Origin of the sequence: Ignavibacterium sp., from assembly GCF_025998815.1 — a bacterium.
Taxonomy (GTDB): Bacteria; Bacteroidota; Ignavibacteria; order Ignavibacteriales; family Ignavibacteriaceae; genus Ignavibacterium.
This window is the reverse complement of sequence record NZ_AP026678.1, coordinates 288,357-346,027: the sequence shown is the minus strand read 5'-3', so window position 1 is coordinate 346,027 and position 57,671 is coordinate 288,357. Positions and strand designations below refer to the sequence as shown.

Here is a 57,671-nt window from a genome sequence, read left to right as displayed (position 1 = left end):
AAGAAAAATAATTGAGTCAGCTTCATCAATTGCGGTTTCAACTTGTTCTCTGATTGCGGATTCAAAAAGGTCCGAAGATTCAGGCACATATCCACCTGTATCAATCAACCGAAATTTTTTACCAGACCAATCGCTTTCTCCATAATTTCTGTCACGCGTTACTCCACTGACATCATCAACGATTGCATCACGCTTTCCAAGCAAGCGATTGAACAGTGTGGATTTTCCAACATTAGGTCTTCCGACAATTGCTACAAGTGGTAATTTCATATTATTATTTCTGTATATGCAAAGAGAAAATTTTCTTATGCAAAATTACAGATTGTATTTGAGATAAACGGCAGGAAATAATTCCGTTTTGTTAGTTAACTGATAAGAATCCATCCTCACTTTAACAGCAAGGTTTTTATTAAACTGAACAGCAGACCAGACAGCATCAAGTCCGCTAAGAAAGTGATTTATATAAATTCCAATTACTGCTGCAGTTGACATATTATAAAAATCATTCGCATCGCCTCTTAAACCAGAATAATATTTGAATGCAGGTGAAATATCAGAGTTGTTGCTTCCTCCGTTAAAATCCCACCAACCCGGAGAGAACTGATGATACTTTCCAATCATTTCATAATACTGTTGTTCACCATGTCGGGCAAGCGTGTGAGAAAAACCTTGAATCTCCCTTTCAACCGAGTTGAGTTCTTCCCAACTTACTCTTTGCCAGGGTTTTAAATTCGGATCAGGATTTATCTGAATATTTTTATCTTTATACTGATTTATCCACTGTGCATATCTTACAACACTCCAGCCGGAATTATCTGTAACATTATCAGCATAATTTTCAAATTCTTCTGTCTTGCTATCACCTTTATTGTTATAAACAATAGCTGCAGTAATCAATCCAGCTTCAAGAACTCCGAAGATTGCTGCTTTTAGGTATTCTCCTGTGTAAAGCTCACCACTACCAGGAACTAATACAGAAAAAAGTCCGGCAAGTATTGGGGATTTTCTGTCAGATGATTGTTGTAAGTTTAACGGTGCTGCTTCAACAGATTTGTATTCTGCGAGAATAGTCTTAGCATCATAAGCGAGATTGCCTGTAACATTAGTTTGAATTTTTTTCTGAGCAAAGGAGAAGTTAACAGATACTAAAAACAAAAACACAAATAATTTATTCATTTTAATTCCTCATCTGATTTTTTTGTTACTTTCGAAATTCAGAATTTCAAAGCCGAAAAGAATTCCACCGTAAAAGCTCCATTCTTTTCCATACTTGATTGATTGATTGTTAACGACTCTTGTGAAATCATCCAATGCATAAGCAGCATGGAAGAAAATGCTTGTTGGAAATAAATAATAAGAGTTTAATTGCAATCTTAGTTCAGCTCCAACGCCTTTCTTAAATTTGTCTAATTCAGGAATTTTACCATTCCACGCATTACCAATATCAGCATTTACTGAAAAGAAAATTTTATCAATGTACAGATGCCCGATTTTTGTATCTATATTTCTAAGCAACGGGAATCTGTAAGTAAAATTAAGCCAGGCAACTTCATTCCCGCTGATTGCATAAAAAGGATAAGATTTCATGCCGATTAAACCACCAAGGTAGAAATCAAAAAAGTCCGGCACAGTCGGACCGAGTATTGTACCTAATCGCAATGAAGTATTAAATGTGTGTGAATTGAAAACAGGCAGATAAAGTCCTGTCTTTAATTCAAGTTTGTGAAAATTGAAGTCACGATAAAGTGGTTCAAGGAAACCATCTTTTATTGTGTACTCACCTTCAGAATTAAACTTGTTAAATTCATAATTGTAAGTAAGTTCTATATTCATTCCAACTGGATTGATGTCATCATCTTTTGATGGTGCAATTGAAAGCCAGGTATATTTGGCTTCAAGATTTCTTCCGATGAAATAATTATCCTTTGTTGAAGGATACAAAGTGTTATTCTCATCAGGAAGAATAAAACTTCCGAGAGTTGCCGTGTATGTTGAGAAAGTGAACTTCAATTGTAAGTTCTGATCCCGGCTGAATAACCTGTGGCGAACAATAAAATCTGCTTCAAATAAATCATAAGTTACATCTGTTGGAATGATGAAATCATAATTCACCACTCCACCAACTGTATCAGCACCAAAGAAAATATCCACACCGGCTTTGCGACTGATGCTGTAAAGCTCTACCGATAATTCCGGTCTTAGACCAATTGAAGTGAAAAGCGGAAGTTTGTTTTTATAATCAAACACTAAGAATAAATCTCGCTCAAGTCTGGTATTTATTGAGCCGCCGGCAAAAATGGCATAACGATTTAAGATATCATTAGATGAAACTAACAAACCGGGTTTTAGTTTTTCAGTAAACTTGTTGCCAGTGTTGTAATTATCGTATCGCAGAAACGGAAAGAAACTTAGATTCGAAAAAACACCGCTGTAACTTTTCTTTCCATAATCCGGCACTTCATAATCATTAAAGTTTTTTAAAGCAGTAATATTGAATTTATGAATATCACCATTTGGTTTATCTTCGTTCAGTGGTGGATTATCAATCCATACATAATTCATTCTTTCTTTAACTTTTTTTTGCTCATCTGAACTAATCAAAAATATTTTATAACCTGTTGAAGTGTAACCAGCATAAACAATATCGCCACTGGAATTTATAGCTGGCATAAATGCGCCACCCAAAACATTGGTAAGTTGTTTCTTCTCGTTTGATTTAAGATTAAGCGAGTAAAGATTAAAAATTCCCGTTTCGTCTGAAGCATAAACAATTTCATCAGATGATTTGAAAATTGCATTTCGTTCATCTTTCTCTGTAGAAAGTATGAATTCAACTTTACCACCATTCGAATTAATAATTGCAATATCTCGTGTATGATGATAAGAATAGTCAAAGATTATTTTTGAATCATCAGGCGAGAATTTTGGATTATAAACCTGCTCACCATTTGAATAAAAAGTTAACTGCTGAAAATTTTTTCCTTCAATATCAACTTTACCAAGATTTGTGGTACCATCTTTTTGAAAAATAAAAACTATACTTTTCCCATCATTCGAAACTGAAGGATGATTTGCACGGAGATTAAATGTCAGTCGAGTTTCTTTTTCTTTATCTATGTCATAAACATAAAGATCGTGTACATTATACCAGTTCGGATTATCATCACTGATTTTAGAATAAATAATTTTATTCGAGTTTGGAATAAATGAAAAAGTTGAGCGAACTCCACCAGCAATTGGTTTTTCTTTTTTCGTTTCAATATCATATTCAAAAATTGCAGCAGGACCAAAGTAATCTGATGTTTTGTTGGAAATGTAGTAAACTTTTTTCCCATCGGGAGAAAAAATCGGATAGAAATTTCCGAAACCGACTGAAGCTATTTGCTCGCCTTCAACTTTGTTTTCGATTACCTTTGATGAGCGATTTTTATAATCATTAACCAAAAATTCTTTCCATTCATTATAAAGTTCACTTCCATCTTTGCCGATTACTTTACTGAATGCTGCGTCAATGGTAAATGTCCCAAAGTTGCCAAGTGCTTTTGTAACTTCTCTGAGTTTTGATTCACCGTATCTCTGAGCAATGTATCTTGTAAAAGCGAAGCCGGAATTATAAACAGATTCATTTCCCAAACTTGTTTTTCCGAAAACACCCATTTCATTCCAGGTAAGCATATTTCCATCAAGAGCATAAGCTCTTAAAATCATATCACGATGAGTATCCCATCTATCATAATCAAATTCTTTTCGCATATATTGAGCAGTACCTTCTGCAAACCACGCAGGAACATTAATCATTGCAAGTGGATAAGAGATTAGTAGATTCGGAAATCCATAGAGAATATCGGGTCTTCTTTTATCTTCATAACTAAGTACCTGAAGAAAAACAGCAGGCAAACTTCTTTTGCTTTTCATTGCTGCCTGAATCTGAACCATATGCGTAAACTCGTGTGAGATTACATTCCGAAGCCAGTTATGAGTACCGCGCAAATCAAAGTCCAGAGCACTTGTCCAGATTTCAATTTTGTTATCAAAGAAATAAGTAGCACCGTTAGAATAATCATCAATATCTTTAATAACATAATGAACGACATCAGGTTCATATTCATATAAAGAACATATTGGATCCCAAACTTCATCAGCAATTTTAGCTACAACCTGAGCTGTTCTTTCAGCACCTTCGTGGTAATGTACCTGAACATGTTTGCCTTTTATTGTTAACCAATTCAATTCAGGATGGAATTCTGTAAATTGAGCAAAGAGAGAATTCGAAAGTAACAGAATAAATAAGATGAATGATATTCTCATAAGAATTTTATTTTCGAAAAAGAATTAAAGATTACTTGACAACTGCAATTTTGATTGTAACATTTTCGGTTTTACCGGAATTGCTGGTGGCTTCAATTCGGGCAAAGTAAACTCCGCTTTGAATATTTTTTACATTCCAGATAGTTTCATTATCAAAACCACCGGTAGCAAAGCCATTTAACTCTGCGACAAGTTCTCCTGCAAGGTCCAGTATTTTAATGTTAATTCTGGAATTTTCGGAAACATAATATCTGATAGCTGTTGAACCTTCATAAACAGGATTTGGATAATTATATGCTCTGTTCTTCGGAAAGAAATCTTCAACTCTGTTTATTGAGTTTGCATTTTTTAAAAATGAAGAATTGAATCTGTTAGCATATAGTTCAGACCAATCAATGTGTGATTGAATTGAAGATATTTTCCAGGCATAGAAATTATTTGTGCTATCCAAAACTCCAAGACAAGCACTTCCATCAAATGTAAAGAGAACAGGATATGAATTATTATTTTTTCCAATTGAGATTGGGAATCCATCAATTATTTTTCCGCTTCCACCATTCAATGCATAGATGTTTCCTTTTTTTGTGAAAGCAATTATTTCGGATTTAGAATCGCCTTCAATATCAGCAGCTAAAACAGAGCCGTTAAATTCATCACCAGATATTGTATATGGGAAATTATCCGCAATTGCTCCACGAAGATTATATGCAAATAATTTTTCTTTTGCTGGAATTATCAGATAATTATCACCATCATTCTTCAAATCAGCTAAAGCAATGGTAGAATAATCTTCCGAATAAGGTAAATCAAATGTATGAATTACTTCACCGTCGCTGACTTCGATTACTTTAAATTCATTTGCCCGTTTAGCAAGAAGCAATGTAATCAGATTTCCTCGTGAGTCAAGAGTGTTAACGAAATCTAAAATTATTGTTAAGTCAAAGTTTATTACTTTACCATCAACATAAATCAAACTGGAAAGATTTTCAGTTGAACCAAAATTTCCGCTTGCTGCTAATTTACCTTCATAAGAAGAAACTTTAGTAATAACAGTATTATCACGAATTGAAATTTCACTCTTTGGAATGTTATTACCTGATATCAGAGATAATAAATCATAAACAACAACTTTTCCTTCATCTGTGCCGAATAAAACTTCATAAGTTTCTGTTGGAGTTCTTCGAATCATTGGTGCTGTAGTTACACCAAATGGAAGTGCTAAGTTACCACTTGAAGATGTTGAACCATCATAAGACCAGAATGAAATTCTTGAAGGAACAATTAAAAGAGGATTGTAAGTAACTCCGATTATATATTTTACTCCACCAAACTGAGCACTAACCGGTTTAAAATCTGTAAAAGCTAAAACGCTATCAATCAGAATATTTCCGTTGTAAACAAATAAATCTTTTCCAAAGACAAAACCAAAAATATCATCATTATCACTTACAGATGTTATGAATTTTGATTGCTCGCCGGATAAGTTTTGAAGAAAGTAAACAGGTTTAATGATTGAATCACCATAAGCAACTTTAAAGCTCATCTTATTGCTATTTACTGAAAAATCAAAAACAGAAATTAAACTGTTGGCGCCTGTATTTGATTTTGTTGACGGTCTGGAATTTTTATCAAATCTGTTTTTATAAAGTTTGGAAGGATTACCATTGTACCATAAATCAAGTTCAGTTCCTTCACCGATAACTTCATCACCGAAAATTGTAAAAAATTTCTCTCCGATATCCTGAACACCATCAGCTTCTTCTACATCAACTCCGCGTAAATTTTTATCAGTGTTAATTTTATTCTGAGCAATCTTCTGGTTAATGATATTTTCATCAATGTGCCAAATCAAAATTCCGCTTCCCGGCAAAGCCCAATCAAATTCATCAACATCAATTACAACACCAGCAAGTGAATCTGTATCAAAACTTCTGTATCCTGTAGTATCCCTATCGAAATTTATAACAAATGTGTTCTCACCAATTTTGTATTTGACTGTTGAACCATCTGCAGAAGCATCGCGTTGCTTGTTCTCAATCAGATAATATTCTGAAGCGTTAATAGGAACTTTCAGAATGACTGTATCAGAAATCTGTGAAGTGAACTTTGTAACTAAATTTATATCATAATTTCCGGGAGTAATCTCAACAGGTGTTGCCCAACCAAGATAAATTTTTTCCCAGGCAGAAGGTTCGGGTGGGAAACAACCATTGTAAGCGAAAATGGATTGTCCGTCCATCAAACCAAATCTTCCTATTGCACTTAATCCCGTTTCAGTATCGAATAAATCCGGCAAACCTAAATGACTGGCAACTGTGGCACAAAGCAAACCATTAATTGTAATTTCAAAAAGTATTGTTCCTGATAATGTGCTCAATTCTCTGGACTCAGTTTCCGGAATTATTGCTGTGTTTGTGATTTTAAAATTTCCATTGTTAACTGGAAAACCATCAAAGTTATTTCCGAAAATTTCCTTTAAAGCATTTTCACTTAAGTAAACAGAAGGAAGATCTCTTTCATTACCCAAACTTCCCGGCAAAGTAATATCTCTTCCCACACCAGCGTGAAAAATTATGAATAAATCATATTGTGAAAAATCAAATGATGGATATAACTGATTTGCAATTGACCAGACTTCCTGTGAAAAATTTCCCAAAGGAGTAAAATCATTTGATTTTGGTGCAGGGGAATAATTACGCATCGTTTGCGATACAGAAAATGTATCGGGAAGAACAAAATATTCTACTGTGAGTTTATTGTCAGAAACTTTAGTGAAATAATTTTTAACAAACTCAAGATGAGATTCAAAGTAATTCCTGTCGTGTGGAAGCGGATCTAAAATACTGTTGCCATAATTCTGTGAATAAATACTCCCGAACTTTCCGTTTCCAAAAGTTGCAGCATCACGGTCTTCCTGAAAGTTAACCATAATTCCAAGAATTCTGAGAGTATCAGAGTTTAAAACTCTTGGTTTCCCGAGTGGTGCAACATTAAAAGTCCCATTAAAACTTTGGGCAGATAAACTGCCCAAAGCTACAAACAGCAAAAACAGGATTACTTTTTTCATTTGAGTTAAATACCTCTTGGTAAACCGCGTGTTGATTCCGGAACTGCTCCCCAACCGATCAATACAGTAAATCTGAGAGTATCGTTAAGTGGGTGATTCTCTCCGTTTTTGAATACAGATGTAGTTATGTAACTGAAATCAAATCCATAAATATCATATCGTATTCCTGCACCGAAAGTAACAAATTTTCTGTTTCCATAATTAGGATCCTGATAGAAAAATCCTGTCCTCAAAGCGAAAAGAAAATCTCCGGGAGTTCCATAAACATATTCAAGTCCCATTGATGTTATAACATCTCTTAACTCTTCACTGAAAGGTTTATCTCCCCAGGCAGTGAAAATAGCTTTATACCAGTCATCGGATTCCGTAACTGTTTTAGTTGTATCACCTGATGGAACAACTTTAGTTGATTTACTTACAAGAAGTTTCTGAAAGTCGAGAGTATAAATCAATGAATTGAATTCATCATCAAGAATTTTGTAAGCAAAACCCAATCTGAAATTTGTTGGAATTGGATCTGCCTGAGCTCTGTCAATGTAGGAAATCTTAGGACCTAAATTGCTAAGATTTATTCCCATCGAAAATCTGTTACCAATATCTTCATCAATTAAAGGAAGAACTAATGAGGAAGGTCTCCACATTCCACCGATATCAAAGCTAACAGAAGTGGCAACACCTTTTCCCTGTTCTTCACCGGTTGGCTGATCTGAAAGTCTGCTGTGAATTACTCTGAAGTTAAATCCCAAACCCCAGTCAGTGTGTAGCTTGGTAGCATAACCTAAAGTAACAGCAGTTTCAAAGGATCTGAAAGTTCCAAGCGGAGTAGGATCAGTTTCACCTGTTCTTACAAATTCTCCATAGTTCATATAAGTTATACTTGCGCTAACATTGCCGCTGAGTTCTTCAAAGTATTGGCGATAAGTCAGATAGTCATAGAACAAATCAAGGTTAAATTGTGGTAACCAGTTACTATGTGTTAAACTGACTTCCGTTCCTGTTAAAAATGCAGCACCGGCAGGATTCCAGAATATTGCAGATGAGTTATCTGCTAAACCTGCTCCTGATTCACCAATTCCACTTCCTCTTGCATCAGGTGAAATGAGCAGAAACGGAACTGCCGTTGTTTGAGTTGATTGTGCATAGGATACATTACCTGCTGAAATAGCAACCAGGCTTAGCAAGAATATCCTTAGAAATATTTTCATCGTTGTTTTACCTCCGAATAATGATATGAACTTATTTAAAACCAAATTTTCCTCCAGTGATTAAATATAAAAAACTTCTTTATTACTTCACTAACAATTTTTTTTACCTTATAACTGCAAGTTTTCCGAGATAAGATTTATTAAACTTACCATCAGAAGTCTTTACCACCAGTTTATAAAGATAAGTTCCGTTTGCCAATTCATTGCCATCAGCATCTCTTCCATCCCAGTCAATTGTTACATACCGGTCGCTTATAAATTGCTGTTCAATTTCTTTTATCAATCTTCCTGCAATAGTAAAGATTCTTATTTTTACATCAATTGGCTCAGAAAGATTCTGCTGGAATGTGAATGTTGTTCTCCCTGCAAACGGATTAGGATAGTTGTAAATATCTCGAACTACTAAATCTTCATTACCGACGACTGAAAAATAAGATTTTTCAGTTGAAAAATTATTGAAAATATCCCAGGCCTTAACCTGAATTGAATAATCACCGTTATCAAGTCTGCTAAATTGATAAGAAATTTTACCTGATTTTCCACCAGCATCCAAATCACTGGTAAAATAATTTGTAAAGTCAATTGGATTATTAGCCTGCTCGTTTAGTATTCCTTCAAGCTTATGACCTATTCCTGTTCCAGTTGTGTTTAATCCGGTTTCATCAGTAAGTTTCACTATCAACAGTGGACTTGAACCAACAAGATATGCACTCTGATAATCTTCGCTATCGAAAAAGATATTTATTTCAGGACCTTTACCATCATTTACAACTGTCGAATCAGTTCCACCAACTATAATCTTCTTTGTGAATCCAACTCCATCGTTTTCCTGATTGAAGAAGTAAAGGTTGATTTTACCATTTTTATTTTCGTAGGAAATATCTTTAGGGACATAAAATTCTGTTGAGAATTCTCCGTTATTTATGCTTACTCTTCCTCTGAATATAATTGAATTCTGAACAGTCATAGTAAACGGATTATTAGGATTGGGAGATATTTCAGGCAATGGAACATCTCTCTCAGAATCAAAGACTGTTAGGATAGCTTCACCATTATAATCAGTTCTAGTTGAATTGTCAGGATTAACCACTCTTCCATCAATTTTTACTTTACTCAATGCTTTTATCTGTACATCACTTGTAAGAACCTGACCATTTACAGAATCAATAACAGAATTGAGAACAGGAATATTTAATCTTAATGTTGGATCACCTAATAAAACATATTTCTGATCATTGATCGAGCTGTTAGTCAGCTTGGTGAGATAAAATCCTTTTCCTAAAGTGATTGGCAAATTCATAGTATCTCTGGCAGTATTGAACATTCTATTTATAAAATCTTTATTTAATCCTTCGTTCTCACCTGCAAATACTAATCTTGCAGAGGTAAAAGCAGCTATAGCTCCGTATTCTTTAAGAAGCACCAATTGTTCTGCTCCACTTTGATAATTTGGAATATCGAAATAGCCAAAATCACAAGTGAAAGTACCAAGCACGAACAGTCTGTCATTCTTTAATCTTGGAATGCTTACAGTTTTTTCAAAAACAATTTCGTGAGTCCAGACTTCCGGGTTACCGTGTCCGATGTAATTCAGATAAACTGTGCCTTCATTAATTGAGCTAATAATTTTTTCATTTACTTCAGGTTTTCTTCTACCGCCAGAAGTAATAACCGGTGGATAAGCAGCAAGATAAATTTTATTAAAGTCAAATGATTGAGGAAAATAAAATTTTGAAAGTTCTTCATTTGGTCTGGTGTGCAAAGAAGTATCATCACCGCTTGAAGTCCAACCATCATCTGAAACCAAAGTTACAAGATTTCTCCACGGACCTTTATCAGATTGTTTTTCGTATTTAATAATTTTATCAATGTAACTGTTCATTTCAGCCAAACTTCTTGCCGGTATTCTTCCTGCTGAAAGATCAATTACATTATCATCACCAACGGCTCTGACGAAAAAATCATCGGTAGTGTATGAATCAGAATTATAAATTAGTATGAGTGATTCTTCTGATTGCCAGGTTGGAACAAAATTGTCAGCAAAACCTTCAATGTTTTTATAATCATAAGTTCCCTTTCCGAATAGCAAAACATATTTGGGTTTTACCTGCCAATTATCATAAGCATATTTAATATAATCTCTTATTGCAGAAACATCAGATAAACCGCCGGAAAATTCATTAAAGATTTTATCAACCTCAGCAACTATAGTGGAAATTGCCGGAACAGTCTGACTCTCCCGATAGTTTTTCAAACGATTTGCAGCATCAAGAAATTCTTTCGGTGAAATAATAATAAACTCAGCACCTGTTATCTCTCCTCTTAAATTCGAGTTTGAAATTTCAGTTGGATTAACAGGAGTTTTAAATTTTCCTGATTCCAGCGCAATGTACTTTGACCTTTGAGTTGCAGATTCATTTATTCTGAATGAGCAATTCCCACCACTGATATTTGTATTATCTACAAGTCTGACATTTGCATAATCTGTTACATCAAGGACTGAAATATTAGAAGTGGAAAAGTTGCTTAACTGATATTCGATTATACCGTTGACTTCATTAGAATAAATTACAAGAAAGTCATCAAAAGTTTTTAATTCTCTTTTGTACTCAATTTCAAAGTAATCAAGATAACCTACCGATGTTGATGCTGCAGGATTAATTCTGAAAGTTAATGAACTTAAATCATTAGGAATATTTCCAGTGTAATTAAAACTCAAAGGATGAGCTCGTCCAACCTGATATTTGTTATTTCCATAACCTGATAATAACCCTGAATAAATTTGATTACCGTTTTCAGAAACTGTAAGCGTAAGATTAGTTGATGAACCCACAATAAACCTGACATTGTACTTGACTGGTTCAGTCGGAATTCTTGCATCAAGTTTATTCATATAAACTCTCTGCAAAATTGTTTGACTGAAATCATCGCCAAACCATTGTCTTCCGGTTTTGCCAAGATTTATTTTATCATCTTCTTTGAAGGCGAAAGCAACTGTAGTGTTCTGTTGGAAATCAGGATTATCAGTGAGTGATGATTTTCGATTCATCCTTTTTCCTTGTGCACCACCTGAAGTAATCCAATAGTAATTACTCTTTGAGTAAGGATGTTTAAATCTTTTGATAGTTTTACCATCAACATCATAGTCAAAAAAGTCTGTTCCTCTTCCGTAGAAAAGTATGTAATCATTAGCGTCAAACTTTCCGTCCTCTTCACCAACAATCAGAATAGCGTTTTCAACTAAATCATTTGGTCGTGGAGCGCTTTGTAATTCAGGAAGTACTTTACCACCGTTGTTGTAAATTTTAATAGTTCTCGGATCAACTGTGTTCGGATCTATTCCAAAACTGCTTAATTGAGTACGAGTAATTTTATAAATGCCTTCTTCCGGAGTTTCAAATCTTATCCACTTTCCGTTTGCGAGAACACTGTTGGTTACATTTATTTTATTTGTTCTTTGAGTTGATTTATTCCAGTATCTTGCTATATCAAAATTTAATACCGAACCTGAAAGAAAATCATCGGCAGGTTTGGATGTAACCTGTGCTGATGAAAAATTAACTCTGAAAGTTATTTCTTTGTAAAGTCTTATTTTGTTCGTTACCGGATCGAACTGAACCGGACTTATTATCAGATTCTGAACAAGTATATCTCTCGCATAACCGGATTCACCAAAAGCGACCAATTCAGTTTGTTCTGTGTCGTAATAATTATTGCCTCTGTTATAGACAAGATGATATGAAACTGAATCAGGAACCATTTCAGGAATTGGAAGAAGTGAGCCATCAATTTCTTTGTAAGAGTAATTTAAAACTTCAACTGTATTTCCAAACTCATCCGGAATTCCTATGGGAATAATTCTTTTTTGTATTGAAGGTTTACCAAACTCGTCAGGATTTAAAACTTTACCAAACTGAAATGAAACATTTCTGAAATTTTCTGAACCAATTTTAATAAATGAAGTATCTGTAAATTGCGGAATATAAGAGATGGTAAGGGAATTAAAGTCAGAATTGATAACTTTAACATCGCTTTGAGCGAAGGCAGAAACTGAACAATATAAGAGAACTGCAAGGAGATTTGAGATTCTGCTTTTCATACTTAATACTTTTATTTATTTGTAAATGTTAAAATCAGTTCGAATTTATTAAGTAGCAAGAATCTCTCTAAGTTTCTCCTTGTTTTGTTCGAAAAATATAGAAGTATTTGTTTACAAGTCAAGTCTTTAGTTTATTCTTAGGGAAATAATTTCTTTTACCAGTTCATCGGTAGAAATGTAGTTTATTGGTAGCATCTTTTTAATCATTTTAATTTTTCTATCCTTTCCTACTAATACTATCATCCTTTTGTTCATACCAAGAAAATTTATTGCTTCGTAAAGTTCACTTACTTTTTTCTCTTTATCACTAAGTACAGGGAAATTGACATTAATTTCTTCACAAAATGATTTGTGAGAATCAACATCTGCAATGTTTATTGCAATTGGTTGAACATTCAGTTCAATAAATTTTTCAATATTAATTTGATAATCTCTTAACTGCGTAGAACAAACCGGGGTATTGTCTTTAGGATAGAATATCAGCAAAATATTTTTTTTCAGATTTTCATAAAGATTAAATTCTTTCCCGAACTGATCAGACAATGTAAAATCCGGTGCAATTTCCCCTGCTTTCATAAACCGAGTAAATCCTTATTTTTTCTCATTGCTTCAATACAGAAAGCTATATGAGTATCTAAATCAACTCCTAATTCTTCTGCACCTTTGATAATATCTTCTCTGCTGACGGCTCTTGCAAAAGCTTTATCTTTCATTTTCTTTTTAACCGACTTCACTTCAACTTCATCTATACTTTTAGAAGGTCTTACATAAGCAACTGCAGTCAGGAACCCTGCAAGTTCATCGCAGGCAAAAAGAGTTTTTTGTAAAAGTGTTTCTCTTTTTACTCCGGTATAATCAGCGTGTGAAAGAATTGATTGAATAAAATCCTCAGGAAAATTTTTTGATCTGAGAATTTCAGCACCTTTGTATGGATGCTCGTCTGCAGTTGGATATTTTTCATAATCAAAATCGTGAAGCAGAGCTACATTCCCCCAATAATTTTCATCTTCACCGAATTTCCTTGCATAAGCTTTTACACAACTTTCAACAGCAAATGCGTGCTTTAACAGACTTTCACTTTGTGTGTATTCTTTTAATAATGATAGACAGTAATTTCGATCAAGATAATTTTCCATATTATTTTTTCCCTGATATAAGTTTATTAGATGGACAATATTTTGCGATTACACATTGCTCGCATTTTGGTCTTCGTGCAATGCAAATATTTCTTCCGTGAGTCGCTAAAAGATGTGAAGATAAAATCCAGTAATCTTTCAGAAATAATTCTTTTAATCTCATTTCTATTTTATCTGCATTATCAGTTTCTACAAATCCTAAAAGATTTGATAATCTTTTGACATGAGTATCAACAGCAATTGCCGGAATGCCGAAAGCGTTACCTGCAACTACCGAAGCGGTTTTTCTTCCGACTCCGGGAAGTTTAACGAGTTCGTCAAAATTGTCAGGAACTTTTCCGTTATACTTATCAACCAATTCCTTGCAACAAGCTTTTATACTTTTTGCTTTCTGTTTATAAAATCCGGTTGAGTAAATATCTTTTTCTAATTCTTCATCACTTACATTCAAAAAATCTTGTGGAGATTTATACTTTTTGAATAAATCCTTTGTAACAATATTTACTCTCTGATCTGTACATTGAGCAGATAATATTGTTGCAATCAAAAGTTGAAATGGATTTGAAAAGTTAAGAGCAATTTTCGCATCAGGATATTCCTCTTTCAGAGCATCCAGAATTTTTTTTGCCCTCGTTTTTTCTTTATCGTTACTCATCTCTGTTGAATCTGGAATCTTTAATTAATAACCTTTCAACGGGCTTGTCTTTAATAATGTGACTTTGAATTATTTCTTCAACATCCTCTGTTTTAACTCCGCCATACCAAATCTGCTCGGGATAAACAACCACAGTAACGCCATATTTACACGCATCAAGACATCCGGCAGTATTTGCTCTTACAGATGAATTTAATCCAAGTTCTTTTAGTCGCTTTTTGAATAATTCTTTAACTTCACTGCCACCTTTATCTTTACAACATCCGCGGGGATGTCCGGCTGGTCTTTGGTTTTCACAAATGAAAATATGTTTATCAAATCGTTTCATTTTTATTTAGAAATAAAATTGGAATGAATTATTGACTATTTTTACTTTACAAAACCGAATAAAATTTACAGGCAAAAATAGGAAAACTTATGTCAAAAATATTTGCATCACTTTCCTTAATAATTCTTTTCACTGCTTGTGAAAAATCTGTCAACTCCGGTGACATCCCAAATTATTCAAAATATCCTGTTGAGCTTAACAAAGAATGGGAATACAACACAATCTTCAAACTCGAGTTTTATGATTCGACCGGTCATATTGATTCGACTGAAATTATGGATCTCGGAAACACAATTTGCAAGATTACAAATTTAAACGATTCAATAGGCAACTATTCCAATTTAGTTTTATTTGAGGAATATGATGTTGTCACTCCTCAATTCGTGCATAAGTTATGGTATTTAAATTCTGATAGTGGTTTGTATGCAATTGCATATGCTAATCCCGGAAGTTCTCAGATTATTGTACCCAAAATGAATTTTAATAGCCGCACGGCTCTAATCAACTTTATTAAAACGATTGGATTAAATCCGGCTTCGTACGAAGGGGGAGGATTTAATATTACTCTAAGTGATTCAATTCAATATTACACCTATCCGAGAAAAGTTTTACAGTATCCAATAAGACTTGGTGAGCGATGGATTGAATTAATAGAACCATTTTATCGCGAAAGATTTATTGCAAAGAAAGAAAATGTTATGATAAATGGTGTTACATATAGTTGCTTTAAAGTAGAATCAGACTGGAATTGGGATGTAATTTTCAATGATTACATAAATCTCAAATCCGGTTTGGTAATGCGTGAACTTTTCACCGATAGTGTGGCAATAATAAATGATAACTCTCCCGATCCTGTTGGTTATTACAAATTCTCTTCGATTTCAAAATTGGTAAGAGAAACTGCTCCATAAAAATTTCAATAACATAAAATAAAGTGTGCACGGGATTCTTCTGAACGAATCATATGGAGAACCCGTAATCTGATGTGGACGCAATGATAAAGCAGGTAATTGTTCGATAAGGTATTTGTAGCGCGTACGGGATTCGAACCCGTGATCTCCGCCTTGAGAGGGCGGCGTCCTAAGCCACTAGACGAACGCGCCAATGTAATCTTTTTTATTCTGTAAACTTCTTAAAGAACAAATTTCTTTTCTCGAGTCATTCATCTGCATTTTTTATCCGAACCCGTGATCTCCGTCCCGACTTGTCGGGAGCGGCGTCCTAAGCCACTAGACGAACGCGCCAATGTAAGATTATCAATTAAAAAAACAAGAATGTAGAATTGATTTCTTACTCCGAATTCTACATTCTCTTGTTGTCCCGCCAGGGCTCGAACCTGGACTCTTCTGATCCAGAGTCAGACGTGTTGCCAGTTACACCACGGGACAATTAATTTTATTCAAATTTCGGTTCGAAATATATCGAAGGACGCTTATAAATGCAATTTTAACATTAGATTTGATGTTGAGTTCTGAACTGATTATGTTTATAAAAAATTTTGCAACCTTTATGAAGAATTTATTTTTTTTAATAATTCTATTTTCAACCATCTCTTTCTCGCAGAAATTTTCTTTCGAGAAATCAATTGGAAAATTTGAGAATGCTTCTTCATTTTACATTGCATCAAATGGTTTTATTTATATAACAGATAAAGGAAATGATGAAGTAATTCAATTAGATACTTTGGGAAATTTACTTAAAGATGTTGGTGGATTCGGGTGGAATCAATCTCAGTTTGATGAACCTGTTGATGTATTTGCTGACCCTCTTTCAGTTTATGTAACTGATAAAAACAATCATCGCATTCAGAGATTTGACAGAAACTTAAATTTCATTTCACAACTTTACACACGCGAAAATGATAATCCGGACGAGAGGTTTGGATATCCGCTAAGTTGCGTAGTTTCTAATCAGGGTGATCTTTATGTACTTGATTCAGAAAATAAACGAATTGTGAAATTTGATTTGTTTGGAAATTTCAAATTACAATTCGGAGGCATTGATGCAGGAGAGTTTGCTTTAAATAATCCAACTGCAATGTCAATCAGTGCTAACGGGATAATCTTCATAGCAGATCAAAATTTCCTAATTACATTTGATCAGTTTGGAAATGGAATTTCTAAAATCAATTTTGATGAACAGATAAATTCATTAGAGATACTTTTCGACAAAATTATTGTAACTACAAAAAACAAAATTTTGCTCGTAAAAACCTCTGAAGAAAGTATTGAATTTTACAATTTGTTACTTAAAGATAAATCGAATGAGAGCATTGTCAGTTGTTTATTGTTCAATGATAAACTTTATATTCTTACACAAAAGAAAATTCTGATTTATCTTTCCTCTTCTGACTAATCAAAATGCAAAAAAAAAAAGTTTTTTATTTAAAGTTAATTTTGCTTTCAGGACTAATTCTCTGGAACATTGGAATATTCAGTCCTTGCTTTATTGGAAAGGACAATCTTTTCGCATATCATCTGATTAAATTTTTTTATTCACCTTTATGTCATCAGAAAATCGAAAAAAGTTTTACCTGCAATCATCTGCAGTTGATGGTTTGTGCAAGATGTACAGGGATTTATTTCGGTGCAATGATTACCGCAATCTTAAATCTTTTACCTGTTTCAGTTAGCATAAGTAAACGCTTATTGTTTTATAGTGCAATTCCAATGTTGGTTGATGTGATTTTAATACATCTTGGAGTTTATCAATACAATAAAGTTATTTCATTCATCACAGGAAACATCTTCGGTGCATCAGTATTTATTTTTATCTTTGAAATAATAAAAGATTATTTTGTTGAATTAACTAAGGAAAAAGATTTTTGAAAAGATATCTTCCAACTTTTATAGCCGGTTTTGGTGCTGCAGTTCTTTCGATTGTACCCGGAATAAAGAGTTTCAGTTGTTGTTTGATTGTTCCCGGAGCTGCTATATTAGCTTTGATATTGGATCAGCGAGTTAATAAAAATTCAGAAAGAATTGCTGCAGGAAAAGCAATAATGTTCGGCTTAATGACAGGATTATTCGCAACCATATTCATTACAACATTGGATGTACTCATAACATTTATTACAAAAACAAATGATTTTATCGAAGCGCTTCCTCAATCAGAATCTCTGATCCGCGAACTTAAATTCGGACCAATGGCTGAGGAATCATTAAAGCTAATGAAACAAATGGCAAAGCAAATTCAGAAAACCGGTTTCTCACCACTTTATCTTTTTATATTGTTCATATCTAATTTCATTACCAACACAATATTCGGCATCATTGGTGGACTTGTCGGAATGGGTTTATTAAATAAAAGAAAAACGGAACAATAAAAATGATAACCGGAGTAATTTTCGCAATTCACTTATTATTCATTCTGATTATTTTTACAAAGAAATGGCAGGATGAAAATCTCTCAACAGCATTTCTCAATGTTGGACTGATTATTATTTTATTTTCTGTTGGATGGACAATAACCGGTATGATTGCAAAAGCAGTAATGGAACCTGAAGGATTGGGAAGAGAATTTAACCGGGATACATTCTCACTCGTTCTTTTGACAATTGCAGAGTTTTTCTTCTATAAGTTTTATTATTCAGAAGATTTTATCGCAACCGATAAGGGAAAACAATCACAGCAGTCTGATTAGTTTGTTTTGCATTTGGTGGTAATGGTTCAAATCTCCATTGCCAAAGAGAATTAATAGCTGCCTGCTCTAATCTTGTATCTGCCTTAGTAAGCAAAGTCACCGAACCAACAGTACCATCAGGTTTAATTGTGAAACGAATTCTGATATCAATTTCCTTCTGAACACCTTCAGGATATTCAGGAAGTGTGTAATAATAAATTCTTCGTGTGCCACTTCCACCCCATTCAATATCAAATCCAAAACTTCCCTCACCTTGTGCTAAGTTACCTTGTCCCTGATTGGATACATTAGAAGTTTCTTTCTTTGTGTTCTCTTTCTTTGTTTCTTTCTGAACTTCCTTTTGTTTGTCAGCAGGATTTATGACATTATTATCATCAGTAGTTTTTGATTTTGGTAACTCGACTTCTTTAACTTCCTGACTTTTTTCTTTTGTTGTAGTTTTCTCTTCAGGTTTAGCATTCTCCTCAGTTTTATTGAGCTGGTCACCAATTGCACCCGCAGAACCTGTTTGTCCGGAAATTCCAAATGAAACTTCAACATATTCTTTTGGTGAATAATCAAATGAAAGATTGATTATCCAGAGCAAAAGAATAATAATCAGATGAGCCAGAAATGATGCTGAATAAGATATTTGCTTTATTTTTTTATAGCTGAAGTTCATTTTATAATTGCTCTTTTTCCGTTTCGATTGTAAACTTTTCTATGCCTGATATTTTTGCTGCATCAATAACTTTAATTACCATTTCAATTGCAACTGTCTTATCCGCTCTAATGATAAGATTATCCTGATTTATGTGAGCTTTCATTTCAGTCAGTTTTGCAGGAAGTAAATCAATACTTACTTCTTCGGAACCAGCGTAAACTGCACCACCTTCCGTTAAAGTAACAATCATTCTTGCCGGTTCTGATTTCTCATTTGTCTTTGAACCCGGCAATTTTACTTTCACTCCGGTTTGAATTACAAATTGTGATGTTAGCAAAAAGAATATTAACAATAACATCACAATATCTGTAAGTGATGAGTAAGCAAATATACTTAACGGTTCTTTTGATGTTTTAAATTTCATTTTATTACCCGATTATAATTCTATTTCATCATCAATTTCAGCTTCTTCGGCTTCACCTTCCTGAATTACATCAACGACATCATTTGCAACTGTTTCCATTTCACCGACTAATCTTTTCACTGCACTCAGGAAATAATTATAAAATGCAAGTGCCGGAATACCAACAATTAATCCAAATGCAGTTGTGATTAAAGCTTCCCAAATGCCACCAGCAAGATCACTTGGATTTGCAGCACCGGCTAAATCCTGAATAGTCATAAATGCCTGAATCATTCCTGTTACAGTTCCTAAAAATCCTAACAATGGAGCAATACCAGCAACTGTTGCAAGAATTGTCAATCCTTTTTCAAGTTTCGAAATTTCCTGACTTCCGGCATTCTCAATTGCTTCTTTAACTCTGTCGTGTCCGTATTTATATTTTTTCAAACCTTTGCGAACGATATTTGCAACCGGAGATTTTTCTTCCATACAATAACTGATTGCACCGGAGATGTCTTTCTTCTTTATGAATCCGCGTATGCGAACCATAAATGCCGGAACATTTATTCTGGCTTTTCTCAATACTAAAAATCTGTCAATTACAACTGCTAATCCGACTATTGATGTAGCCAGAATAAGCCACATAATAAACCCACCTTTAAGAAAAATTTCAAATAGATTCATATTCTTCCTTAATTAGTTTATAATTTTACTCTTGATTGAAATTCCTGAGCTTCTCTTAATGTTGGAAAATTACCAACCCTGACTCTGAACCAAACACCCATTCCCTGAATTTCAGCTTTTTCTACGAAAGCATTATAACCTTTGTTCCTGAATTTTGCCGCTTCATTTTCAGCAATTGAATTTGATCTGAATGCTGCTACCTGAACAACATAATAATCTTTGTATTTGAAAATATTCGGAGCTACTCTTTCATAACTCACTGAAGGTTGTGAAACGAATGTATCTTTTGGTTGTTGCTGGGTTTTTGTCTCAACTATATTTTTCTGCTGAATCGGTTCTTTTGTTTCGGTCTTCTCTACAGTTTTGATTTCAGATGCAAGTTGATTTGTATCTGTTTCAACCTTTGCTGAATCTTCTTTAACTGGTTCTATCGTTTCTTCAATCTCTTTTTTGGGATAAGGATAACTTACCGGAACAGAAAAGTCTCTTTCGACTATTGTTGCTTTATCTGTTTTCAAAACCGCAACAGGTTCAGATTGTTTTGTTGCAACATTTTTAATTTGTGTTATGTAGAAATACAACATTCCAATTATGACAATGCTTCCGAAAAGAACTATCAACAATGGAACTCTGGATTTTTTAGGTTGATAGCTGTATAGTTCTTCACGAACTTTCTTTAATTCCTTATCTTCATCAAACTCAGTGGATTTTTGTTTTTCTTCCTCTGAACTGATTGCTGACAAATCTTCTTCAGATTTTTCTTCTACAGGTTCATTAACTATTTCAAACTTATCACTTATTTTTTCTTTTTCTTTGTGCTTTTCAAAATCAATTAAAGGCAACGGCGATTCAACTTCTTCAAATTCATTCTCATCAGATTCTTTGCTTATTTCTTCCGGTTTTACTTCTTCAAATAAAGCTGATGTTTTAGTTTCATTCTCACTTTCTCTTTTTTCATAGTCAAATTCAATTTTATCCGGCTCGATATTATCAACTGTCAGTTCTTCTATCTGAAGTTCTTCTTCAACTTGTGGAGAAATATTCTCTTGCTCAGGATTTATTTCAAGTTCGATTACTTCATCAGTTTTAATCTCATCACTAATTTCAGGTATTGGTTCGGTTTCGTTCAATTCGATATTCAATTCATCCGTCTGAATTTTATCGGTAATGGTTAACAAATCATCGTTAATAATTTCTTCTACTGTTTGTTCAATCTCATCAGGAACAATCAATTCAGGTTCTTTTTCGGTTTCGTTTTCATCTGCTGATAAATCTGGCTTTGCTTCAGTTTCATTATTATCCTGGAAATCTATAATCGTTTCTTCTTCAATTTCTTTTGATAAATCAACACCAAAATCCCAGGCAACATGTTCTATCCTTAAAGTATCTTCTTTCTTTACTTCTCCGCTTTCGAGAAAACTATCCGGAATTTCTTCATCAAGCTTTAATTCCGGTTCAGTCATTTCAAGAGAAATTCTGTTGCTGTTGAATGCCTGCGAAGTCAAAATTATTTGCGGAGGATTTGATTCATAAGCACTTAAAATTTCAACTTCAGAAATTATCTTTTCAACTTTTGATTCAATCAATCTTCTTAATTCATAACCTCCTGTTGGAACATAAAACTCATCTGAAGATGTTCCGCGAATAGGAATCAAAGGTTTGCCAATGCTCAGACTGAAATAAGTATCAACAATCTGAAAATCATCATCATCAACTGTTGGAACATTAAAAATCAAACCTTCTTCAATACTGGATTTAAGATCTTTATTCAAAGAGAAGAGAATGAAATCAATAAAAGTATCAGGAACATTATCTTCAATAAAATTTAATCTGGATTGATTGATTTTTCCTTTAAGTAAAAAGAAGTAACCGAATTCTTTAAGATAAGCTGCCTGACCAATCTTCAGCAGTGAAGATAATCTTTTAAGTAAAATTTCGAAGAAAAGTTTAATATCAGAATCAGGTATTCCTGCTTTTCTTGAAATCTTTTTTATTAATTCGGCTCTTGTCATAAAAATTTTGAAATAGTTCAGGCAAAATTTATGAAATTACAATTTATATTTCACACCAAACAGAAAATTAAGCGGTACTTCCTGATAGTTATACCATATATAATTTTTTGTGTTCAGAAGATTTCTGAATGATGCAAAGAAATCAAACTGCTCATTGAAAATATAATTCATATCTACACCGAGATTAAAATAATCATCGAGTTTAATCTTATTCTGAATATCAGCATATCTTCCGGATAAATAATCAGCTCTGAGTGAACCAATAAAATTTTCACTGAATTTATAACTGTAAATAGCATTAAGTTTCAGCTTTGGCGAGTAAGGAATAAAATCATCGGAATCATTCTGCAGCATATTCACTTCTGCACTGCTGTACAATTCACCATAAGGACCAAGATAAAACAAGAAATTAACATAAGGCGAAATGTTTGTTACATCGGTTTTAGCTAAAGCAAATTTTCCTTTCTGATATGAGTCAACAAAGTAAGGATAATCTTTTGCTGAAAAGAATTTTAATCCGCCATCAATCTGATAATAGCGGCTGAATTCATATTTAACAGAAAGAGAATACTGAACTCCCTTTTCAAAATAAATTGACGATAAAGAATCAACATCAAGATAAATATTCTGTTTCAGATAATGAGCCGGACCAAAAAATTCAGGCATTGAATTATACTCACCAAAGAGTGTCAGTGCATCTGATAATCTTACAGCTACAGAAGCATAAGGATTAAAAAATTTATCACCACCTGAATTCGAGATGGTTACTCCGAAAGAACCTTTTGCAACCTTATTAAACTGAAATCCTGCTGTTGGTCTGAAGATAAAAATATCTTTTCCTGTCTTTACATCCGGATAATTTTTTATCGAATGATTTCTGTAATCCGCAGCAACTCCAATATTAAGAAAAGAAAATTTTAATAACGATTGAGCTTTAAGGTTTAAATTATTTTCATTAAATGGTTCTTGTTGAATTGATGTAATCTGATCATCAAGTGTTAAGTCAAATAAAAAGTTTGGGTTAAATTCATTATTTACATTGAGATTAATTCTACCGGCGTTTAATGAGCGCTTTTCTGTCGGATTATCCGATGCAAAAAATTTATAACCATCTGTGCCATATTCTCCGCCTGCATGAATCTGAGTTCCGGGAAGAAATCTTGAATCAATGTTTGTCCAGTAGAGCAAATCCGCACCGACTTTCAAACCATATCTGTCGCTGTTATCAACATATTCTCTGTTATTAAATCCTGAGAATTTTAATCTCACAATTCCATTCTCGATTGGCTTACCGTACAATGCATCAACAAACGGGAATGAATATCTTCCTAATCCGGCAGCGATATATCCGTTGTAGAAGAATGTGCTGTCAAGAAAACTTAAATCTTTTTTTATAGGAAGTGAAAATTCACTTATCTCAAGTTCTTCAGGTGAATATGATGGCTTGATAAAATTTTCTGAAATTGTTGTAACAAATTCGGGTTTAATTTTATCAGATTTCTTAACAGCAATTACATCTTTACCAGTAATTACAAAATCAGGTAATTCAACACCGGGAACTTTGGATTTATCTTCCTGTGCAAATATTGATGTTAATGAAAAGAAGAATAAAATATTTACTAAAAAGAATTTTCTCATCTTAATTTCCTCAATTTTTCCTGAGCTTCTTTACCGAAAGGTGTTCCGGCATATTTAGCAAGAACAGCGCGATACATTTCTTCCGCACTCCGTTTGTCGTTTATTTTAACATAACAATCTCCCAACAAAAGAAATGACCTTGTAACCCATTCTTCATATCTTGAAAAGAAATTTCTCACACGAAGCAAGGCAGTTATTGCATCATTATATTTTTTCTGTTCGAAAAGAGAAAGTCCGTAATAGTACTGAGCTTTAGCTCCGATATCATCAGTTCGAGCTTTACCGAGATAAGATAAATACATATCAGCATTTTCATATCGCGATGCAGAAAGTTCAATAAGTCCTAATTCAAGTCTGGCTTTATCAGCAAAAATATTTTCGGGATAAGTTGTTGCAAGATTATCAAATACCTGATAAGCTTCCTGAAGTTGATTCATTTCAACCAAAGTCAATCCTTTATTGAAAAGCATTTCGGGAACTTTAGGTGATTTAGGCAAATCTTTGATTCCACTTTCATAAATTATCAGTGCATTAGCATAATCTTTTAAGGTCCTGTAAATAGTCCCCATCTCAAGAACTGATGAAGCAGCAAATTCACTTGTTCTGAAATCTCTGTAAACCTTTTCAAAGTTTATTAATGCTTCATCGTTCTGATTTAAATTCTGAGCACTTTTTCCTAGCCAGTAATAAGCATCAGGTACAAGTCTGCTGTTAGTATATCTTACAATGAATTCTTTAAAACCAATTTTTGCTTTTTCATAATCTCCCTGACTGTAATATATCTCACCCTTCTTAAAAAATACCTGATCAGAAAAAGAAAGATTTGGATTTCTGTTAACAAAATTGTCAATGAACTGAACTGCTTTATCAACCTGATCTTTTGCAAGATGTGTATATTGAATTCCCGTTACTGCATCAAAAACCTGAGGTGAGTTCGGATACTGCGCAATTACTTTTTCATAATTAACCAATGCCGAATCATATTTACCCATATTGAAATATGCATCACCGATTGAATAATAAATCATTGGAGTAAGAGAAGAGTTCGGATATTTGACGAACATTTCTCTGTATTTGCTTATCGCTTCAGTATAAGAGCCGCGTTGGAAATAAATCCAGCCAACCGTAAACAAAGAACCTTCGGCATACTCAGAGTTCGGAAATTTTATCTGAATATTATTGAACTCCTGAATTGCCTGTTCAGTTTTACCCGATTTGTACAATGCTTGTGCGTATTGGTATCTAGTGTAAGGATTATCAGAGTCGCCCGCGCCGCTTCTGAAAATGTCTTCATAAATTTTGCTGGCAGCTTCAAAGTTTCTACTTCCGAAGTAACTATCAGCAAGTCTCAATCTGGCATCATTAAATCTCGTGTCATTTTTATATTTCCTGACAAACTCTGAAAACACTAAAGCCGAATTTTCATAATCACCACTATTGAAATAACAATAAGCTTTACCATATAAAGCCATAACATTAAATTTTTCATCTTTACCCTCAGCATAATTATAGCGATTTAGTGCTTCCTTGTATTTACCATCAGCGAAATAATTTTCTGCAAAATAAAAATTAACTTTCTGACTTTCGAAAGATGCATCAGAAGCTTCTATTTCCGATAATAGCTTTAGCGAATTTTTATACTCACCAAGATGATGTTTTGCGATCGCCAAACCAAGCTTGGTTCTGTTTTTTGTCTCTTCAGAAACTGAAGTAATGTCCAATGCTGATTCAAAATAATTTGCTGCAGGTTTGAATTGTTTTTTGTTCAATTCAATTTCACCTAACATAGTTAACGACTTTGCACGAACTTCTGCGCTTTGAGAAGAATTAGCAGCCAGCAGATATCTTGAAGCCAAATCGGGATTATTAACTGTGTAATACAAAACTCCCATTTGATACTGAACTTCCTGCACAAGTGGACTTCTGGGAAATTTATCTATAAAGCTTTTATAAATTGCAAAAGCTTCGTCGTTTCTGCCGACATATCTTTTACACTCGCCTTTCCAATAAAAAGATTTCTCAGCAATGGAGTCAGTATCCTGTGAAAGAAAATCAAATACACGAAATGCATCGTTGTATTTCTTTTGCTGAAATAAAGACCAGGCCAAACCATAATTAGCAGTTCTGAAAAATTTTGATGATGGAAAACTCTGAATAATTTCTGAATATGTTTTCTCAGCATTCTGATATTCCTGAACTCTGTAATAGGAATTTGCAAGAAGATATAAACTTTCCGAGTACAAATCTTCCGGCAAAGTTTTCAGAATAGGATTATTCAATTCAAGAATGGATGATTGGTAATCTTTTAATTTAAAGTATGACATTCCGATTCTTATCTGAGCAACCGGTGCAAGTTTCGAATTCGGATAATAGCTCAAAAGCTGATCGTAATACTTTACTGCATTTTCGTAATCACCTTTTTGCTCATAAGTATTGGCAAGAGTATAAAGTGAATAATCAGCAAAACGATTGTTGCGTTTGTCGTTTACTGCTTCTTCAAGAAATTTAATTGCTTCCTCAGTTTTGTTTTCAGCAGAATATGACTCGCCTATCCAGTATAATGCACTTCCTGTATATTGACTTTCGGGATATTCATAAAGCAATTGTTTAAATCTTGTTCTGGCGTCTTCAAATTTTTTCAGATTAAAATAAATTAAACCGAGATTGTATAAAGCATCTAGACGGAAGTTAGTCCAATGAAAATTATCAGTTAGATAAGCAAAGGTAACTGCAGCTTCATTTTTTCTACCCAATTTAAGTAATGATTCTGCACTATAATACTTTGCTGAAGCATAAACTTCATCAACAATTTTATATTCGTCAAAAAATTCCTCAAATAACAATGATGCTTCGGCATATTGACCTAAATGAAAAGCATTCATAGCGGAAGAATATTTTTCAGAAACAGATTGGGAGAGCACTGATATTTGAAGTGTTAGTAAAAAAGCGAGTAATAATTTCATATTTTTTCGAATTTTTGAATATTTAGTTGTTCGTCAATGAAAAAGGTTTGAAACAAAAAGTTTCCTGAAATTTGACTTTCGAAATATAAACTTCAGCTTTTCATAAAAGCAAACCATAAAAGAAAATATGGGAATCACCTAAAGAAAAGTTTTAGAAAGAAATGTTTATACAGAGTTGATAATAACTATTGTGTCGACATACGGATATTTTCATTTTTTGATTTAAGACTGCATTAAAATTATAAAAGAAAGAGATGAAGATATCTTAACGGTGTTGCCGATAAGCGGCGCCCCAGAACAGCAATGCCGAACAATACCAACAACTTTTTAGTTATTAAAAATTTTATCTAACATAATGACTTTACACAAAAAGCTTTGCACGGATTAACCACGCCAATAATTTCATAAATGCCAAATGCGACCCGTCAGCTGACGGACGGCATACGCTTGATTGGCTTGTTATATGGCGTTCTTCATCTTAAGCAATACTTGTCCGCCGAAGTTTTAACGAAGGAGGATCATCTTTTTTGTTTCTACATAACTTCCGCTGATCATTCTATAAAAATAAACTCCACTTGGTAAACTACTTGCATCAAAATCAACTTCATAGCTTGCGGTTGTTTTATACGCATTTAGTAATGTTTGTATTTCTTTCCCGAGTACATCATAAACTCCAATTTTAACTATATCTGATTTTGGAATTGAAAATTTAATTTTTGTTACTGGATTAAATGGATTTGGATAATTCTGTGAAATATAATAAGTATTCACAAAATGAGTACTATTTTCAATAGAAGTAACTATTACACTATCTTGATTATAAAAAATTAAACCGTAGTTTTGAGCAGGTGGATAAAACGATGAAAGAACATAAACTATATTGTTTTTTGAATCTATTATACCTTTATTAAACCAATTAGAAGGGATTGGGGAATTTGAAGTATCAAATATCTGCCAACTCATATCATCGTATTTTAACAAACCATTTGTAGTCCCAAAGTATTTAGTATTATTTTGATCTATAACAACACCATCATACGATAAGAGTGAGAATGAAAAACCAATGTTAGTGCTATCATAGTAAATAAATGATGTGTCGGTAACGCTTTTTGCAATTTTGGTTCCACCTCCTCGTTCATTAATTGTTATCCATTTTCTATTTTCAGAATCAATTGACAATCCTACAATTGCTTGAGCTGGTCCTCCACTGAACTGCCCGCTTATTGATTTAATCCAACTAGCACTGTCATAATAATATAGCCCATAGTAATCAGTTCCGATCCATATATAACCCAAGCTATCGACTTTAATAAAATTCAGGTCTTCAATTCCATTAAAAGAATTCTGATTGTTATAGAATGTCCAATTACCATTATCATAAACTGCAACACAATAATTTGGAATACCTAACCAATAGCGATTAAGCTTATCTACAGTCACTCTATAAATAAAATTATCAGGCAATGGTGAATTGCTCGTATTAATACTATCCCAATCACCATTATCCTTTATATATAAGCCATTAGTTACAGTTCCAAATAGCATTTTGCCATCAGCGGTTTGGGTTATATCTGTTATTATAACAGATGTATTTAATGGTGAGTTGATTGAATCAAATGTTTGCCATAAGTCATCGTTGAAAAATTGAAGGTATCCTCTATTATTTTCTCCGACAGAACTAATCCAATATCCATTATCATCATCTTCAAAAAGTGCATTAATACAATTAGAAAGTAATGGTGAATTATCTTTGTTAAATAATACCCAATTTTTATTAAGATGCGTTTGGGCGTAGAAGTTCAATGATATAATCAATATGGTGAATAATAACTTTTTCATATCTACTCCTTTCATACTCTAACAATTAGGCAATTCATTAGTGCACGAGGGATGCGTTTCATCATAGAATGGATCAGTTTTACAATACTTAAGGTTAGTAGAAACTGAATTACTATCGTAAAAATACTCATCAATAACCAGTTGCTGACCATTTCCTCCATAAATAATTTCAACTAAAGTGTTGAATTTATAGCTCTTCCCCAAATATGCTTGATAACAATTTTGAATACCCTTACACCAACTGAGAGATAATTGGGCAAAAAAGGTCAAAGGATCAGAAGTTGGAGGATTTGTGGGAATAAAAGTTTCTGATTTGGTTTTCCAACCATCAATTTCATTCCAATAATAAAGTGTTATTCGCATATATTGAAAATTGTTTCTTTGAACAGTTAAATTTCCCCAAGTGGCAAAGAAATCATAATCTCTTGCTCCACAATTATAAGTCCAAAAACAATCTGGAATAAAATTAGACATAACCACCTCCTTTAATGTTTAATAATATTGTTTTTGCTATATAACGGAGTGGCTGCTAACCCGCCGCCCAGAGCAGACAGCTAAGTTAGAAACACAATACCAACCTGCCTGCCGGCAGGCAGGTAATTATTTAAAACTTATTTTACTGAACACTGCCGAACAACAAACCCGCATACTTTAACTATGCCGATAATCAGTAAACTGCCACATCGAAATGGCGGTCGGTGTTGAGCAGCTTGTTATACTTACGTACTTAAATTTAAAGGGCAAACCTTAACAGCTTGCCCTTATTTTTTGTAACGGTCTATTTCAGCAATGTCATCTTGTTATTTTGAACGAAATCATTTACGCGCAATGAGTAAATATAAACACCCGAAGGAAGATTACTTGCATTGAACGAAACAGAATATTTTCCTTCATCCTGTGTTTCGTTTATAATATTTGCAACCTCTCTACCAAGCATATCATAGACTTTCAAAGAAACGAATCCTTTCTCTTTTATATGATAATTAATGCTCGTTGTAGGATTGAAAGGGTTCGGAAAATTTTGTTCTAATAAATAGACCAATGGTTTATTATTTGAGGAATAATCTCCTTTTATTTTTTCTGCATATGGAATATTTTTTAACATCTTTGTATTAAATAAGTCTGACCACAGAGACCATTTGTATTGGCTATCTCTTACCCTTACCCTGAAGTAAACTGGAATACTTCCATTCGGGTTATAGTTAACGCTTCCATCTGACCACACACGATTTGGCCCGGAATATACTGTCGTCCATGAACCGGATCCAATTTTTCTTTGGAGTTCTGACCAAGTGATGTCTGGTTCAACTGGATAACCATCAAAAAGATCAGCTCCCCAGCCTAAATAAATCCAGCCTAGTTGAATCGGTCCCTCACCTGGATGGTACCAACTTAGGTAAGGTTTTGAAGGTTGTAATGAAACAGCTGACGTACTGTCGTAGTACACATTAAATGTAATAGTTCCTGTTTGACTATTTTCATTCACAATTTCAATAGATAGCCATGTTGTTTGTTTTAGATTATTCTGAGTGTTCGGATTACTAAATGGGGTAATTGGATTATTCTTCGAAAAACCAAATGCATCGTTTCCATCACCAAGGAAGATTGTTTTTTCTATTACTTGATTAGTAAATATATCTCGATAAAAGTGGATATTACTTGGATTTGGAATACTTGGAGGCGGTGGAGGTGGAGGACCAACCCAGGTAAATGGAGTTAATCTTGAGTCATCTGAACCCTGCACTCGATCTATTTGCGCTCTTTAATAAACTGCGAGCCCACTTGGATAGTAGGGTGGATGAACAATAGTATCTGCTGTCCAGTACCAACAACCGTCTGCCGGTGTTAGTCTTAATTGGCTGAAAGGATTTGTATTACCTGTTTGATGAATTAAATAAAGTCCTTTTGCATTCGGATCGTGTACTTCAGGATTGTCGAACTGAGATAACTTCAAGTGATACTCTAACCTAAAAAATTCATTCGGATTACTACCAGGCACTTTTATTTTTACTGACCTATTTGTTTGAACGTAATCCGTTAGCGTAATACCCAACGTCGTTTGATAAATACTATCAGGTGCATTCCAACCGATTAATTCACGTTCATAAGAATTGGGTGGACAATATCCTTGACTATTTAATCGACAACCCCAATCACTCAGCATTCCCCAGAATCCATTACCGCTGTGACCATAGTATTGACCATCTGTCATCCAATGATGACTAAACTCGTGTACCTGAACCTGATATGGAATCGTACCTCCCATAACTGAAGTTGTACCCATTCCGGGGTAAGAAGAAGAAACTGCGGGATGACCACTTCCAATTTTTCTTAATCCTCCATCAACAAAAAATTCGAGTGGTTCTCCTGTTTGTGGATATCCCAATGAAGATTCTCCACCATAAAAGAATAACGAAGACATATTTGGTACATTACGATAAATCATAAAGATATCATCAACTCTTCCATCAGATTCTTTACGTACATCATATTCGCCGTATCTCTTCCATTTGTCAAATTCAGCAAAATCTAGAGTTGCATCCAATTGTTGCAAAACTTCCATATTAATATTCCAACGCAACCAGCCATTATTAAGATAATATTGATACGTATGTGGTGTTACTACAAATCTTGTTTTACCGATTATAGTGAATTGACCGACAGACATTTCACGGAAATAATGGGTGAGATTTCCATTTGTTGACATTTGTGATGTGGTTGAATCAATATAAGTTTTTAGAAATGTCGGACCCGGATAAATCTCTGATACAGGATTTGTTGGCCAGAGAGTAAAAGTAGTATCATAAGCATCATCTGGAAACTGTACGAAGACGATTAGAACTTTAAGCGTGTCACGGGCGGTCATCCATTTCCCTCCTTTTTGAGATGCCACTGTACTTTCGCCAAATCCTGTCATTCCACAGTCAATGTCAGAATATGTTTGAGGAAAAATTTGAATTGTAAGAAATGCAAAGAGTAACAGGTAATTCAAAGTTTTTAAAACTTTGAGAATTTTGTTAAGGATTATATACATAACAACCTCCAATAATTAAATTGATATAAAGGTTGCGTTTGCCCATATTTGTACTGCTACTTGGAAGGGCTTGGACAAACGCGTTAATTTGTTTTGCCCATCCTTTAATAAAAGCTGCGGAAGCTGTACGCAACTACAGCTTCCGTTTTTTCCAATCTGATTATTTAGTTAATAACATTTTGATAGTTTTTAATCCTCCATAAGCATTTAACCTGCAAAAGTATATCCCGCTCGATAATCCCGAAGCGTTCCAATAATATCTGTGATTACCGGCTTCTTTTATACCTTCATAAATTATTGATACTTGCCTCCCAAGCATATCATAGATACTCAGATTTATTTCAGCTTCTTCCGGTAGTATAAATTCTATTGTTGTACTGGGATTAAAGGGGTTAGGATAGTTCTGCTTTATTACAAAATCTATTGGATTTTCATATACTTTTAATTCTACATTTGTAATAATTCCAAAAGTATCACCCTCAACTATGCATCCTTTAAGAGAGTAAAAGTACCAGGGTTCTTCCCATTCGTAAATTAAACCAAAACCACTTGCAAGCCAACGTTCCCTGAGAATATAAGGGAATGGTGTTGAATCCGGGTGTGCCGGTCCATATTGATATACCTTTATGGTTGTTAAATTTGAAAACACATAATCTGTGTCTATCCTTGCTACCCAAGCCCATTCAGCAAATGCAGGATTAAACCAAGCATCCCCTGAATCAGCGTACAATTTGTAAATCAAATAATCATTCCCATGTATGTATGGGCTTCGAAAAACATTATATGAAGAATCAACTTTATATCTTGGTTCGTTTTCATTGTCATAAAAAAGATATTTACTTCCATCTTGAGAAAGTGAATCTCGAGTGACAGTAGTTGTGTAAAACTGAGTATTGCCATTCCAGTAGTTATAGTCCCATCTATTTCCAACGCTATGAGGGAAATAACTTAGAGGTTCTTGTGCAAAGGAAATGTAAAATGGCAAACAAAAAATTATTACGCATTCCAATAAAATATTTTTCATAATTAATTTCCTTTCATAATCAGTGAAAGAATAAATCTATTTTTTTATTTAATTAATAATACAAATAATAGTCCCTTCCAAAATACATCTAAAGAGTAAGTATAACGGCGTTGCCGATAAGCGGCGCCCCAGAACAGGAACGCGGAACAATACCAGCAACTTTTTATATACAGATAAAATTTCTTTGCTGAACAAACTTGAACAAGAAACTAAACACGGAAGTAACACTGCCTACAATTAAGCTAATGCCGAATGCGAAAACGGCGTCCGCTTGATTGGCGGGTTATACTTACTTCTACTATTTAAGGGCAAGTAAAAAAATTACTTGCCCTAATTTTTTGTAACGGTTTTATTTCAACAATGTCATTTTGTTATTCTGAATAAAATCATTCACTCTTAATGAGTAGATGTAAACGCCACTTGGCAAATTACTTGCATCGAATAATGTCTCATAAATACCAGAACTTTGAAATTCATTTACAAGTGTTACTATTTCTTGACCTAATAAATTATATACTTTCAATTGAACTAAACCTTGTTCTTTTATTTGATAATTAATTGTAGTTACCGGATTAAACGGATTCGGATAGTTCTGACTTAATCCATACTCATAAACAATATTTGTATTTTCAGTTGAAGTTGTTTGTTGATTTTTATTTTCGATTTGTGGTTTACCTTTGGCTAACATTTTATTTTCTAATCGCTCGTATCTTCCTCTTGATACGAATATAAATGTTCTTTCCATTCCTTCATTTATTGGTGGTGCTGAGTACTCTAAGGTTATCATCTCATCTGTATTGAGTACTGAATATTGTTCGTCTATCTGATTCAATAGACTTGTTACATCTCCAAATGTTGAATGCTCTGCATATAAAAGTTGTGGAGTATAAACCGTAAAGAGCAATTCAAGTTTATGACTTAGTTCTGTATAATCTATTTCTGCTTCGCTCTGGAATGCTATATCTACTTGCAAAGAACTTGAATTTCCATCAGGCACTAAAATCCATTGATAGGTTGGATTCTTCCTTAACCGGAATGATGAAAATTCTGCTGTGTTTTCCTTAACGCCGCCCAGAATACTTCCAGATATTTTGTCTTTGTAAATCGGTTGTTGTTGACCTATTACCAGTAACCATTTCTCTGTTCCTACGCTGACATCTTCAAACGATAGACTTAATGTGTCGTCTATGCTTACTTCTGCTTTTATGCTGTCTAATCCAATAAGTTTTTTGTAAACATCAATCGAATCAAGTTGTGCGTTTGCAAAATATGCTGGTTTTGCAAACTGAATTATTTCGCCTTCGTCATCCACTGTGATAAATGTTTCTTGAGGATGGTCAACTACAAGCAGTTTTAATTGGTCTAAGTAAGAAATTTCTTCTTCAAATTCTCCAATTGCAAGGTAGTATTTATCATCCTCAAGAAGTGGTTTTGTATAGAGTTGATAAAAGTCAGTTACATCTTGTCCAAGTAAATCCGGGGCTTGACTTTGAGGTAAGATGTTATTGTCCTCAACCCAGGTTTCTCCGTTCCACGTATAAACAAACGGACAGCCGTGTGGTGTTGTTGCAAGATTTATAAACACATTTGCCGAATCAGTCCCAGCACTATTCCACACTTTACATTTGAGTACTGCGCCGGTTGGCCCTTCAATTGGGGTCTCTTTAGGGGAAGAAATATTTTCTGTAATTGTTTTCTCAATTGCATCTGTATTACTATAATGAATTGAAACAGTTTGAGAATTTGTATTTGAAATTGAAAACCCAGTGTTACCTGAAACGATTGACCAATTATAATTTAAGTTGCCATTACCTTGTGAAAGATTACAAGTTACGGAACCGCTATTACCGCGATATAATGGATTTGGAGATTGCGTGAAATTGGAAATGATTGGTGCAACGACAGGTGTGTATTTACCAAAAATGGAAACTCTTATTTGAGCTTGATTTGGATCATATGGATACCAGAAAGTACTATAACCAGATAAACTAACCAACTTATAGCAATAAGTTTCAAATATCCAATCACGCCCGGATTTGTTTACAAAAGTTGCATTCGTTGTACCATATGAAGGATTTTGCCAAATAAATCCATTTGTGCCGCTGTTTGCCCAAACCCAAGTGCTATCTATATTATAAGTAGTTGGAACTTCAATTGTTCCGGTTATTTTTTTTGTTTCTTGAACAATGTATAGTCCATAGGGATAATAAAAAGCAATTTTATCAGTCGGTGGATTTGACACATTCACAACACTTCTATTTTTTGAAGCTACTGTATGTGTAAGTAAAAATTTATCTGTAAGATATAGCGCTTGACCAGCGTCTACTAAACCAGCACCGTATTTTTCTGGATCGTTCTTAGATATTGCACTAATTTTAATTATTTCGCGTATATCATCACTATAAGGATATAACACGCCTTTTTCACGTAACTTAGAACGAACTAAAGCGGCTACACCAGCTACTATGGGGGTTGCATTTGAAGTGCCGTTAAAATAATTATATGAATTATTATTATGAGTAGTTTCTTGCAAATAATAGGGTGAAGCAATCGTAACATTATTACCATATTTGCTCCCAGGATCTAAATTACCAGCATAGTCGACACCAGATACACATATTAATGCATTACCATTAGAAAAGTCGGCTGGATAGCGTATCTCAGTTGGATTAGGAGTATTACCTCTCGCAGCAACTACTGTAACATTATTAGCCCAAGCCCACCAAAATGAATAGTAATAGCTCTGTGCAGAAAGTGAACCCCAAGACCAATATGTTGGACTGTCACCACCAAAACTACAATTTATAACATGAACACCATAGCCAAAACCATTATTGATTTCTGGTACAGTAGCTGCTTCAAAAACTGCTTCTGCAATTAATTCACGATCTAAAAGTCTCTTACCATTGCTTGTTTCACTTGATGTTACTCTGAACGAAAATATTTGACAACCGGAATTTATATCTGATGAAGACCCGCCGGCAATACCAATCACACCAGTGCCATTCCAATTTACTGCTCCAACAATTCCAGCGATAGGTGTTCCGTGTGTTTCATCAGAATATTCAGGTTTTGGATTACCATCGTTATCCTTAAAATCGTATCCGCCTCGAATGCGATAACCTTGACCAAAGCCATTGCCTAAATCTTCGTGATAATAATCTATACCGTGATCAACAATGCCTATTTTAACTCCAGAATTACCAGAAGAATAATTCCAGGCGCGAGGTAAATCTATATTGTAAGTTGAGTTATAAAATTGTGGTTGATAAATATAGCGTGGATCATTTGGAGGCCAGGCATCAACTTCAATTGGAACTAATTTGTCAATATTTTGAATTATTGTACTATTTTCCTTAAGTGCTTGTAGCTCAGTTTCATTTAGAACTGATTCAGTCTCGATTATAAATGTTCTTTGCAGTTCAGTAAGCGGTAGCTCTGTTCCATTATCTGTTTTAAGAGTTTGAAGGTCGTCTGGCAGTCTCCTTATAAATTTTCGAAGTGATTTAATTCTATATTCTTTTAAGAATTTATTTAATTCAAAAAGATGAATTGAATTAGTCAATAATTTTGAAGAATCCTCGTTAACTAATTTTGTTATATCAAAGAAATAATCTGACTGTTTATATTCTGTTAAATCAATGATGTTGTTTGTTCTGAGTATATATTTATTGTTCTGTGCTAACGAAGAATATGTGGCAATTATTATTATGAATAAGATAAGTTTTTTCATTTTTTACTCCCAAGTAGATTATTTATTTATCGTAAGAACGATATCACTTTTAATAAGATAGTCTTTCAACCCCACATTCACTTTACTGCTTGTCAGTGTACTATCTGTAACTGCGAATTGGATAAATTGAGTGCCGCGAAGCGTGTCCAAAAAATTATAGTAACGAAAATCACCGAGAATACGATTGCCAATTCTATAACCAGTCACTTTTTGTTCTTGGAAAATCTTACCAGCAGTTAGAATTAACGAAATTTGACTCAATGAATCAATCGGGCCAATGCTTCTACCAGTTCCCAAAGCATCAATGACTACTGTTACTGTGTCGTTGATATTAGCAGGGTTTGGTAAAACATTACTAATCCAAATATCATCGTCGATTGGAATAGTATTGTCAACACAGCTTGTGAAAAGAATAGATAAGATTAAAGAAAATATAATTTGAAATTTTTTCATAAAGACCTCTTAATTTTTAATAGGTTAAATTTTGTAAATGCGTTTATTAAACGAAACCAGTTGAATAAAAGTTTTTTTGTTGTTCCATCACCGTTACCCTTCCTCTTTCTGAGTAAGTATAACGGCGTAGCCGATAAGCGGCGCCCCAGAACAAGGATGCCGAACAATATCAACAACTTTTTACTTATTAATATTTTTACTTAAAAGAACTACTTTGAACAATAACCAATACACGGGAGAACAAAGCCAATAATTACTGAAATGCCAAGTGCGAAAAAAGGCGTCCGCTTGATTGGCGGGTTATACTTACGCTCTAAAATTTTAGGGCAAGCATTTCTACTTGCCCTATATTTTTGTAACGGTTCACTTCAATAGAGTCATTTTGTTATTTTGAACAAAATCATTCACTCTTAATGAGTAGATATAAACACCCGAAGGAAGATTACTTGCATCAAATAATGATTCATAAATTCCAGAGCTTTGAACATCATTTACAAGCGTTACGATTTCTTGACCTAATAGATTATACACTTTCAACTGAACTAATCCTTGCTCTTTTATTTGATAACTAATTGTTGTTACTGGATTAAATGGATTCGGATAGTTCTGACCTAATCCATATTCGTAAACAATATTTGAGTTTTCAGTATTCGATGTTAGTTGATATTTGTTTGCAATATCGCTTTTACCTTTTGCTAACATTCTGTTTTCTAATCTCTCGTATCTGCCGCTTGAAACAAATATAAATGTCCTTTCCATTCCTTCATTTATTGGCGGTGCTGAGTATTCTAAGGTGATCATTTCGTCAGTATTAAGAATGGAATATTGTTCATCGATTTGGTTCAGCAGACTTGTTACATCTCCAAATGTTGAATGCTCTGCATATAAAAGTTGTGGAGTATAAACCGTAAAGGGCAATTCAAGTTTATGACTTAGTTCTGTATAATCTATTTCTGCTTCGCTCTGGAATGCTATATCTACTTGCAAAGAACTTGAATTTCCATCAGGCACTAAAATCCATTGATAGGTTGGATTCTTCCTTAACCGGAATGATGAAAATTCTGCTGTGTTTTCCTTAACGCCGCCCAGAATACTTCCAGATATTTTGTCTTTGTAAATCGGTTGTTGTTGACCTATTACCAGTAACCATTTCTCTGTTCCTACGCTGACATCTTCAAACGATAGACTTAATGTGTCGTCTATGCTTACTTCTGCTTTTATGCTGTCTAATCCAATAAGTTTTTTGTAAACATCAATCGAATCAAGTTGTGCGTTTGCAAAATATGCCGGTTTTGCAAATTGAATTATTTCTCCGTTGTCATCAACTGTTATAAATGTTTCTTGAGGATGGTCAACTACAAGCAGCTTCAGTTGGTCTAGGTAAGATATTTCTTCTTCAAACTCGCCAACTGCAAGATAGTATTTCCCTTCATCTAAAATTGGTTTTGTGTAGAGCTGATAGAAATCTGTTACATCTTGTCCAAGTAAATCCGGGTCTTGACTTTGAGGTAAGATGTTATTGTCCTCAACCCAGGTTTCTCCGTTCCACGTATAAACAAACGGACAGCCGTGCGGTGTTGTTGCAAGATTTATAAAAACATTTGCCGAATCATTGCCGGCACTATTCCAAACTTTGCATTTAAGTACTGCGCCGGTTGGCCCTTCTATTGGCGTCTCTTTCGGAGATGAAATATTTTCTGTAATTGATTTCTCAATTGCATCTGTACTACTGTAATGAAGGGAAACAGTTTGAGAATTTGTATTTGAAATTGAAAAACCGGTGTTACCAGAAACGATTGACCAATTAAAATTCAAGCTGCCATTTCCTTGTGAAAGATTACAAGTTACCGACCCGCTATTGCCACGATATAATGGATTTGGTGATTGAGTGAAATTGGCAATTATTGGTGCAACGACTGGTGCGTATAAAATATCACATTCTTTAGCAAACCAATGGAATAAACCAGCGATTGCTCTGATACCATAGACGAATGCAGTATTGGTTGTCGCATCAATGCTAGGAGGAAAATCACTGATATTAGTAACAGGTGAGCCCATAGTGTTAATTAATTGTTGAAATTCTGAATAATAATCATTTCCAAACTGAACAGAATAATTATTGTCACCAGGATACCAACGTTGAGGATCAAAGCTGGGGTTTTCTTTTGTAGATAGACTACCAAAATGGTCAGCTAATTGATTAGTTGTATAGAATAAATAACGAATCGGGTTTTCTTTACCAAAGACGTTTATGAAACCGCCTTGATTTAATGCATCAGCCCACGTGACATTTTGTGCTGGAAAAATTGACTGAGGATCATTACAGTTAGGATTGCTGCCGCCGACTAGACCACCTATATGAAGTTCATAAGTGTCGCCCTCATTATAGATAGTTCCATTAGAATTAAGTGGAATTTGAACGTGACAGGGATGTACATCATTTTTAACGTGAGCAGGTACTGACATATCTCCTAATAAATGAGCAGTCCTACCCAATATTTCCCAGACGAAAAGATTTCTCATCCCGGCTGGGATTGGAAAATTTCCACTTATCGAGACATATTTTTTTAATGTAACATTATATATTCTAAAGTTAGATTTAGGATACTGTACAAAGACTATGTTACCATTTTTATAAAGGTCAACCAAAGAATTATAATAAAATGTAACTACCATTGGATACTCTAATACTTGCTTTTCAAATCTATAAGTATGTCCGTTTGAAGCAGTAAAAGTATAACCATTTTGTGGTTTCCATTTTATTACCCAACCGCCATAAATGTAATGCATTGCTTTCCAATATGCATTTGGAATTTCCCCACCAGGTAAAGGACAATCGTTTAAATCTGAAGGAATATTTATAGTAGAGTTGTCCCCCGCATCAGCATTCCAAAAATGAGTTGAAGAAGCGTCCCATCCACAATAACTCCAAGGACCTAACATTAATCCACCAACCTCCCAAACAGGATCATATAAATCTTCTTCCCAAGCACCTTGTACGATACTACATCCTAAAAATGGCCCAGGGCCTTCCCCATTGTGGTTAAATCCCAAATGGTTTTGTAATATTGCAACATCGAAACCTAATTGTTGTTTTAATAAAAGATAAGCTTGTCTAACTTGATGTTGATGAACCCACTCTTTATGGGCGTATACCAGTGAGTTCAAAAAGAAAAATGATAATAAAATGTATTTATAGATTTTGTTGTTCATTTGATTCTCCAATTCTAATTTTAATAATCGAAAAGTTTGTAATTAATACCAGCACTTAGCCAATAACCATAATCTGGAATTATAAAAGTTTTAGCATTTATGCTTATAATAAAACTTTTACTGATATCTAATTCTAAACCCAGACCTATTGGTAAATCGATTCCGCTTGGATTAATACGCCCCAAAGCAATGCCAACATCAGCTGTTAGCCGTAGTTGATTTAATAAATGGTGTCTTAATTTTATCCCAGGCTCGATATAACCTTCTATTTGATTTTTATAGTATTTATTATTGAATAAATTAAGTCCAGTAAAAAGAGAAAATGTTCTGTTGAAGCGATATTCATATAAAGTTGTTAAAGCCCACCATTCATAAAATTTCCAATTATCTTTTAAATCACTAGGTTTAGTTTGAGTACCAAATCTAACTCCAAACCAGTGCCCAAGGTCGTTATGTTCAAAATCATTTATAAATGTATTATAGAGCAAATTCGGTTTTTTATCTGAATCATAACGCCTTGAAAATAATGCCTCTTGACAAAAAGCAAGTTCATTAATAATAAATACACTTATAAGAACGAAAAGTATATTTTTCATTTGTTCCTCGTTATTTTTTGAAAATTATTATAATCTTTAATTCTATATTTTATATAAAACCCGTTGAATAAAATTTTTTTTGTTGTTTCATCACCGTTACCTTTTTTCTTTCTGAGTAAGTATAACTATTACTTATACTGCACAGAATTATTAGTTAGGGAACGTAGATATGCGTGCAGCTGCAGGTCTACGTTCCAATATCTTTGTTTTTTGTTCGTAAAGTAACTATTTAAAAATATCCTTTGCATATCTATCATCCCAATCCTATTCAGTCTAATGGACTCTTAACTCCCAGCCCTCTATTTAAAACATGGGTATAAATCATTGTTGTTTTTACAGAACTATGTCCAAGTAGTTCCTGAATCGTTCTAATATCATAACCATTTTCAAGTAAATGTGTAGCAAATGAATGCCGGAAAGTATGCGGACTGGCTGGCTTCGTTATACCACTCTTTTTAACAGCATCTTTTACTGCACGCTGTACAGTACTTTCGTGAATGTGCCATCTGGTTATTAAACCACTATCATTATCTTTTATGAATTTATCCGCAGGAAATGCATACTGCCATCCAAACTCCTTGCCTGCATTCGGATATTTTTTCTTTAATGCATAAGGAAGGATTGTTTCGCCTTTTCCATTCTTTAAATCATCTTTGTGTTTTAAGTAAACTTTATTTAAATGTTTCTTTAATTCCGAAATTACAGAATCGGGAAGAATTGTGTGTCTGTCTTTCTCACCTTTACCATCCCTGACTAATATTTGCTTATAGTCGAAATCAATATCCTTTATTCTTAGCTTTAAGGCTTCGGATAATCTTAAACCACTGCCATAAAGTAATGAAACAATCAGTTTATTAGTTCCTTCAAGATTATCAAATACTCTAGCAACCTCTCTTTTGGATAAAACAACAGGCAGGTGTTTTACTCTTGTTGAGTGTTTAATATTTTCAATCCAGCCAACATCTTTATTTAAAATGTTTTTGTAAAGAAACAATATTCCCTGCAATGCCTGATTTTGCGTAGCGGATGAGACATGATAATTAGTTACGAGGTTATTAATGAATGACTTAATTTCTTCAGCGCCCATATCTATTGGATGACGCTTATTATGGAATAAAATAAATCTTTTTATCCAGTTTATATATGCTTCTTCTGTCTTTTTGCTGTAGTGATTTACCCTCATTACATTCCTTACCTGATCAAGCAATTTTGGTTTAACTTGTTGTTGGGGAGGATTTACAGCAGCAGGAAAAATATTTTGTTTTATTCCGTGCAAAGGAATTCTTTTTTTGTCTGATTGAACTTAAAAAAATTATTGTTTTATTTCAATATTATTTTCAAAATTTTTATTTGTCTAAAGGCAAGTAAAGTTGGATAAACAAATTGGTTCATTTGTTATTAATTCTAATTGCACCGGCATTTATGCCGGTGAAAATATAATTCCAGAAAAAACACCGGGCTTTAGCCCAATAAACAATAGAAAGTATCTAGACTAAAGTCCATATTATTAGAGTTTACTTTTTCCACGCTCTGAAGAGCGTGGCAATTATCCAATTCAGGCATTCAACAATTCAGTTTTACATTCCTCATCCGATAAACCGTGAAACAGGAATGACAAATTCCTTTCAATCTAATTTACCTAAGAAATGAAGTTACCATTTGAAGATATCAGAGAGTTAAAAAAGTATTCAGGCGGGCTATTTTTGTTTGATTTTATTCAAAACATTCAAACCGAATTCTTTTTCTTTCTCACAACTGATTTCAGAAAGGTTTGAGATTATTTTTCTAATCTGTGTAATCTTTAATCCATTTCTTAATCCACCATATAGATGAGATATAAGCTGCTCTTCAAACATTTGTGTCGTAAGAACTGATATTATACAAGCTTCCCTTTCCTTAATTTTTAGAGCAGAACGACTGATAACTTTTCCGTATCCTTCAATAATCAGCCATTCAGATAGTTCCGGTGAGAATTTTTTCACATTTGAAATCAGCTTTTCCAGTTTATCTCCATAAATCTTTTTGCTTGTTTTAATTCCCTTTTCCTTTAAACGATTGGTATTCAAAGAGGAGATTTTTTTTGGCTTATATCCCGACAGATGATGAAACCTTTTCAGAAAAAACAATGCATTCGGGAAACCACAGAACAGATAATTCTGAAGCAGCGCTTCATATATTTTGATTTTTGAAATTCTTTTTTGCAGAGCAAGTCGGACGAAGTAATCGAATTCATCCAAGTTCTTCACAGCAGCTGAAGCAGAAATGAGTGAGAGTATCTCAAGGTAATTCATTTAGTTGGCACTAATGTTAATAATTATAATAAATAATTTCGTTGAAAGTTCGCATAAAAAAAGTCACCCTTCGATAAACTCCGGGTGACTCCAATATCACGACCAAAAATTGATATTAAAATTTATTTCATTAAACCAAGCTGGTACTCAGCATTTGCTCGATAACTTGGATCTCCTTTTGCCTGATTAAACATTTCTTTTGCCTTAGCCATATCACCTTTTCCTTTGTAGGAAAGCCCCATATAATAGTAAGCTCCACCTTTATTTATCTTTGAGCGATATTTCAAAGCATCTTCGGCAGCTTTAATTGAGTTATCGTACTGACCTAATTCCTGATACAATTGAGCGAGCAAAAGATAAGCAGCATCGTATTTATCGAGCTCAACAGCTTTGGTAAGATATTCTATTGCTTTATTAGCATTACCTGAGCTCATTGCCTGATTACCTAATTTGGTATAGGCAAGCGACATATTTTTCTTAACTTTATCTTTTACTGAATTATTTTTCGAAACCGCTAAAACCTTCTCGAATGTTTCAATTGCTTTATTATAATCTCCCATTGAGAAAAATGTTCCACCTAATGCATTCAATGCAGCTTCGTTATTCGGACTAAGCTTAAGGCACTCCTCAAAAGCGATTCTTGCATCATCCAGTTTATCGGCTTTTTTTAAGGCAACGCCTTTCTGGTAATAAATCCGGTAATCTTTCTCGATATTCAGCGCCTGATTGTATTTTTCTACAGCACCGTTATAGTTACCAGCTTTTAGTAATGAATTGCCTTCGTTATAAAGTTTCCCGGCTTCGGGTTTCATTTCCTGCGCAAATGTACTGAAAGATACAAAAAGGGAAACCAGCAAAATGGATTGAAAGATTTTTTTTAACATTATTAGCACCTTTAGTTAGTTAAGGTTAATTAAAAAAAGGAGTGCGGAAGGCGGGACTTGAACCCGCACGCCTCGCGGCGCCACCCCCTCAAGATGGTGTGTCTACCAGTTCCACCACTTCCGCAAAAATTTGGTGCGAAAAAATATAAGAGGAATTATAGAAATGCAATATCTCAAAAGTGCAATTATTGAGTTTTTATTACTCTTTTGGCAATCCTTTCCTTTTCATAAGGATTTTTCTGATTTCTTCCCTGAATTTTTTTTCAAAAACCACTAATCGGCTTATCTGATCAATTGTAAGAATATCATTTAATGAAAGGATAAATTGCTTCCTTTTGTTCTCAATCTGAATTCGAATATCCAGAAATTCATTTAATAATTTCTTTTGCTCTGCAGGATTTTTTTCGCCCCGCTCATCGAGCATATTTTCCATTATTCTTAATAATTCATCAGAACGCTCTTCAAGCTTTTCAATTTCTCTGCGATGCTCATTTCTTCTTGCAAAGAAACGAACTGATTGATCTTCAGTCAAATCAAGTGCTTCGATAAGTTTTACTTTTTCAAGCTGCTCAATTTTGCTATCCATCTTCCTGTGTTCACGGCGTTCCTGAGCTTGTGCAGGAAAAATAAGTAATGTCAAAAGAATCAGATATAATATTTTGTTCATTTTAACCTCAATTAAAATTTTTTAGCAATTAACTCAGAATAAATTTCATTCTCATCTTCAGGATTTATTAAATTTTTCTTGTAGAGATTTGTTATATCATCACCATTAAAAACATAATAAGAAATTTTATCAGGTGCAGTTTTTAGTTCAGCATTCAATAATGAATCAATTTTCTCTTCCTGAATTAAATCTGAATAATCCTGAGAAAGATGTCGAATTAATTCCTCATCCGAAATATCAGAAAAATTATTTGTGACAATTTTACTTTCTTTCGGAATTAATAAAAGAACTGCAATAGCAATCAATACTACAGTTAAAGCAGATGCAAATATCGGGTTGAATGATTTTCTTTCATTTCCCTTCTCAAGTTTTGTTCTGAATTTTGGAACAATGGAATCCAGATATTCCTGATTTACCTTTGTTTTTTGAACATCTGATTTCAAATCAAAAATATTTTTTATCGAATCAAATTCTATTCTGAGATCTTCATTTTTCTTAAACTCATTAAAAAGATTTTCTTTCTCTACATCATTAAGTTCACCGTCAAAATAACGGAGTATCAAATCAATATTTTTATTTTTGGTTTTCATAATCATTCATTAGCTCTTTTACTTTATTTAATGCGTGAAAATAATTTGCTTTCAGTGCTCCAACCGATGTACCTGTTATTTTACTTATTTCCTCATAATCTAATTGTTCAAAATTTCTGAGTATAAAAACTTCTCTTTGCTTTGCAGGAATCTTCTGTAAAATTTTTTCCAATCTGACTACCTTCTCTTTATTCTCAAATGAAACCAGCGGATCAAAGTCTTCATTCATTTTATTTTTCAGACCACTAAGTGGTAAGAATGCTTTTAAGCTTCTCTTTTTGATATAGTTAATACTTCTCGTCATCGTAATCCTATAAAGCCAGGTGTAAAACGAAGACTTAAATTCAAAAGTATTCAACTTTTTATAAAGAACCATTAAAACTTCCTGAACAACTTCATCAGCATCAAGATGATTGCCTGTCATCCTGCGGGCAAGCAAATAGATTTTTTCCTGATATTTAAGAACTAATCTGTTAAATGCAGATTCATCTCCATCAAGAAACTTTTTTATCAGTTCAAAATCGTTATTCTGTTCCTGCATACTTTAAACTTTTTCAGTTGTTTGACATCAGGAATGCTTATTCGGTTTAATTATTTAATCTTTAAACCAAAACTATTTTATAAATGTCAAAAGGGCAAAACAAACAAAAGAAAGGAAATAAACATGAAGAAAGGAATTTTGTTATTAACAATTGCTGTCTTTTCTCTCGGCCTGTTTTCACAAATTTTTGCTCAGAGACAAAGAATGGAAATGAGGGAACGAATTCACAATCGGATGGAAGAGAGACTGAATCTGACTGATGCTCAAAAAGCGAAAGTTGAAGAATTAAGATTAAATCATCAGAAAAAAATGATTGACCTGAAAGCGAACCTAGAGAAAAAAGAAGTTGAATTAAATGCATTGAGAAGAAGTGATAAATTAAATCGCAGCGATTTATTGAAACTAACAAAAGAAATAAGTGAAATAAGGAATTCAATGGCTGTTGAAAAGGCCAATCACCAAATGGATATTTATGAATTGTTAGATAATAATCAGAAACAGATTTGGCGCGAAATGAAACCCGGAGAAATGATGAAGGAAGGTAAAAGAATGAAGATGCACAGACATATGGACAAAGATTAGTTTTCTCATAGCGTCTCTCTCCTAAAAAAATGTCACCCTGAGTTCATCGAAGGGTGACATTTTTATTTTAAATCACCGGTAATTGGTCGTACAACAATTTCTTCAGCTACTGCATTCCCCTTTTGCAAATAAGCCCAAATAATTATTCTTGCAACATCTTCCGAAGTCATCATTTTATCACTGTGCAATTCTCTTAATTTACCAGGCCACATAGGTGTTTCGGTAGCGCCAGGAAGAATATTAATAATTCTGATATTGTGTTCTCTCAATTCCTCACGCAAAGAATTTGTATAACCAAGCAATCCCATTTTTGAAGCAGTGTATGCAGAGCTTTTTGTGTAAACAGCTTTAGCAACCACAGAAAGAACATTAATTATAGTTCCACCTCCATTTGCAATCATATGCGGAAGCACTGCTTTAATAGTATAAATTGAGCCAAGCAGATTAGTAGAAATGATATCATTAATTTCATTGATTGAGTTTTCAGTAGCAAGCTTGAAAGTAGTTACGCCGGCATTGTTTACCAGACAATCAATTTTGCTGGTCGCTGTAATTTTTTTGAAAGCAGATTCCACATTCTGATAAGAAGCAACATTGCAAGGAAAAATTTCAACTGAACGATTTTCTTTTTCCAGTTCAGAATTTAGTCTTTCCAATTCAACACTTCTTCGTGCAGAAGCAAATACTTTACAACCAACACGGGCAAACTCAGCGGCTGTAGCTCTGCCAATTCCGCTGCTTGCGCCGGTTACCCAGATTCCGTTTGATTTATCCATTAAAGATTTCTGATTCCCACTAAGTTTATAAATTCATTTCTGGTTTTGGCGTCATCTTTAAATACTCCATGCATTGCACTTGTAGTAGCAGATGAATTCTGCTTCTCAACGCCACGCATCATCATACACATGTGAAATGCTTCTGTTACCACTGCAACTCCAACGGGCTGAAGATATTTTTCAAGTGTATCGGCAATCTGTTGTGTCATTCTCTCCTGAACCTGCAATCTTCTGGCAAAGACTTCGACAATTCTCGGAATCTTACTCAATCCAACAATCTTTCCGTTGGGAATGTAAGCAACATGAACTTTACCGTAAAAAGGAAGCATATGATGTTCGCACATACTGTAAAAATCAATATTCTTTACCAAAACCATTTCATCATATTTTTCTGTAAAGATGGCGTTGTTAAGAACTTCATCAATATCTTTTTGATAACCTGCAGTAAGGAACTCATAAGCTTCTGCAACTCTTTTGGGAGTTGAGAGAAGACCTTCTCTGTTTGGGTCTTCTCCAATTTCAATAAGAATGTTTCTGACGAGGGATTCAAATTTTTCTTTGTTCAATTATTATTCTCCTCGGTATTCGAAATAATTATTTTCTGTTTCGTACAATTTTACAGAATAAAGTTTTCCGGATGGAATTTTATCTTTTAACTGATTCCATATTGCAATACATATATTTTCTGAAGTCGGAATAATTCCTTTCAAAAAATCAGTATCTAAGTTTAAGTTCTTATGATCAACTTTATCAATTACATACTGATGAATTATCTTTTTCAGCTCTTTAACATCAAGAACGAAACCTGTTTCCGGATTCACTTCACCGGCAACAACTACTTCAAGAGTGTAGTTGTGTCCGTGCCAGTTTGGATGGCTGCACTTACCAAACATCTTTAAGTTTTCTTCATCAGAAAGCTCAGGTTTGAATAAACGATGAGCAGCGGCGAATGTTTCTCTTCTCGTAATGTAAACCATATTTAGTCTTTCAATGCTTCCAATACTTCTTTATGATGATTATCAACTTTTACCTTTGGAAAGATTTTTTTAATCTTCCCGTCAGGATCAATTACAAATGTTGTTCGTTCAACTCCCATATACTTTTTTCCATACATGCTTTTCTCTTTCCAAACACCGTACTTCTCAACAACTTTTTTATCTTCATCAGCTAAAAGCCGGAAAGGTAATTTATACTTCTCTGCAAATTTCTTATGCGATGAAACGCTATCAGGACTAACTCCAAGAATTACAGCATCAATATTTTTGAACTTAGGGAATGTATCACGAAAGTTACACGCTTCCTTTGTGCAACCGGGAGTGTCATCTTTCGGATAGAAATAAAGCACAACATACTTCCCTTTTAAGTCACTAAGCTTAACTTTATTTCCATCCTGATCCGGAAGGGTGAAGTCCGGTGCTTTCTTTCCTTCTTCAATCATAATAATACCTATTTGATTTTTGAAAGAGTTTCTTTGATTGCATTATAATTTGGTTCGTTGCCAGGATTGTCAAGTACTTCTTCATATTGAATAACACCATCTCTATCAATAACAAAAGCTGCTCTCTTTGAAACGCCTTGAAAATCAAATTTACCGGGAACAAATACAGTTAAAGTTCCATACTTTGTACAAACTTCTTTATTGAAATCACTTAGTAACGGGAAATTATAATTGTTCTTTTCATGAAATAACTTTAATGCAAACGGACTATCAACGCTTATTCCGAGAACCTGAGCATCTAATGATTCATATTCTTTCATTTCATCTCTGAATGTGCACATTTCTTTTGTACAAACAGATGTATTTGCAAACGGGAAGAAAGAAAGAACTACTTTTTTACCTTTAAATTGATTTAATGAAACCGGTTGAGCATCCTGATTAAATAATGTAAAATCAGGAGCGATATCTCCAACTTTTAATGACATATTTTCTCCTATTTATTTTATGTGGAAAGATTTTGAATTATTTGTTTGAAAAATTAGCCAAAGCTATTCGTTCTTGCAACTTAGTGTTACAAGCAACACAACAAATAAAAATCGGGAAAGTTCAATTAAAGAAGTTTTTTTCTTTTGGTCCAGCTTCTGAATCCATCTTCCAGTTGCTCGAATGATTCAATTGCAAAAAGTATCGGTTGAAGGTGCCAAACATCATATTCCTGAACCACAATTTTATCCGGATCAAATTCTCTTACTTCTACTTCATCAGAAAGAGCGTGTTGCACTTCACCAAGCGATGATAAAATTCCTGCTCCGTAAATTCTCATTCCTTCTGGCTTTTTGATTAAACCGAATTCAACAGTAAACCAGTGCAAAGTCTCCAAATATTTTCTATCAATTCCGGTTGCGTTTAATGAAGCAATTCCAAATTGCTGATAGAACGATGCAAAGTTTGAATTTGTCAACAAAGGCATATGTCCGAAAATATCATGGAATAAATCCGGTGCAGGTGTGTAATCAAGTTCTTCTTTCGTTCTGATGTAATCTGTTGAAGGAAAAATTTTTTTACTGATTAAACCAAAAAAATCTTCTACATCAATCAATCCGGGAACTCTTGCAACTTTCCAACCTGTAGTGTTATTAAAAACATGACTGATTGCTTTAAGATAAGGAATTCTATCAGGCGTGAGATTAAGTGCTTTTGCACCATCAATATATTCATCACAAGCTCTGCCTGGTAAAAAGCTCATCTGACGATTGTATAAGAATTTCCAGTTGTTTTGTTCTTCGTCGGTGTAATCAGGATAAACAATTTCATCGTGAATTGGAACGCTACCTGTCAACTTCTGTGGAATACAACGCGGATCAATACCTTCCTGAGCTGCTTTTTCATAAGCAGATAATATTTTTTCATCTTTTGAGTTGCTTCCCATTGCTCACTCCTTATAATTGTTGATGAGAAAATAATTATAGAACAAAATAATTGCAATTCAATTTGAAAAATGAAAATGACTTTATCCTTTGGAAGATGCTTTTTTTATCAGAGAGAATCTTTGCAATCTGTGGTTAGTTGATTTTTTAACCACAGATAACACAGATTAACACGGATTAGAAATATCTTAATGTAGCTTTATCAGATAATATTTACTTCAGGTTCAAGTTGAATATTGAATTTTTCTAATACTGTCTTTTGAATGAACATCGCAAATTCAAGAATCTCAGTACCGGTTGCATTACCATAATTTACAATCACAAGAGGTTGATTCGGATATGTTCCAACATTTCCTTTTCTAAATCCTTTCAATCCGGATTTTTCAATTAGCCAGGCAGCAGGAATTTTAATTTTATTTTCCTGATTGAATGATGGCACATCAGGAAATTTCTTTCTTATCTGCTGTAATATTTGTTCTTCAACAAAAGGATTTTTAAAGAAACTTCCTGCATTCCCTATTAAATCCGGATCAGGAAGTTTTTCAGTTCGTATTTTTCTGATGATGTTACTTACATCTTTGACTGTCGGATTCTTAATACCGGATTTGGAAAGTTCGTTTGATACATTTCCATAATTCAAAACGGGAACAGGATTTTTAGATAGTCGAAATGTTACTGATGTAATTATAAATTTATTCTTCAATTCATTTTTGAAAACCGAATCACGATAACCAAACTGACACTGCTCATTACTGAGACACCTAATTTTATTTTCAATCAAATCGTAAAACTCAACTTCCACCAAAGTATCTTTAAGTTCCTGACCATAAGCACCGATATTCTGAATTGGTGCTGCTCCAACTGTTCCGGGAATCATTGCAAGGTTTTCAATGCCACCAAGATTTTTTTCAACTGAATATTTGACAAGATCATCCCAAATCAATCCTGCTTCTGCCTTCAGATAAACAAAATTATCATCTGATTTAAGTTCAGAAAGTTGATTGAATGAAAGATGGATAATCGTATCATCAATGTCTTTTGTAAAGAGAATATTACTTCCACCACCAAGAGTTAAAAATTTTACGGCTGACAATTCAGATGAATTAAATAGCTCTTTAAGCTCATTCACATTTTCAACAATTATAAATCTCTTTGCTTTAACATCGATGTGAAAAGTGTTTAATTCTTTCAATGAATAATTTTCAAAAAGTTTCATCTTGCCTGTGATAGTTATATTTTTGCGCTGAGTAAAATTTATTTAACAATTACAAGTTAATCATTTTCAATGGAAGTTGAATTCACAAAGTCTGCAGTAATTCCCTATCGTCTTAAAGACGGAAAGCTTGAGATACTTCTTGTTACATCAATCAAAAAGAAGAACTGGATTGTTCCTAAAGGTTATATTGAATTTAATCTAACTCCTTTTGAATCCGCAAAGAAAGAAGCTTACGAAGAAGCAGGTGTTGTTGGCTCAAACGAAACTGTTGAAGTCGGTCAGTTTATAAACGAAAAGAAAAGCGGAAAAGAATTAGTGAAAGTTTACACAATGGAAGTTGATGAAGAGCTTGATGATTATCCTGAAAAAAATTTAAGAAAGAGAAAATGGTTTGTTTATGAAGAAGCGATTGAAAAAGTTCAGAACACTCAAATCAAAAATTTTCTGAAAAAATTGAAAGAAAGTATTAAAAACTAATCTTCCTCAACACTAAGTATTTTTCTAACGATTTCTGAAGACAAATCATAATCATATCCTTTTGACTGTAAGTGCATTACAAGCTTCTGAAATAATTTTCTTTTATCACTCTCTTTTCTTATAAGTTGATTGTATTTCTTTTCTGCGAGTTCAAGAGCTGATTGTTCTTCTTTTTCTGAATTAAATGTTTCATTCAAAAAATCATTTATTATCTGAGATGAAATTCCGCGTTTAATCAATTCTGATTTTAATCTTGCCCTGCTCCATTTTTTTGATTTCTGTTTTTCTGAGATAAAGGCAACAGCAAATTCTTTGTCGTCAATAAAACCTTTTTGCTGCAATTCAGTTATACACTTTTTAATCAATGAATCATCAGAAAATTTCTGTCTTAGTTTTGTATGAAGTTCTTTAGCCGTGTGGATTCTTCGCTGCAGTAAACGAAATGCTTTTTGCTTAATGAGATAAAAAGTTTCTTCCTGATTTAAAATTGAAAAGCGGTCTGAAGAAATTTCATCACCTTTCCTCAAACCGCTTTGATATAAAACATCTTTGTGTAAAACTAATTTCTCGCCATTATCAAAAAACACCGTAGCTTTATCATCATCTTTACTTACAATTCTTTCAACAATCATTCTTACTTAGCAGATTTTTTTGATTTGCTCTTTTCTTCTGTCTTTTCCTCAGCTTTTTGTTCAGCTTCATAACCTGCCCGTTTAAAACCAATCTTAGCTTTTATTTCATCTTCAAGTCGTTTATACATTTCAGGATATTCAATTAACTTCTGACGGAATTGTTCTCTACCCTGAATTCTGTCTTCTCCATAAGTAAACCACGCACCACTCTTTTTGATAATGCCAAGTTCGGTTCCAAGATCAACAAGGTCACCTGTTTTGGAAATACCTTCGTTGTAAAGAATATCAAATTCAACCTGTTTGAATGGTGGGGCAACTTTACTCTTTACAATTTTAACTTTTGTTCTGTTACCAATTACATCTTCGCCCTCTTTAATTGCTGCGATTCTTCTTATATCAATTCTTACAGAAGCATAAAACTTAAGAGCATTTCCACCGGTTGTTGTTTCAGGACTCCCGAACATCACACCGATTTTACTTCTTAACTGATTAATGAATATAACTGCTGTCTTTGATTTTGAAATCGCTGCAGTAAGTTTTCTGAGTGCCTGGGACATAAGTCTTGCCTGCACTGCCATTGTTGCATCGCCCATTTCTCCTTCAATTTCTGAACGGGGGACTAATGCAGCAACTGAGTCAATTACAATTACATCAAGCGCATTACTTCTTACAAGTGTATCTGTAATTTCAAGTGCCTGCTCGCCGTAGTCAGGTTGTGAAATAAGAAGATTAGCTGTGTCAACACCAAGCTTTTTAGCATAGTTAACATCAAGTGCGTGTTCAGCGTCAATGAATGCAGCAAGTCCACCCATCTTCTGAGCTTCTGCAATTACATGCAAACACAATGTAGTTTTACCACTTGATTCAGGACCGAATATTTCGGTTATTCTTCCTCTTGGAATTCCACCAATACCAAGTGCAATATCAAGCGATAAAGCTCCGGTTGGAATTGCTTCAATGTCGTTGATGATTCCATCACCAAGTTTCATTATAGCGCCTTTACCGTAAGTCTTTTCTATTCCGGCTATAGCATCTTCAATAATTTTAAGTTTTTGATCGCGATCTGTACTCATTATTCCTCCAATGGTCTGAGATTATATTTTTTAATTTCTGTGTAAACTGAACCAGAAGGATTCAATTCACTTTTAATTAACGAAATGGAATTACTTTGAAAATCAATCGGTTCAAATTTAGAGTTTTTGAATTTGTTAATAAAGTTATCACCAGGGTTATTTTTTATTCTCATCAAAGTTAAGTGTGGTTTGAATTCCCTTTTCTCTTTTTCTATTCCAAACTTAGTAAAGTAATCGTCCAACTTTTGTGCAATTAGTTTCAATTCATCAGAAAATTTTAATCCTGCCCAAAGAATTTTTGGTTCTTTGAATCGAAAGAAAAATCCGAATCCGGTAATCTGAAGGTTTTGCGTTTTATATTCCTGAAGAAATTCAAGCTCCTTTGTTATTAGCGGAACATCTTCATCATCAACATCACCGACAAATTTAAGTGTGAGATGAATTTTGTCCTTTTTTTCCCACTTTAAATTTTTATCAGTGTGAAGCTGATTTATAATTTCAAACAGCTTGTCTTTTGCTTCATCAGGAATATTTAATGCAACAAATATTCTACTCTTCATCTGAAATGCCGAGTAATTGTCTTCTGAGCATTTCCAAAGCTGCCTGAGTTGCGCGTTGTTTGTTCAGGATTCTGTCATCACCAAAAAGAAATTTTTTAGCTGTACAAACTTTTTCATCACAGTATCCAATGAAAACCAAACCGACAGGCTTATTAGTTGTTGCACCGGTGGGGCCTAAAATTCCTGTTGTTGAAATTCCAATATCAGTTCCGCTGACTGCTCTGACACCTTCGGCCATTTGCATTGCAACTTCTCTTGAAACTGCTCCGACTTCCGCAATTGTATCTTCATTTACTCTAAGTAATTCAACTTTAGAAGCATTGCTGTAAGTAACAATTCCTCTTTCAAAATATTTACTGCTTCCGCTTACATTTGTAATACGGCTGCACACCTCTCCACCTGTACACGATTCAGCAACAGCGAGCGTAAGTCCTCTGTCCGAAAGTAGTTTACCAATTACCTGTTCAAGAGTTTCTTCGCCCCGACCGAAAATGTACCTGCCAACTTTTGTTCTGATTTTTTGTTCAATTTCATTTAATTTCTTAAGCGCTTCTTCTTCTGAATTTTCAGTAACTGTAATTCTTAATTTCACTCCGTACTGATTCGGAAGGAATGCTATTTTTGCATTATCCAATAATTCATCAAGGTTACCTAATCGTTCAAATAATGCAGATTCGGGAATTCCAGTGGTTTGCAGAATTAATTTTTTAATGATAGATGTACTATCTTTCATTAATTCAGACAGTTTCGGAATAACAAAATCTTCCATCATTCCCTTCATTTCGAAAGGCACACCTGGCATCACCACATAAATTTTACCATTTTGCTCTATCCACATTCCCGGAGCAGTTCCTCGTTTGTTTTTTATCGGAGTTGCAATTTTAGGAACAAGTGCCTGAGCTTCATTTATTGGTGTAACCTTTCTCCCTCTTTTTTCAAACAAAGCTCTAATGTCGTTTAGAACTTCTTCATTTTGAATTAACTCAGTTTTGAAAAACGAAACGATTGCATTTCTTGTAACATCATCGTGAGTGGGACCGAGTCCGCCTGTAATTACAATCAAGTCAGCCATTGCAGATGCACGCTGAAGTTCTTCAAGAATTGTTTTAATATCATCTCCGATAGATGATACTTCTATTACTTCAATGTTGATTTCAGAAAGTGCATTACCAATATAGGCAGCATTTGTATTAATGGTTTGACCAATTAATAATTCATCTCCGATAGAAATCAAATACGCTTTCATTTTTCAGCTCACTTTAAAATAGTGAAACAATATTTGCATTATAATAAATGTATAGAATGCGGAAATAACATCATCAACCATAATTCCCCAACCTCCCGGCAAGCTTTCGGATTTTCGAGCAGGGAAAGGTTTAATTATATCCAGTGCTCTCCACACAAAAAAAGAAATGATTACCAGCAGTAATGATTTTGGCAAGTTCAATAAAGCAATCCAGGTTCCTACAACCTCATCAATAGTACATTCAGCCGGGTCTTTTCCATAAACATTTTCAAATTTAAATGAAACAAAAACTCCGTAAAGAAAGAAAACCAGAATCATTGCAAAAAGTACAATAATATTTTCCGTTCCCGGAATTAGAAAATAAATAATTGATGCAGCAAGACTTCCGAATGTTCCTGAAGCAAACGGAATATATCCGGTATAAAAACCGGAACCAAGAAATTTTTCAAACCAGTTTATCTGTTTCATTGAGTAATTGTTTTATTAGTGATTTGTTCAGAAGTAAATAGGTTATACCCGAGTGAACTGTTATTATAGTTATAGCAAGCATAACAAAATAAATAATATCTTTGTTTAACAGTATATCAACTATCATTTGATATTGATTGTAAATCTCAGCTGTGTTTTTTGATACATAAAGAATCAAAAGATAGTAGAGAAAAATCATCTGAAGCATTGTTTTCCATTTTGCATAGTAAGTTGTTCGGAAAGAATATCCGCGGCTATCCGCATAAACGCGAAGTAAGGTAACGGATAAATCACGGAAGATAATAAGTAAAACCATCCATAAAGGAAGTAGTTTGACTATAACGAATCCGATAAATACAACAGAAGTCAGAATCTTATCAGCTAAAGGATCCCAGAATTTTCCCCATTCGGTTATGTAATTAAATTTCCGTGCAAGCCAGCCATCGTACCAATCGGTTAGTGCTGCAATAATATAAATCGCCAATGAAATCTGAATGAACAAAGGATCATTTGAGAGGAAAAAATACAGGAAAACCGGAGTGAGGATTATTCTTAAAACTGTTAACTGATTTGGTAAAGTCATTTTTTAGTCTTTGCTATTCTCACCAATTAGTCGGAGAAATGTGTATTCATAAATTCCCGTGTTGTGTCCGTCCTTCCAGAAAATTGCTATTGCGTAATTTCCGACCTGTTTAATTTCATCAACCGTAATCTGATTTTCTGAAAAAACCGGGATATAAGTTTTACTTTGCTTTTCTCTTTCTGCTAAACAAGTCGCACAAGGACAAAGTTTTCTTAACTTCAGCAATGGAATTGAATGCTCTTTACCATCCTGCCAGCTTATCAACAGATTTTTACCTTCAATCAATTTTATTTTTTTCGGATTCATTTTTTTGTTAATAATTTACATTATCGGACAAGGCAATCTTCCTGAGACGGATTGTCTTTCCAGATTAAATTTTTTGACCTGTTAACTTCTCAAGTGCTTCCAGATATTTTTCACTTGTCTTCATAATAATTTCTTCGGGTAAATCCGGTGCAGGAGGTTGTCTGTTGAAATTAATTGAAATCAGATAATTACGAAGAAATTGTTTATCAAAACTTTCCTGAACTCTTCCCTTCTGATATTTATCTGCAGGCCAGAATCTGCTCGAATCAGGAGTAAGCAATTCATCAATAAGAATTATTTCACCATTATATTTACCGAATTCCATTTTTGTATCGGCGATTATTATTCCTTTCTTCAAAGCATCTTCATAAGCTTTTTTATAAACAGCAATCGTTTTCTCTTTAATGAAATTTATAACTTCATCGCCAACAATTTTTTTTGCTTCATCTTCCGAGATATTCTGATCATGAGAACCAAGCTCTTCTTTAGTAGCAGGTGTAAAAATCGGTTCGTTTAGTTTTTCTGATTCGACCAAACCTTCGGGAAGTTTTATTCCACATATACTTCCTGTTGCTTTGTAATCAACCATACCACTTCCGGTAATGTAACCGCGAACCACGCTTTCAATAGGGATTACTTCTGTCTTTTTAACAAGCATTGACCTTCCGCGAAGTTCATCAGCATAAGGTTTGCACTCCGATGGAAATTCTTCCACATTTGTGGTAATCAAATGGTTGGGAATAATATCTTCAACAAATCTGAACCAGAACTCTGAAATTTTTGTAAGTATCATTCCTTTGTAAGGTATTCCCTGATTCATTATAACATCAAAAGCAGAAATTCTGTCGGTTGAAACAATAAGTAAATATTCACCGACTTCATAAATATCTCTTACTTTACCTCTTTTAAGAAATTTTAGTCCGGGAAAATTTGTTTGAAGTATTACTTTCGGGTGCATAAATATCCTTAATTAGCTCAATCAAATATAGAGATGAGCCATAGAGTTTGCAATAATTTGAAAGTGATGAGAATTATTTGAAAAGATTTTTAATCTCGCGCTGGTTCTTCCTGTAATGAAGAAATTTAATAACTGAGAATACCGTTATTGCGATAAGAATAAATATGATTATGTATTCGAATAAATTCATAGCCAATTTTATTCAATCGTCATGCCACGATAAGCACTGATAAACCGAAAATTGAAATAAAATGAGAAATAAAATGATACAAGCAGTAATA

Annotated in this window: 53 protein-coding genes and 3 tRNA genes (1 of these 56 only partly in view); 7 read left to right on the top strand and 49 right to left on the bottom strand. The window is 33.9% G+C overall.

Going from position 1 to position 57,671, the window contains the following annotated elements:
- The 10 genes from der to Q0X14_RS01335 form a co-directional block, all read right to left on the bottom strand.
- Positions 1–270: the 5' portion of a ribosome biogenesis GTPase Der gene (gene der, locus Q0X14_RS01380; RefSeq protein WP_297841424.1), read on the bottom strand. 1,056 nt of this gene lie to the left of the window's left edge; 270 of the gene's 1,326 nt are visible here — the first part of the coding sequence; the start codon lies at positions 268–270; the stop codon falls past the left edge of the window.
- A gap of 45 nt (positions 271–315) precedes the next feature.
- A complete protein-coding gene (locus Q0X14_RS01375) occupies positions 316–1,176 on the bottom strand; it encodes a hypothetical protein (RefSeq protein ID WP_297841422.1) in 861 nt (286 codons plus the stop codon).
- A gap of 9 nt (positions 1,177–1,185) precedes the next feature.
- Positions 1,186–4,308: a biopolymer transporter Tol gene (locus tag Q0X14_RS01370; RefSeq protein ID WP_297841420.1), complete on the bottom strand. Its 3,123-nt coding sequence runs from the start codon at positions 4,306–4,308 to the stop codon at positions 1,186–1,188.
- A gap of 31 nt (positions 4,309–4,339) precedes the next feature.
- On the bottom strand, positions 4,340–7,375 hold the full coding sequence (locus Q0X14_RS01365; RefSeq protein ID WP_297841418.1) for a T9SS type A sorting domain-containing protein: 3,036 nt from the start codon (positions 7,373–7,375) through the stop codon (positions 4,340–4,342).
- A gap of 5 nt (positions 7,376–7,380) precedes the next feature.
- Positions 7,381–8,580, bottom strand: a complete 1,200-nt coding sequence (porV, locus tag Q0X14_RS01360) for a type IX secretion system outer membrane channel protein PorV (RefSeq protein ID WP_297841416.1) — start codon at positions 8,578–8,580, stop codon at positions 7,381–7,383.
- Positions 8,581–8,683: 103 nt separating this feature from the next.
- Positions 8,684–12,679, bottom strand: a complete 3,996-nt coding sequence (gene porU / locus Q0X14_RS01355) for a type IX secretion system sortase PorU (RefSeq protein WP_297841414.1) — start codon at positions 12,677–12,679, stop codon at positions 8,684–8,686.
- Between the two features lie 126 nt (positions 12,680–12,805).
- The gene (locus Q0X14_RS01350) at positions 12,806–13,255 is read right to left on the bottom strand and encodes a peroxiredoxin (protein WP_297841412.1); all 450 of its coding nucleotides are present in this window, start codon (positions 13,253–13,255) and stop codon (positions 12,806–12,808) included.
- Positions 13,252–13,815, bottom strand: coding sequence for an HDIG domain-containing metalloprotein (locus Q0X14_RS01345; protein WP_297841410.1), 564 nt, complete (start codon positions 13,813–13,815; stop codon positions 13,252–13,254). The genes Q0X14_RS01350 and Q0X14_RS01345 overlap by 4 nt, the downstream gene beginning before the upstream one ends.
- A 1-nt stretch (position 13,816) precedes the next feature.
- A complete protein-coding gene (gene nth, locus Q0X14_RS01340; RefSeq protein ID WP_297841407.1) occupies positions 13,817–14,470 on the bottom strand; it encodes an endonuclease III in 654 nt (217 codons plus the stop codon).
- Complete coding sequence (locus Q0X14_RS01335; RefSeq protein ID WP_297841405.1) at positions 14,463–14,798, bottom strand: (2Fe-2S) ferredoxin domain-containing protein; 336 nt, start codon at positions 14,796–14,798, stop codon at positions 14,463–14,465. Before Q0X14_RS01335 ends, nth begins: the two co-directional genes overlap by 8 nt.
- An 89-nt stretch (positions 14,799–14,887) precedes the next feature.
- Between Q0X14_RS01335 and Q0X14_RS01330 the strand changes: the two genes are divergently transcribed.
- Positions 14,888–15,709: a hypothetical protein gene (locus Q0X14_RS01330; RefSeq protein WP_297841402.1), complete on the top strand. Its 822-nt coding sequence runs from the start codon at positions 14,888–14,890 to the stop codon at positions 15,707–15,709.
- 118 nt (positions 15,710–15,827) lie between these two features.
- Here Q0X14_RS01330 and Q0X14_RS01325 read toward each other — a convergent pair.
- Together Q0X14_RS01325 and Q0X14_RS01320 are read right to left on the bottom strand one after the other, a co-directional pair.
- Positions 15,828–15,901 (bottom strand) — tRNA-Glu (locus Q0X14_RS01325).
- Between the two features lie 212 nt (positions 15,902–16,113).
- Positions 16,114–16,186 (bottom strand) — tRNA-Gln (locus Q0X14_RS01320).
- A gap of 121 nt (positions 16,187–16,307) precedes the next feature.
- Here Q0X14_RS01320 and Q0X14_RS01315 point away from each other — a divergent pair.
- Genes Q0X14_RS01315 through Q0X14_RS01300 form a run of 4 tightly spaced genes read left to right on the top strand, consistent with a single transcriptional unit; the run spans position 16,308 to position 18,440 of the window.
- On the top strand, positions 16,308–17,153 hold the full coding sequence (locus Q0X14_RS01315) for an NHL repeat-containing protein (RefSeq protein ID WP_297841401.1): 846 nt from the start codon (positions 16,308–16,310) through the stop codon (positions 17,151–17,153).
- Positions 17,154–17,158: 5 nt separating this feature from the next.
- The gene (locus tag Q0X14_RS01310) at positions 17,159–17,626 is read left to right on the top strand and encodes a DUF2085 domain-containing protein (protein ID WP_297841399.1); all 468 of its coding nucleotides are present in this window, start codon (positions 17,159–17,161) and stop codon (positions 17,624–17,626) included.
- A complete protein-coding gene (locus Q0X14_RS01305) occupies positions 17,623–18,123 on the top strand; it encodes a DUF4199 domain-containing protein (protein ID WP_297841396.1) in 501 nt (166 codons plus the stop codon). The genes Q0X14_RS01310 and Q0X14_RS01305 overlap by 4 nt, the downstream gene beginning before the upstream one ends.
- 2 nt (positions 18,124–18,125) lie before the next feature.
- Positions 18,126–18,440, top strand: coding sequence for a hypothetical protein (locus Q0X14_RS01300; protein ID WP_297841391.1), 315 nt, complete (start codon positions 18,126–18,128; stop codon positions 18,438–18,440).
- On the opposite strand, the gene Q0X14_RS01295 is transcribed toward Q0X14_RS01300, so the two are convergent.
- The 22 genes from Q0X14_RS01295 to Q0X14_RS01190 form a co-directional block, all read right to left on the bottom strand.
- Positions 18,397–19,101, bottom strand: a complete 705-nt coding sequence (locus Q0X14_RS01295; protein WP_297841388.1) for a TonB family protein — start codon at positions 19,099–19,101, stop codon at positions 18,397–18,399. The genes Q0X14_RS01300 and Q0X14_RS01295 overlap by 44 nt on opposite strands.
- Position 19,102: 1 nt before the next feature.
- On the bottom strand, positions 19,103–19,507 hold the full coding sequence (locus tag Q0X14_RS01290; protein WP_297841386.1) for a biopolymer transporter ExbD: 405 nt from the start codon (positions 19,505–19,507) through the stop codon (positions 19,103–19,105).
- A 12-nt stretch (positions 19,508–19,519) separates the two neighbouring features.
- Positions 19,520–20,170 (bottom strand): MotA/TolQ/ExbB proton channel family protein, encoded by a 651-nt coding sequence (locus Q0X14_RS01285; protein ID WP_014560223.1) that lies wholly within the window; start codon positions 20,168–20,170, stop codon positions 19,520–19,522.
- A 17-nt stretch (positions 20,171–20,187) separates the two neighbouring features.
- Entirely contained in the window at positions 20,188–22,182 is a 1,995-nt protein-coding gene (locus tag Q0X14_RS01280) for an SPOR domain-containing protein (RefSeq protein ID WP_297841381.1), read from the bottom strand.
- Between the two features lie 36 nt (positions 22,183–22,218).
- The gene (locus Q0X14_RS01275) at positions 22,219–23,820 is read right to left on the bottom strand and encodes a TonB-dependent receptor (RefSeq protein ID WP_297841379.1); all 1,602 of its coding nucleotides are present in this window, start codon (positions 23,818–23,820) and stop codon (positions 22,219–22,221) included.
- Complete coding sequence (locus Q0X14_RS01270; RefSeq protein WP_297841377.1) at positions 23,817–26,783, bottom strand: tetratricopeptide repeat protein; 2,967 nt, start codon at positions 26,781–26,783, stop codon at positions 23,817–23,819. Before Q0X14_RS01270 ends, Q0X14_RS01275 begins: the two co-directional genes overlap by 4 nt.
- 504 nt (positions 26,784–27,287) lie before the next feature.
- Positions 27,288–28,622, bottom strand: a complete 1,335-nt coding sequence (locus tag Q0X14_RS01265; RefSeq protein WP_297841376.1) for a T9SS type A sorting domain-containing protein — start codon at positions 28,620–28,622, stop codon at positions 27,288–27,290.
- A gap of 18 nt (positions 28,623–28,640) precedes the next feature.
- Complete coding sequence (locus Q0X14_RS01260; protein WP_297841374.1) at positions 28,641–29,096, bottom strand: hypothetical protein; 456 nt, start codon at positions 29,094–29,096, stop codon at positions 28,641–28,643.
- Between the two features lie 304 nt (positions 29,097–29,400).
- Entirely contained in the window at positions 29,401–30,366 is a 966-nt protein-coding gene (locus Q0X14_RS01255) for a T9SS type A sorting domain-containing protein (protein WP_297841372.1), read from the bottom strand.
- An 18-nt stretch (positions 30,367–30,384) separates the two neighbouring features.
- Positions 30,385–31,656, bottom strand: coding sequence for a hypothetical protein (locus tag Q0X14_RS01250; RefSeq protein WP_297841370.1), 1,272 nt, complete (start codon positions 31,654–31,656; stop codon positions 30,385–30,387).
- Positions 31,657–31,816: 160 nt separating this feature from the next.
- A complete protein-coding gene (locus Q0X14_RS01245; RefSeq protein WP_297841367.1) occupies positions 31,817–32,680 on the bottom strand; it encodes a T9SS type A sorting domain-containing protein in 864 nt (287 codons plus the stop codon).
- Between the two features lie 349 nt (positions 32,681–33,029).
- Positions 33,030–36,413 carry a S8 family serine peptidase gene (locus Q0X14_RS01240; protein ID WP_297841364.1) on the bottom strand — a complete coding sequence of 1,128 codons (3,384 nt, stop codon included), beginning with the start codon at positions 36,411–36,413 and terminating at the stop codon, positions 33,030–33,032.
- Positions 36,414–36,431: 18 nt separating this feature from the next.
- Positions 36,432–36,866 carry a hypothetical protein gene (locus tag Q0X14_RS01235; RefSeq protein WP_297841363.1) on the bottom strand — a complete coding sequence of 145 codons (435 nt, stop codon included), beginning with the start codon at positions 36,864–36,866 and terminating at the stop codon, positions 36,432–36,434.
- A gap of 363 nt (positions 36,867–37,229) precedes the next feature.
- Positions 37,230–40,079, bottom strand: a complete 2,850-nt coding sequence (locus Q0X14_RS01230; RefSeq protein WP_297841360.1) for a T9SS type A sorting domain-containing protein — start codon at positions 40,077–40,079, stop codon at positions 37,230–37,232.
- A gap of 20 nt (positions 40,080–40,099) precedes the next feature.
- Positions 40,100–40,675 carry a hypothetical protein gene (locus tag Q0X14_RS01225; RefSeq protein ID WP_297841357.1) on the bottom strand — a complete coding sequence of 192 codons (576 nt, stop codon included), beginning with the start codon at positions 40,673–40,675 and terminating at the stop codon, positions 40,100–40,102.
- A 268-nt stretch (positions 40,676–40,943) separates the two neighbouring features.
- Positions 40,944–41,951 (bottom strand): integron integrase, encoded by a 1,008-nt coding sequence (locus Q0X14_RS01220; RefSeq protein ID WP_297841354.1) that lies wholly within the window; start codon positions 41,949–41,951, stop codon positions 40,944–40,946.
- 421 nt (positions 41,952–42,372) lie between these two features.
- Positions 42,373–42,966 carry a carboxymuconolactone decarboxylase family protein gene (locus Q0X14_RS01215; protein ID WP_297841351.1) on the bottom strand — a complete coding sequence of 198 codons (594 nt, stop codon included), beginning with the start codon at positions 42,964–42,966 and terminating at the stop codon, positions 42,373–42,375.
- A 122-nt stretch (positions 42,967–43,088) separates the two neighbouring features.
- The gene (locus Q0X14_RS01210) at positions 43,089–43,850 is read right to left on the bottom strand and encodes a tetratricopeptide repeat protein (protein ID WP_297841349.1); all 762 of its coding nucleotides are present in this window, start codon (positions 43,848–43,850) and stop codon (positions 43,089–43,091) included.
- Positions 43,851–43,892: 42 nt separating this feature from the next.
- Positions 43,893–43,974: transfer RNA gene (locus Q0X14_RS01205), tRNA-Leu, on the bottom strand.
- Between the two features lie 75 nt (positions 43,975–44,049).
- Complete coding sequence (locus Q0X14_RS01200; RefSeq protein ID WP_297841346.1) at positions 44,050–44,517, bottom strand: hypothetical protein; 468 nt, start codon at positions 44,515–44,517, stop codon at positions 44,050–44,052.
- An 11-nt stretch (positions 44,518–44,528) separates the two neighbouring features.
- Positions 44,529–45,107, bottom strand: coding sequence for a hypothetical protein (locus tag Q0X14_RS01195; protein ID WP_297841344.1), 579 nt, complete (start codon positions 45,105–45,107; stop codon positions 44,529–44,531).
- Complete coding sequence (locus Q0X14_RS01190; protein ID WP_297841341.1) at positions 45,091–45,648, bottom strand: RNA polymerase sigma factor; 558 nt, start codon at positions 45,646–45,648, stop codon at positions 45,091–45,093. The genes Q0X14_RS01195 and Q0X14_RS01190 overlap by 17 nt, the downstream gene beginning before the upstream one ends.
- Before the next feature lie 123 nt (positions 45,649–45,771).
- Between Q0X14_RS01190 and Q0X14_RS01185 the strand changes: the two genes are divergently transcribed.
- Complete coding sequence (locus Q0X14_RS01185; RefSeq protein ID WP_297841338.1) at positions 45,772–46,230, top strand: periplasmic heavy metal sensor; 459 nt, start codon at positions 45,772–45,774, stop codon at positions 46,228–46,230.
- Positions 46,231–46,292: 62 nt separating this feature from the next.
- On the opposite strand, the gene Q0X14_RS01180 is transcribed toward Q0X14_RS01185, so the two are convergent.
- The 7 genes from Q0X14_RS01180 to murB form a co-directional block, all read right to left on the bottom strand.
- The gene (locus Q0X14_RS01180; protein ID WP_297841334.1) at positions 46,293–47,006 is read right to left on the bottom strand and encodes an SDR family oxidoreductase; all 714 of its coding nucleotides are present in this window, start codon (positions 47,004–47,006) and stop codon (positions 46,293–46,295) included.
- Complete coding sequence (folE, locus tag Q0X14_RS01175) at positions 47,006–47,572, bottom strand: GTP cyclohydrolase I FolE (RefSeq protein ID WP_297841332.1); 567 nt, start codon at positions 47,570–47,572, stop codon at positions 47,006–47,008. The genes Q0X14_RS01180 and folE overlap by 1 nt, the downstream gene beginning before the upstream one ends.
- Before the next feature lie 3 nt (positions 47,573–47,575).
- Positions 47,576–47,983, bottom strand: a complete 408-nt coding sequence (locus tag Q0X14_RS01170) for a 6-carboxytetrahydropterin synthase (protein ID WP_297841330.1) — start codon at positions 47,981–47,983, stop codon at positions 47,576–47,578.
- A 2-nt stretch (positions 47,984–47,985) separates the two neighbouring features.
- A complete protein-coding gene (gene bcp / locus Q0X14_RS01165) occupies positions 47,986–48,444 on the bottom strand; it encodes a thioredoxin-dependent thiol peroxidase (RefSeq protein ID WP_297841327.1) in 459 nt (152 codons plus the stop codon).
- 8 nt (positions 48,445–48,452) lie between these two features.
- Positions 48,453–48,929 (bottom strand): peroxiredoxin, encoded by a 477-nt coding sequence (locus Q0X14_RS01160; RefSeq protein WP_297841324.1) that lies wholly within the window; start codon positions 48,927–48,929, stop codon positions 48,453–48,455.
- 125 nt (positions 48,930–49,054) lie between these two features.
- On the bottom strand, positions 49,055–49,873 hold the full coding sequence (locus Q0X14_RS01155; protein ID WP_297841320.1) for a phenylalanine 4-monooxygenase: 819 nt from the start codon (positions 49,871–49,873) through the stop codon (positions 49,055–49,057).
- A 200-nt stretch (positions 49,874–50,073) separates the two neighbouring features.
- The gene (murB, locus tag Q0X14_RS01150; RefSeq protein WP_297844708.1) at positions 50,074–51,099 is read right to left on the bottom strand and encodes a UDP-N-acetylmuramate dehydrogenase; all 1,026 of its coding nucleotides are present in this window, start codon (positions 51,097–51,099) and stop codon (positions 50,074–50,076) included.
- A 57-nt stretch (positions 51,100–51,156) separates the two neighbouring features.
- Here murB and Q0X14_RS01145 point away from each other — a divergent pair, with 57 nt between their 5' ends.
- Positions 51,157–51,564 carry an NUDIX hydrolase gene (locus tag Q0X14_RS01145; protein WP_297841317.1) on the top strand — a complete coding sequence of 136 codons (408 nt, stop codon included), beginning with the start codon at positions 51,157–51,159 and terminating at the stop codon, positions 51,562–51,564.
- Here the strand turns inward: Q0X14_RS01145 and Q0X14_RS01140 are convergent.
- From Q0X14_RS01140 to Q0X14_RS01105, 8 genes are all read right to left on the bottom strand, one after another.
- Positions 51,561–52,196, bottom strand: a complete 636-nt coding sequence (locus Q0X14_RS01140; protein ID WP_297841315.1) for a regulatory protein RecX — start codon at positions 52,194–52,196, stop codon at positions 51,561–51,563. The genes Q0X14_RS01145 and Q0X14_RS01140 overlap by 4 nt on opposite strands.
- 2 nt (positions 52,197–52,198) lie before the next feature.
- Positions 52,199–53,269, bottom strand: coding sequence for a recombinase RecA (recA, locus tag Q0X14_RS01135; protein WP_297841310.1), 1,071 nt, complete (start codon positions 53,267–53,269; stop codon positions 52,199–52,201).
- Positions 53,269–53,829 carry an RNA 2',3'-cyclic phosphodiesterase gene (thpR, locus tag Q0X14_RS01130; RefSeq protein WP_297841307.1) on the bottom strand — a complete coding sequence of 187 codons (561 nt, stop codon included), beginning with the start codon at positions 53,827–53,829 and terminating at the stop codon, positions 53,269–53,271. The genes recA and thpR overlap by 1 nt, the downstream gene beginning before the upstream one ends.
- A complete protein-coding gene (locus Q0X14_RS01125; RefSeq protein ID WP_297841303.1) occupies positions 53,819–55,075 on the bottom strand; it encodes a competence/damage-inducible protein A in 1,257 nt (418 codons plus the stop codon). Before Q0X14_RS01125 ends, thpR begins: the two co-directional genes overlap by 11 nt.
- Before the next feature lie 3 nt (positions 55,076–55,078).
- Positions 55,079–55,543, bottom strand: a complete 465-nt coding sequence (locus Q0X14_RS01120) for a phosphatidylglycerophosphatase A (protein ID WP_297841300.1) — start codon at positions 55,541–55,543, stop codon at positions 55,079–55,081.
- Positions 55,521–56,126 carry a CDP-diacylglycerol--glycerol-3-phosphate 3-phosphatidyltransferase gene (gene pgsA, locus Q0X14_RS01115; RefSeq protein ID WP_297841297.1) on the bottom strand — a complete coding sequence of 202 codons (606 nt, stop codon included), beginning with the start codon at positions 56,124–56,126 and terminating at the stop codon, positions 55,521–55,523. The genes Q0X14_RS01120 and pgsA overlap by 23 nt, the downstream gene beginning before the upstream one ends.
- 3 nt (positions 56,127–56,129) lie before the next feature.
- Positions 56,130–56,432 (bottom strand): DUF971 domain-containing protein, encoded by a 303-nt coding sequence (locus Q0X14_RS01110; protein ID WP_297841295.1) that lies wholly within the window; start codon positions 56,430–56,432, stop codon positions 56,130–56,132.
- Positions 56,433–56,496: 64 nt separating this feature from the next.
- Positions 56,497–57,390 carry a phosphoribosylaminoimidazolesuccinocarboxamide synthase gene (locus Q0X14_RS01105; protein WP_297841292.1) on the bottom strand — a complete coding sequence of 298 codons (894 nt, stop codon included), beginning with the start codon at positions 57,388–57,390 and terminating at the stop codon, positions 56,497–56,499.
- Between the last annotated feature and the right edge of the window lie 281 nt (positions 57,391–57,671).

Excerpts from the sequence above, each read along its gene's own strand:
- Q0X14_RS01235 (WP_297841363.1), bottom strand. The coding sequence starts at position 36,866 with ATGAAAAAATTTCAAATTATATTTTCTTTAATCTTATCTATTCTTTTC.
- Q0X14_RS01335 (WP_297841405.1), bottom strand. The coding sequence starts at position 14,798 with ATGAAACGATTTGATAAACATATTTTCATTTGTGAAAACCAAAGACCA.
- Q0X14_RS01230 (WP_297841360.1), bottom strand. The coding sequence starts at position 40,079 with ATGAACAACAAAATCTATAAATACATTTTATTATCATTTTTCTTTTTG.
- pgsA (WP_297841297.1), bottom strand. The coding sequence starts at position 56,126 with ATGACTTTACCAAATCAGTTAACAGTTTTAAGAATAATCCTCACTCCG.
- Q0X14_RS01300 (WP_297841391.1), top strand. The coding sequence starts at position 18,126 with ATGATAACCGGAGTAATTTTCGCAATTCACTTATTATTCATTCTGATT.
- Q0X14_RS01370 (WP_297841420.1), bottom strand. The coding sequence starts at position 4,308 with ATGAGAATATCATTCATCTTATTTATTCTGTTACTTTCGAATTCTCTC.
- porU (WP_297841414.1), bottom strand. The coding sequence starts at position 12,679 with ATGAAAAGCAGAATCTCAAATCTCCTTGCAGTTCTCTTATATTGTTCA.
- Q0X14_RS01315 (WP_297841401.1), top strand. The coding sequence starts at position 16,308 with ATGAAGAATTTATTTTTTTTAATAATTCTATTTTCAACCATCTCTTTC.
- Q0X14_RS01345 (WP_297841410.1), bottom strand. The coding sequence starts at position 13,815 with ATGGAAAATTATCTTGATCGAAATTACTGTCTATCATTATTAAAAGAA.
- Q0X14_RS01145 (WP_297841317.1), top strand. The coding sequence starts at position 51,157 with ATGGAAGTTGAATTCACAAAGTCTGCAGTAATTCCCTATCGTCTTAAA.
- Q0X14_RS01170 (WP_297841330.1), bottom strand. The coding sequence starts at position 47,983 with ATGGTTTACATTACGAGAAGAGAAACATTCGCCGCTGCTCATCGTTTA.
- Q0X14_RS01330 (WP_297841402.1), top strand. The coding sequence starts at position 14,888 with ATGTCAAAAATATTTGCATCACTTTCCTTAATAATTCTTTTCACTGCT.
- Q0X14_RS01195 (WP_297841344.1), bottom strand. The coding sequence starts at position 45,107 with ATGAAAACCAAAAATAAAAATATTGATTTGATACTCCGTTATTTTGAC.
- porV (WP_297841416.1), bottom strand. The coding sequence starts at position 8,580 with ATGAAAATATTTCTAAGGATATTCTTGCTAAGCCTGGTTGCTATTTCA.
- Q0X14_RS01110 (WP_297841295.1), bottom strand. The coding sequence starts at position 56,432 with ATGAATCCGAAAAAAATAAAATTGATTGAAGGTAAAAATCTGTTGATA.
- Q0X14_RS01215 (WP_297841351.1), bottom strand. The coding sequence starts at position 42,966 with ATGAATTACCTTGAGATACTCTCACTCATTTCTGCTTCAGCTGCTGTG.
- Q0X14_RS01155 (WP_297841320.1), bottom strand. The coding sequence starts at position 49,873 with ATGGGAAGCAACTCAAAAGATGAAAAAATATTATCTGCTTATGAAAAA.
- Q0X14_RS01265 (WP_297841376.1), bottom strand. The coding sequence starts at position 28,622 with ATGAAAAAGTTATTATTCACCATATTGATTATATCATTGAACTTCTAC.
- Q0X14_RS01310 (WP_297841399.1), top strand. The coding sequence starts at position 17,159 with ATGCAAAAAAAAAAAGTTTTTTATTTAAAGTTAATTTTGCTTTCAGGA.
- Q0X14_RS01260 (WP_297841374.1), bottom strand. The coding sequence starts at position 29,096 with ATGTCTAATTTTATTCCAGATTGTTTTTGGACTTATAATTGTGGAGCA.
- Q0X14_RS01295 (WP_297841388.1), bottom strand. The coding sequence starts at position 19,101 with ATGAACTTCAGCTATAAAAAAATAAAGCAAATATCTTATTCAGCATCA.
- bcp (WP_297841327.1), bottom strand. The coding sequence starts at position 48,444 with ATGATTGAAGAAGGAAAGAAAGCACCGGACTTCACCCTTCCGGATCAG.
- Q0X14_RS01275 (WP_297841379.1), bottom strand. The coding sequence starts at position 23,820 with ATGAGAAAATTCTTTTTAGTAAATATTTTATTCTTCTTTTCATTAACA.
- Q0X14_RS01285 (WP_014560223.1), bottom strand. The coding sequence starts at position 20,170 with ATGAATCTATTTGAAATTTTTCTTAAAGGTGGGTTTATTATGTGGCTT.
- Q0X14_RS01375 (WP_297841422.1), bottom strand. The coding sequence starts at position 1,176 with ATGAATAAATTATTTGTGTTTTTGTTTTTAGTATCTGTTAACTTCTCC.
- Q0X14_RS01120 (WP_297841300.1), bottom strand. The coding sequence starts at position 55,543 with ATGAAACAGATAAACTGGTTTGAAAAATTTCTTGGTTCCGGTTTTTAT.
- Q0X14_RS01140 (WP_297841315.1), bottom strand. The coding sequence starts at position 52,196 with ATGATTGTTGAAAGAATTGTAAGTAAAGATGATGATAAAGCTACGGTG.
- Q0X14_RS01240 (WP_297841364.1), bottom strand. The coding sequence starts at position 36,413 with ATGAAAAAACTTATCTTATTCATAATAATAATTGCCACATATTCTTCG.
- Q0X14_RS01365 (WP_297841418.1), bottom strand. The coding sequence starts at position 7,375 with ATGAAAAAAGTAATCCTGTTTTTGCTGTTTGTAGCTTTGGGCAGTTTA.
- Q0X14_RS01270 (WP_297841377.1), bottom strand. The coding sequence starts at position 26,783 with ATGAAATTATTACTCGCTTTTTTACTAACACTTCAAATATCAGTGCTC.
- nth (WP_297841407.1), bottom strand. The coding sequence starts at position 14,470 with ATGAGTAACGATAAAGAAAAAACGAGGGCAAAAAAAATTCTGGATGCT.
- Q0X14_RS01160 (WP_297841324.1), bottom strand. The coding sequence starts at position 48,929 with ATGTCATTAAAAGTTGGAGATATCGCTCCTGATTTTACATTATTTAAT.
- recA (WP_297841310.1), bottom strand. The coding sequence starts at position 53,269 with ATGAGTACAGATCGCGATCAAAAACTTAAAATTATTGAAGATGCTATA.
- Q0X14_RS01225 (WP_297841357.1), bottom strand. The coding sequence starts at position 40,675 with ATGAAAAATATACTTTTCGTTCTTATAAGTGTATTTATTATTAATGAA.
- Q0X14_RS01290 (WP_297841386.1), bottom strand. The coding sequence starts at position 19,507 with ATGAAATTTAAAACATCAAAAGAACCGTTAAGTATATTTGCTTACTCA.
- Q0X14_RS01185 (WP_297841338.1), top strand. The coding sequence starts at position 45,772 with ATGAAGAAAGGAATTTTGTTATTAACAATTGCTGTCTTTTCTCTCGGC.
- Q0X14_RS01125 (WP_297841303.1), bottom strand. The coding sequence starts at position 55,075 with ATGAAAGCGTATTTGATTTCTATCGGAGATGAATTATTAATTGGTCAA.
- Q0X14_RS01210 (WP_297841349.1), bottom strand. The coding sequence starts at position 43,850 with ATGTTAAAAAAAATCTTTCAATCCATTTTGCTGGTTTCCCTTTTTGTA.
- Q0X14_RS01245 (WP_297841367.1), bottom strand. The coding sequence starts at position 32,680 with ATGAAAAATATTTTATTGGAATGCGTAATAATTTTTTGTTTGCCATTT.
- Q0X14_RS01180 (WP_297841334.1), bottom strand. The coding sequence starts at position 47,006 with ATGGATAAATCAAACGGAATCTGGGTAACCGGCGCAAGCAGCGGAATT.
- thpR (WP_297841307.1), bottom strand. The coding sequence starts at position 53,829 with ATGAAGAGTAGAATATTTGTTGCATTAAATATTCCTGATGAAGCAAAA.
- Q0X14_RS01200 (WP_297841346.1), bottom strand. The coding sequence starts at position 44,517 with ATGAACAAAATATTATATCTGATTCTTTTGACATTACTTATTTTTCCT.
- Q0X14_RS01190 (WP_297841341.1), bottom strand. The coding sequence starts at position 45,648 with ATGCAGGAACAGAATAACGATTTTGAACTGATAAAAAAGTTTCTTGAT.
- Q0X14_RS01105 (WP_297841292.1), bottom strand. The coding sequence starts at position 57,390 with ATGCACCCGAAAGTAATACTTCAAACAAATTTTCCCGGACTAAAATTT.
- Q0X14_RS01250 (WP_297841370.1), bottom strand. The coding sequence starts at position 31,656 with ATGTATATAATCCTTAACAAAATTCTCAAAGTTTTAAAAACTTTGAAT.
- Q0X14_RS01280 (WP_297841381.1), bottom strand. The coding sequence starts at position 22,182 with ATGACAAGAGCCGAATTAATAAAAAAGATTTCAAGAAAAGCAGGAATA.
- Q0X14_RS01350 (WP_297841412.1), bottom strand. The coding sequence starts at position 13,255 with ATGAAAGCAGGGGAAATTGCACCGGATTTTACATTGTCTGATCAGTTC.